Here is a 56,321-nt window from a genome sequence, read left to right on the forward strand (position 1 = left end):
AGCCCCGGGGGAGCCGGGTCCCCCTCGGGGGTGGGCGGGATCCGCCGGAAGGTGGGGGGCGGCGGCCGGGGGTAGGCCTTCGGGACTATGCGGTTCGGTACTTGACGGGCATGGTTCGCGGGCTCGGCCGGGTCGACGATGGAGGGGACGGGGACACGGCGGAGGGGTTGGCGGAGATGGGTGGCGCACGGAAGGCGACGGCGGTGGTGCTCGGCGGCGCGGCCGTCGCGGCGCTGGTGGTGATGGTCGGTCCGGCCGCGATCCAGCAGGCGCAGGACCGGATGGACCAGACGGCGCGGTACCCGACGGGCGCCGCCGCCAAGGCCGAGGAGCACGAGGTGCCGTCCTGGCTGCCCGACACGGCGCTGCGGATCGCGTTCCTGACGGGCACTCACGACGGCGACCGGCTGATCCGGGCCACCCTGCCCGACCGGGTGCTCCCGGCCGGGTGCACCGAGGGCCGGCCGGTCGGCAACGTGCACCTGCGGGCGCACTGGTTCCCCAAGGACATGCCGCAGCGGGCGAACGCGCACTGCGGGATGTACGACGTCGCGCTGATCGGCGACCAGCTGTACGGCTGGCAGGACGCGGCGGTGGCGGCCAGCGCCCGGCCGAGCGGCGTGCCGGTGCACTGAACGTCGGCCGGGACCCGGCCTGTCGGGCGGTGCGGCGGATGCGATAGGACGGTGCGCATACCCGCCACCCCTAGGAGCACCATGCCAGGCCCGACCGTCGACGCCGACGGCGACCAGACCGTCCCCGCAGCCCCGGCCGAACCGACCCCGCGCCCGCCACCGCGCCGGCACCCGCCACCGGCCGGCACCCGCCACCGTGCCGGCACCCGCCACCGCGCCGACCGCCGCCGGCGCGGCCGGTTCGAGCGGCAAGGCCCCGTTCGCGGCCGCCACCGTGGCCGTCCTGGGCAGCCTCGCCGCGCTCGGGCCGGCGACCACCGACCTGTACCTGCCCGCGCTGCCCGAGCTGACCGCGGACCTGCACTCCACCGCGCCCGCCGCCCAGTTGACGCTGACCGGCTCGCTGCTCGGGATGGCGTTCGGCCAGTTGCTGTTCGGTCCGCTCAGCGACCGGGTCGGCCGCCGCGGCCCGCTGCTGGTCGGGCTGGTGGTGTACACCGCGGCGAGCGTGATGTGCGCCCTCGCCGACTCGATGGCGATGCTGGTCGCGGGCCGCGCGCTGCAGGGCGTGGCCGGCTCCGCGGGGCTGGTGATCGCCCGGGCGATCGTCCGGGACCGGCTCGAAGGCGTCCCGATGATACGTTTCCTCGCCACCATGGGACTGATATCCGGCCTGGCCCCGATCCTCGCCCCGGTGGCCGGCGGCCAGCTGCTCCACTTCACCGACTGGCGCGGCACCTTCTTCACGCTGGTCGTGTTCGGTGCGCTGCTCACGGCCGGCTCGGCGCTCGGCATCACGGAGACCCTGCCGCCGGAGCGCCGCCACGGCGACGGCCTCGGCACCACCGTCCGCGCGATCGGCGGGCTGCTGCGCGACCGCCCGTTCCTGGGCTACCTGCTGACCAGCACCTTCGCGTTCGGCGCGCTGTTCGCGTACGTCGGCGGCTCGTCGGTGGTGCTGCAGGACGTGTACCGGATCTCGCCGCAGACCTACAGCCTGGTGTTCGCCGTCAACTCGATCGTGCTGCTGGCCGTCACGCAGCTGAACGGGCGGGTGCTGGTGCAGCGCTTCCCCGGACCGGTGCTGCTGGTGTCGGCGCTCGCGGTGGCCACCGCGGCCGGGGTGGCCGTGGTGCTGTGCACCACCGTCTGGGACGCCGGACTGGCCGGGGTGTGGCCGGCGCTGGCGGTGCTGATGGGCTCGATGGGCGTGATCCTGCCGAACGCCAACGGACAGGCCCTCACCATGGCCCCGCACGCGGCGGGTTCGGCGTCCGCGCTGCTCGGCACCGGCACCTTCCTGTGCGGTTCGGTGGTGGCCCCGCTGAGCAGCGTCGGCGGGCACCCGTCCGCGACCGCGCTCGGCCTGATCGTGCTGGGCTGCTCGCTGCTGGCGCTGCTGTCCTTCCTGCCGCTGTACCGCCGCCGCTGACGCGCCGTCAGGACGAACGCCCGGCCGGTGGCGGGAAGCCACCGGCCGGGCGCCGTCGTACTGCCGGGGTGTCAGGCGATGGAGAAGTCGTCGCCGAAGACGTTGCCCTGGCCGTACCAGCCGTGCAGGTAGACGGTGACGGTGCCGCTGGCGCCCGTGGTGAACGGGACGGTCAGCTTGGTCCAGGCCGAGCCGTTGGCCCAGGAGGAGGCGGTGGCGCCGCCGCTGACCCCGACGTACGAGTACGGGCCCTGGACCCAGGCGGTCAGGGTGTACGCGTGGTTCGGGGCGAGGGTGACGGTCTGCTCGCACTGGCCGGTGGCGCCGGCGGTCGGGACGACCTGGAGGGCCTTGGAGCCGCCGTGCACGGGGCTGCCGACGACCGCGCCGCCGCTCTGGCAGGTCCACGGGCCGAGGCTGCCGGTCTCGAAGTCGCCGTTGACCAGGCCGCCGGTCGGGGTGGTGCCGGTGACGGTGAGCGCGTAGGTCGCGGTGTGGGTCTTGCCCGCGCCGGTGCCGGTGACGGTCAGGGTGTAGGTGCCCGGGACGGTCGCGGCGGTGGTGGAGACGTTCAGCGTGGCGGAGCCGCCGGCGGTGACGCTGGCCGGGCTGACGGTGGCGGTGACGCCGGCCGGCGCGCCGGAGACGGACAGGCCGACGGTCGCGGCGGTGCCGGAGGTGACGGCCGTGCTGACGGTGCTGGAGGTGGCGGAGCCGGCCTGCACGCTGCCCGCGCCGGAGGAGAGCGAGAGCGAGAAGTCGGAGGCGGTGGTGCCGCCGGTGACGGTCAGGGTGTAGGTCGCGGAGTGCGAGCCGCTCGCCCCGGTGCCGGTCACGGTCAGCGGGTAACTGCCGTTCGGCACCGCCGAGGTGGTGGAGACGTTCAGGGTGGCGGAGCCGCCCGCGGTGACGGTGGAGGAGCTCAGCGACACGTTCAGGCCGGCCACCGGCGTGGTGGCGACCGACAGGTTGACGGTCTGCGCGGCGCCGGAGGTGACGGCGGTGTTGACGGTGGTCGACGCGGACGCGCCGGCCGTGACCGAGCCGCTGGCCGGGTTCAGCGACACCGAGAAGTCGTTCGCCGGCACGGTGCTGCTGGTGAACTGCGAGAAGATGTGGCTGAAGTCCCACTTGTTCTGCGCGATGCCCGAGCAGTCGTCGCGGGCGCCGGTGCCGGGGCAGTTGCCGTTGTCGCGCTGCAGCGCCCAGAAGGACAGCGTGTTGATGCCCTTGGAGACGGCCCAGTTGTAGACCGCGGTGGCGTTGGCGACGGTGAAGGTCTCGGCGGCGCCGAAGTCGTCGATGCCGGGCATCTCGATGATGCCGATCATGCCCCACAGCTGGGCGGAGGTCTTGGTCGGGTACAGCTTGGCCAGCTGGTTGTACAGGCCCTGCGCGGCGGTCTGGGTGTCCGCGGCCATGTCGTGCGACTGGTTGTCGTAGTAGTCGAAGGTCATCAGGTTGACGACGTCGATGCGCGCGTTGTTGGTGACGGCGTTCTTCAGCACCGCGAGGCCGCTGGAGGCCAGGCCGCCGGTGGTGGTCGGCAGGGTGTAACTGAACTGGATGTTCCGGCCGTTGGCGGCCGCCCAGTCCTCGACGATCTTGATCGCCTTGTTGCGGCGGTCGATGCCGGCGGTGTTGGTCAGCGAGTTGTCCTCGATGTCCAGGTCGATCCGGGAGACGTCGTAGGTGGTGATGACGTTCTCGAACTGCGCGGCGATCTGGTTGACGTCGGTGCACGAGTCGGCGATCTCGGTGCCCGTGTTGTCGGCGGTGTAGCCGCCGAAGGACGGGATCACGTCGCCGCCGTTGGCGCGGATGGTGGCGATGTCCGAGCCGAAGACCGCGTTGGACACCGGCATCGAGGTGTCGCCGTTCCACAGCGCGGTGCAGGAGCCCTTGGTGGCGGCCTGCAGGAAGGCCATGGTGAGGTGCTTGGCGCCGGACTGGGCGGACAGCGCGGCCGGGCTCTCGCCCGTCCAGGACTCGAAGTACGGGGCGAAGACGCGCTGCGGCAGCGGAGTGGCGGCCTGCGCGGGGGCGGAGATCAGCCCCAGCGAGGCGGCCGCCATCGCGCCCGTGGCGAGCAGCGCTTGGAGTGGTCGGTGAAGGCGCATCGAGGCTCCATCAGGCATGGGTGGACGCCCTCGTGTCGCTGTTCGGGCACGGGGCAGGGGATCGGCCTGGTACAGGGAGTGCCGGGGTGGTGCGGGGCGTTACGACAGCCCCGGCCGGTGGTCACACCCCCACGATGCGTTCCGGTCGGGAAAACAACGCTCCCATGGTTGGTCTGGACCACTGATCTGTCAAGACTCCTAACTGTCCGTCCCAGCAGGCGTCCTGACACGCCGTCGGCCCCGCACCCGATCCTGCGGGTGCGGGGCCGACGGGCGGCGCGGGCGCGCCGGGGTCAGTTCAGCGCGTTGCTCTTCAGCCAGTCCTTGGCGACCGCCGACGGGTCCTCCTTGTCCACCGCGACGCGCTTCATCAGCGCCGTCAGCCCGGCGGTGTCGAGCTTCGCCGAGACCGCGTTCAGCGCGGCCGTCCCGGTGGCGTCCAGGCCCGCCTTGTTCACCAGCGGGGTGACGTTCTGCGAGCTGAACAGGTTCTTCGGGTCGCTCAGCGAGACCAGCTTCAGCTGGACGATCTTCGGGTCGGTGGTGAACACGTTGCCGACCTGGACGGTGCCGTCCTTGAGCGCGTTGGCGGTGGTGTCGGCGGTGGGCTTCCACTCCTTGAAGGTCAGCCCGTACACGTCCTTGAACTGCTGCTCGCGGCGCGACTTGAACTCCGGCGGGCCGCCCACCACCAGGTCCTGCGCCTTGCCGGTGAGGTCGGCGATCGACTTCAGGCCGAGCCGGTCGGCGGTGTCCTGGGTGACCGTCAGCGAGTCCTTGTCCTCGGCCGCCGCCGAGTCCAGGATGCCGAGGCCGGCCGGCAGCTTCGCCGCCAGCTCGGTGTTCACCGCGTCCTTGCCGGTCGCGGTCGACTTGGCGTCCAGGTACCCGAGCAGCGCGCCGTTGTACTCCGGCAGCACCGTCAGCGCGCCGGACTGGAGCTGCCCGTACAGCACCTCCCGGCTGCCGATGTTGAACTTCTCCTCGACCTTCACGCCCTTGGCCTGCAGGGCCTGCGAGTAGATCGACGCCAGCAGCACGTTCTCCGGGAAGTTCGCCGAGCCGACCACCACGGTCTTCCCCGAGCCTCCCGCCCCGGCAGTGGTCTTCGCGGCCAGCGGGTCGCCCCCGCCGGAGGAGGAGCAGGCCGCCGCGCCGAGCATCAGCACGGCGGCGGCGACGGCGGTTCGGACCGGACGGGTCGTCATATGGAGTCCTTCGACAGTGCGGGGGAGCCCGCGGGTTCGTCAGTGTGGACGGTGCGCGCCGCACGCGGCGACGCGGACCGGATGAGCAGGGCGAACAGCAGTTGGACCGCCACCGCCAGCAGCACCACCAGGAGCGCGCCGCCGACGGTGGTGGGGAAGTCCCGGGTGGCCAGGCCGTCGATCACGTACCGGCCGAGGCCGCCGAGGCCGACGTACGCGGCGACCGTGGCGGTGGCGATCACCTGCACGGCGGCGGTGCGGGCGCCCGCGAGCAGGGTCGGCAGCGCGGACGGCACGCAGACCTGGAACAGCGTCTGCGGGTGCGTCAGGCCGATGCCGCGGGCGGCGTCCCGGACGTCCGGGTCGGTGCCGCGGACGCCCTCCGCGGCGGCCACCAGCAGCGGCGGCGCGGCCAGCGCCGTCAGCGGCAGCAGCACCGCCGTGTCGCCGACCCCGGCGAGCAGCACCGCCAAGGTGACCAGGCCCAGGGTGGGCAGCGCCCGGGCGACGCCGGTCAGCGCGGTGACCAGGAACAGGCCGCGCCCGGTGTAGCCGATCAGCAGGCCCAGCGGCACCGCGAGCAGTACCGCCAGCGCCAGCGCCTCGGCGGAGAACGCCAGGTGTTCGAGCACCCGGTTCAGGATCGAGTCCGGACCGGAGCGGTGCGCCGGGTCGGTGAAGAAGGTGTTCAGCCAGTCGAGCCAGTTCACCGCGCCACCTCCGCCGCCCACGGCGCGAGCAGCCGGCGGGCCGCCACCAGCAGCAGGTCGCAGACCAGCGCCAGCAGCGCCACCAGCACGATGCCGGCCAGGATCGGGGTCGGGAAGGTCCGCTGGAAGCCGTCCACGAACAGGTAGCCGAGCCCGCCGCGGCCGACCAGCGCGCCGACCGCCGCCAGCGAGATCGAGGACACCGCCGCCACCCGCAGGCCCGCGATCAGGTACGGCACGGCGGCCGGGAGTTCGACCGCCGCCAGCCGGTGCCACGGCCCGTAGCCCATCGCGGTGGCCGCCTGCCGCACCGGCTCCGGCACCGCGCGCAGCCCGTCCACCGTGGTCGGCAGCAGCACCGCCAGCGCGTAGCAGGTCAGCGGCACCATCACGGTCTCCCGGGTGGCCAGGCCGGTGTACGGGATCAGCACCACGAACACCGCCAACGAGGGCAGCGCGTACACCACGTTGAACACCGCGGCCAGCGGCTGGTAGAGCCGCGGGAAGCGCGTGCAGGCCAGGCCCAGCGGCACCGCCAGCAGCAGGCCGATCAGCACCGGGACCAGCGCGATCACCGCATGATCGCCCGTCAGGCCGGCCAGGTAGCCCAGGTGGTCGCCCAGCCAGTGCCAGCGGACCAGCGGCTCACCGTCCAGCATGGTTCACCTGCGCGCCCTCGTCAGCCAGCGCCGCCACCACGGCGGCCCGGCTCGCGGTGCCGATCGCCCGGCCGTCCGCGTCCACCGCCACCGCGTGCCCGGACGGGGCGAGCACCGCCGCGTCCAGCGCCGCGCGCAGGGTGTCCCGGGCCGGGGCGAACACCGGCACCGGGTGGGGCCGGCCGTCGCGCAGCCAGTGCTCCGGACGGCCGTCCTGATCGAGCGTCAGCTTCCAGTCCTCGTAGGCGGGTTCGAGCTTGGCGAGCGGGACGTCGGCGGCCGGGCGCAGGCCCAGGCCGCGCAGGCCCCGGTCGCGGCCCAGGAAGGCCGCCACGCCGGCGTCCGCCGGGGCGGTCAACAGGGTGTGCGGGTCCGCGAGTTGGGCGATTTCGCCGTGCTCGCGCAGCACCACCACCCGGTCGCCGAGCCGGACCGCCTCCTCGATGTCGTGCGTCACGAACAGCACCGTCTTGCCCAACTCGGCCTGTAGGCGCAGCAGTTCCTCCTGGAGCCCGGCGCGCACCAGCGGGTCGACCGCGCTGAACGGCTCGTCCATCAGCAGCACCGGCGGGTCGGCCGCCAACGCCCGTGCCACGCCCACCCGTTGCTGCTGGCCGCCGGAGAGCTGCGCCGGGTAGCGGCGGGCGGTCTCCGGCGGCAGGCCGACCAGCTCCAGCAGCTCCGCCGCCCGCGCGCGGGCCCGCTTGCGGTCCCAGCCGAGCAGCCGCGGCACCGTCGCCACGTTGTCGATCACCCGGCGGTGCGGGAACAGCCCGGCCTGCTGGATGACGTACCCGATGCCGCGCCGCAGCTGCGCCGCCGGCAGCTCGGCCACGTCGGTGCCGTCCAGCAGCACCCGGCCGCCGGTCGGCACCACCATCCGGTTGACCATCCGCAGGATGGTGGTCTTGCCGCACCCGGACGGGCCGACCAGCACGGTCGTCCGGCCCGCGGGCACGTCGAGGTCCAGGCCTCGGACGGCAACCGTGCCGTCGGGGTGGCGCTTGGCGGCGCCCTCGAATCTGATCACGGAAGTCCTAGCGCTGGACGAGCAAATTTTCGAACACTGATCTGAATACGTCTGTCCGGCTTCCCGCCCCGGTCTCACCGCAAACCTTGATCCACCGAACGGGTGGGCAGCCCCGCCGCCGCCCAGGCGACGAACCCGCCGTCCAGGTCCGTCGCCCGGAACAGCCCCAACTCCCGCAAGGACGCGGCCGCGAAGGACGAGGCGTAGCCCTCCGAGCAGACCACGATCCAGTGCACGTCGTACCCGGTCGCCTCGGCGATCCGGTGACTGCCCGTCGGATCGAGCCGCCACTCCAGCACGTTCCGTTCGATCACCAGCGCCCCCGGGATCTCACCCTCCCGGGCCCGCTGCGCGGCCGGCCGGATGTCCACCAGCCGGGCCCCGGCCGTCACCGCCGCCCAGGCCTGCTCCGGCCCCGGGCGGTCCAGGCCCGCCCGGGCCCGCGCCAGCAGCTCGTCCACCGTGGTCACCACTGCTCCGGTCCTTCCGTCGCGGTCCGCACCAGGCCGCCGGCCCGCAGCTCGTAGCGGGACATCTCGTTCAGCGGCGGCGAGTAGGCGTGCAGCGTCACCGCCGGCCCCGGCGAGGTGTTGCGCACATCGTGCAGGTACTGCGGCCCGAACGCCCGCTCGCTGCCCGAGGGCAGCCGGCGCACCGTCAGCCCGTGCTCGGGGCCGGCCAGCGCCAGCTCCTCCAGCTCGCCGAGCGCCACCGTGAACGCCCCGCGCGAGCCGCCGTGGTCGTGGAACCCGGTGGACTGGCCCGGCAGCCAGCTGATCAGCCACACCTCGTAGTCCTGCGCCAGCTCCAGGCGTTCGTACCAGCGGTCCTCGGCGGACAGCCGCACCCGGTGCAGCCACCGCTCGGGGCGCTCGGCGAGGTCGCGGACGATCCGGCGCAGCGCGTTCGGCGACAGCGGCGGGCGGGGCGGGGCGTCGAGGACGGATTCGGCCGGGACGGTGGGCATGGGACTCCTCCGGGAGTGCCGGGGCGGCCGTCGCCGAGGGCCGCCCCGGCCGGCGAACGGCGGACGGCGGCGGGCGATCGGCTCCGGCGGAGCGGACGGGACGACGAGGGGGCGCGCCGCCGGACGGGCGGGGCGGGGGTGGGGCAGGAGGTCCGTGCGAAGGCCCCGGGAGGACTCACCGGGGGGCGCGCGGGGTCAGGCGGGAAGCGTCAACAGGCACACATGTCGCTCGCCTGGCGTCGCAGGTCGACGTGCAGGCGGCAGACCAGGAAGGTGCCGGGATTCATGCCGCCGATGCTTCACGACCCGGTGGCGGCGCGTCAAGTTCCGCCACGCCACCGTTCGCATGGTGGACGTTCACGTCCCATGATCCGGGAAGGCCGGCGGCCCGCGCTCCGGGGAGAGCACGGGCCGCCGGGGTTCCGGGGGTGGGTCAGTTGTCCTGGCCGGCGTTGTCGTCGGCCCGGTCGGCGGCGCTGTCCGCCGCGTCCACCTTCTGCTGCATCTGCTGGACCTGCGCGTCGTCCGGGGCCTTCCCCGGCCCGGAGGCCGGCCCGCAGGCCGTCAGCAGGGCCACCGCGGCCAGCGCGAGCGCCGCCAGGGCGGCGGCCGGGCGGCGGGTCACTTGCCCGCCGCCGGGGCGCTCTTCGCGCACCAGTCCGCGACCGACTTCAGGTCCGCCTTGCGGGCCTCCAGGGTCGGCAGCAGGCCCCGACGGACCGTCAGCCGGTCGCTCAGGTACTTCTCGATCTCCGCGTGGCCGGCCTTGTGCGCGTTGTCCACCCGCTGCTCCAGCCGCGCGATCGAGCCGTTCGCGGCGGCGTCGCCGTGCAGGCGGTCCAGCGCCTTGTCGATCCGCTGCTGGGTCTTCGGCAGCCGCTTGCAGATCGACTTCGCCCCGTCGCCCTTCGGCGCTCCGCCGGCCGCCTCCGCGGGCCCCGCCGCCAGCAGCGCCCCCGCCAGCGCGAGCACTCCCGCCGCGGCGACCGTCCGGTTGATCCGCATGACTCTCCCCTTCCCGATCGGTCCCGGCCGGACTGCTGCCCGGCCGTCGACGGGACCGTACGGGCGGTTCTTGTGGAAACCCTGTGGGACGGCGGGCTCAGGCCGCGGCGGCCGGTTCGACCAGGACCAGGGTGCCCGTGCTGCCCGGGGCGACGGCGTGCTCCACACCCGCGCCGACCACGAACAACTGCCCGGCCCGCAGCTCGACCGGAACGCCGTCCACGAGCAGGCGCAGCACCCCGTCCAGCACCAGCAGCGCCTCCGCCGCGTCGTGGCGCTCCGGCGGCAGCGGGCGGCCGTCCATCCGCAGCACCTTCAGCGCGGTCGGGCCCGGCAGGCCGAGCGGGAGCGAACTCCACGCCTCCGGAAGGGCGTCGGCGGTCTCGGTCAGGTCGATCGGGGGCATGGCGGCACTCCTCGCGGGCCGGAACCCGGCCCGGTGGTGGTCGGTGGATGCGCCGACGCTATGCCGGATCGGGGCCCGGTTGGTCGACCGTTCGGCAAAATCCGCCGTCCACGGTGTCCGCGGCGTCCGGGAGCGGCAGCTGCGCCGCCGTCAGCCAGGGCCTCGGGACCGGGAGTTGCGGGCTGCCGGTGCGGTCGAGGAGCAGCGGGAGGCGGATCTCCAGGCGGCAGCCCGGTCCGTCCGGGCGGTCCGTGGCGGTGGCGGAACCCCGGTGCAGGGCCGCCTGTTGGGCGACCAGGGTGAGGCCCAGGCCGGAGCCGGGCTGCCCGGGCGGCGGTGGAAGCGGTGGAAGACGGCCGCGCGTTCGGCGGGCGGGATGCCCGGGCCGCGGTCGTCCACGGTGAGGCGGGCGGTGTCGCCGTCGACCCGCAGCCGGACGTCCACCTCGGCGGGCCGGCCCGCCGCGCCGCCGTGCACGGCCGCATTGGCGAGCAGGTTGTCGAGCAGGATGCGCAGGCCCGCGTCCCAGCCGAACACCACCGCCCCGGAAGGGAGTTCGGGGCGGAACACGGCCTCCGGCCGGCGGCGGGCGGCCTCCGCGACGGCGGCGGCCACCAGCTCCGCCAGCTCCACCGGGCCGAACGCCGACACCTCGACCAGGTCGCCCCGGGCCAGCATCGACAGGGCGCCCAGCAGGTCGACCGTGCGGGCGTGGTCCTGCTGCAACTCGTCCAGGATCTCCGCGCGTTCGGCCGCCGGCAGGTCCGGGTGCGCCGACAGCACGTCCAGGTTGGTGCGCAGGCTCATCAGCGGGGTGCGCAGCTCGTGCGAGGCCGCCGAGGAGAACGAGCGCGCGGTGTCCAGCGCCCGGGCGGTGCGGGCCGCCTGCTCGTCGTACCGGGACAGCAACAGGGCGATCGCGCCGGAGAGTTCGTCCACCTCGGCGGTGCCCGTCCGGGTGTGCGCGAACACCGCGTGCCCCGTCCGCGGGTCCAGCGCCGCTGCCCGGCGGCCCAGCCGGCGCAGCGGCAGGGTGGCGCGCTCGGCCAGCCCGAAGGCGATCAGCCCCGAGAGCGGCGCCGCCAGCAGCGCCACCAGCAGCACCCGCCGCCGCACCGCCCGCAGTTCGTCCGCCGGCGCGTTCGCCGGGGAGAGCACCCACAGCGTGCCGGTGGCGCCGCCGCTGTTCAGCTTCACCGTCAGGACCCGCCAGGCGATGCCGTTCTGGCGCACCGTCATCAGACCCTGGTCCGGCAGGAGTTGCGGATCCTCCGGCTGCGAGCCCGCCGCCAGCAGGACGGTGCCGTCGGCCGCCGCGACCCGGACGCCCGCGTCCAGCGCGGCGTCCAGGACCTTGCGCTGCTGGTTCTGTTCGGCCCGGGGCCGGCCCTTGGTGTCGGCCGTCAGCAGGGCCCGGGAGGCGGGCAGCAGGGCGGCCGCACGGTCGTTCAGCCGGTCGTCCTGGCGGCGGTGCAGGTCCGCGCCGACCAGCGGCAGCAGGAGGGCGGCGGCCGCCGCGACCAGCAGCGGCACCAGCACGGCGGCGCCGAGCGCGATCCGGGTCGAGAGCTTCACCGGCCGTCCCCCGCCGGGCCGTTGGGGGAGCGGAGGACGAAGCCCACCCCGCGCACAGTGTGGATCAGGCGGGGCCGGCCGGAAGCCTCCAGCTTGCGGCGCAGATAGGAGACGAAGGTGTCGACGGCGTCGCTGCGCACCTCGAAGTCGTAGCCCCAGACCCGGTCCAGCAGCAGCTCCCGGGAGAGCACGATGCCCGGATTGCGGGCGAACTGGGTGAGCAGCTCGAACTCCCGGCGGGTCAGCCGGAGTTCCTCCTCCGCCCAGAACGCCTCCCGGGTCTCCGGATTGATCCGCAACGGCCCCACCCGCAGCAGGTCGGACGGCTGCGGCGGCCGGCGGCGCAGCAGCGCGTGCAGGCGCAGCACCAGCTCCTCCAGCGCGAACGGCTTCACCAGGTAGTCGTCCGCGCCGGCCTGCAATCCGGCCACCCGGTCCGCGAGTTCGTCCAGCGCGGACAGCATCAGCACCGGGGTGTCGTCGCCCCGGCCGCGCAGCGCCCGGCACACCTCCGTCCCCGGGAGGCCCGGCAGCCCGACGTCGAGCACGAGCACGTCCGGCGGGCCGTCGGCGACGGCCGCGAGCGCCTCCGGCCCGTCCGCCGCCACCGCGACGTGCGAAGCCGCTCAGCCGCAGGCCCCGCGACAGGCTCCGCCGGATCGCCGCGTCGTCGTCCACCACCAGCACCCGCCCGGCCACCCCGGTCACCTCCGGTCCTTCCCGTCCCCTGCCCTGTGTGCGGGGAACGACTGTGGCACAGCGAGATGAGAGCCGCTGGCCCTCGGCGGCCGGCGCGGGGCAGGATGCGACCATGGCGAGGACGGTGGGAGCTCCGGGAGCGGGCGGCGAGGCGGCGGTACGGGAGCTGCGGGGGCTCGCCCACCGCTGGGTCGACGGCCAGTACGGCGACCCGGCCGAGCTGGTCGAGGCCGCCGTCCGCGCGCTGGTCGCGGGCGTCGACACGCCGTCACTGCCGCTGCTCGCCGGGCTGCTGCGGGCCGAACTGGACCAGGTCCCGGAGCTCTTCCACCGGGTGATGGACGAGCTCGGCTTCGGCTTCCGGCCGCCCGAGGACTACTGGCAGGGCCGCCTCGCGCTGGCCCGCTGGTACGCGGCCGAGGTGGTCGGCGGCTGGCTGGACCCCTGGGACGGCGCCGAGCTCGTCATCGAGAACGTCGCCGAAGCCTATGGCGAATGCGCGGAGTTGGCGCCCATGGTCGAGGCGGTGAGAGCCCTCCAGGACCCCGGCGGGCCGGGCCGCCCGGCCGACGCCCGCGACCATCTGACCCGGGCAGCCCGGGAGTTGCTGGCCCGGATCCCGTCCTGACGGGCCGCTACGGCTGGTCGTGCCAGGCGAAGGCCGAGATCCGCCAGCCCTCCGGGGTGCGGACGAACTGGAAGGTCTTGGTGCCGCTGCCCTCGTAGGGCTCGCCGTTCAGGAACCCGGACTTGCGGTACTCGCCGATGCGGCAGGCGATGCCCTCGGCGATGTCGGTGTGCTCGCCGGTCTCCCACTCGTGGAACTCGGTCAACCGGCCGTCGGAGAGCAGCAGTTCGCGCGGCGCGACGAACTCCTCGACGGTGTAGGCCAGGTAGGTCGGGGAGGTCACCACGATGACGCCGCCGGGGAGCATCAGGCGGCGGAGCCGGGCGACGTCGGCCGGGCGGCCGTCGCGGTTGTCGAAGGCGGCGAAGAACTCGGCGGTCAGGCGGTCGAGTTCGGCTTTCACGGTGGAGTGCGACATGGGCCGAACAGTAACATTGCACTGGCGGGCGAGGGGCGACAGCAGGCGGGCGGGCCCGTCGACGACGGGCCCGCCCGGACGGTCAGTCAGCTACGCAGTCAGTGCCGGTGACCCCGGCGGCGCCACCACAGCAGCGCTCCGCCGGCCAGCAGGGTCGCACCGGCCGCGGCCCCGGCCGGGACGGCGAGGTCGGCACCGGTGTCCGGCAGGTGGCCGTGGCCGCCGCCCTCACCGCCGTGGCCGCCCTGGTGGCCGCCGCCGTGGCCGGGGGAGTGCTCCGGCTTGCTGTGCGACGGGCACGGGCCGTTGGTCGGGCACGGGCTCGGCGTCGGCGTGGGGGTCGGTGTCGGGCTGGGCGTGGGGGTCGGGCTCGGGCACGGGCTGTTCGACGGCGTGGGCGTGGGGGTCGGCGTCGGCGTGGGGCTGTGCGACGGGCACGGCTTGTGCGTCGGACACGGCTTGTGCGGGGGGCACGGGGGCGGGGTCGGACACGGGCTGTGCGTCGGGGTGGGGGTGGGCGTCGGAGTCGGGGTCGGCGTGGGCGTGGGAGTGGGTGTCGGGCTCGGGCTCGGGGTGGGGCTCGGGGTGGGCGTCGGAGACGGCGTCGGAGACGGGCTCGGCGTGGGAGACGGCGTCGGCGTCGGGCTGGGTGTCGGTCCGACGATGGTCGTCTCGGTGCTGCAGTTGCAGGTCGCCGCGCAGGTCCCGGCGGGGCCGGGGGTGGCGGTGTTGCGCAGCACGTGGTTGCCGCCGTTGGTGACGGTGACGCTGTAGGTGACGGTGGTGCTGGCGCCGGCCGCGAGGGGGCCGGACCAGGAGAGCGTGGTGCCGGTCAGCGTCGCGCCGTTGCTGGCGTCGTTGTTGTAGGTGGCGTCGTCCAGGACGTCGGACAGGTCGTCGGTGAACGAGGCGGGGTTGGCGGTGGTGAAGTCGGTGCCGCCGGTGTTGGTGACGGTGACCGTGTAGCTGACCCGGTCACCGGGGGCCGCCGTGTCGGTGGAGGCGGCCTTGGAGACGGTGAAGGCCGCGATAGGCGTCGTGGTGGTGCAGGCCGCGTCCGAAGTGCAGTGCCCGTACGGGGCGTTGGGGGCGGCGACGTTGGTCAGCGTGGCGTCCGGCGGGACGTCCGGGTGGACGGTGACGGAGTACGTCACGGTGGTGCTGGCGCCGACCGGCAGGTTCAGGTCCCAGGAGAGCGAGCTGCCGTCGAGGGTGCCGCCGCTGCTGGCGTCGTTGTTGTAGGCGGCGTTGTCCAGGAAACCTGACAGGTCGTCGGTGAGGTGCACCGGCGGCGCCGAGCCGGGGCCGACGCCGAACGGGACGGCGCCGGTGTTGGTGACGGTCAGTGCGTAGGTGACCGTCCCGCCGGGGCCGACCGCGGGCGGCGCGGCGGTCTTGCTCAGCGCGTACTCGGCGACGGGGGTGACCCGTTCGCACACGTCGGCGCAGGTGCCGGTGCCGGTGCCGTTGGGGACGGCGGCGTTGCGCAGCACGTGGTCGCCGCTGCCGGGGCTGTTCACCACCACCGTGTAGCCGACGGTGTGGGTGCCGCCGACGGGCAGCGGGCCGGACCAGGCGATGCTGTCGTCGACGACCCGGGCCCCGCCGGTGAGGGAGGCCGGGTCGATCGTCGCGTCGTCCAGCACGTCGGACAGGTTGTCGTAGAACGAGGCGGGGCCGTCGTCGGTGTAGGCGACGGTCCCGGTGTTGGCGACGGTCACCGTGTAGGTGACCCGGTCGCCGGGGGCGGCGAAGTCCGGGCTCTGCACCGAGGCGGTCTTGGAGATGCTGAACGACGGCGTCGGGGTGCCGGCCGGGCACGCGGTGGAGGTAGAGCTGTTGTCGGTGAGGTTCGGGTCGGCCTCGTTGCCCAGCACCTCGGCGGTGTTGGTGATGCCGTCGGTCGCGCAGTCGGTGCCCGCGACGGCCGGCGCGGTGCCGGTCACCGTGATCGTGGCGCTCTGCCCGGGGTTCAGCGCCGCGCCGCCGCACTGCAGCACGTTGTGCCCGTTGTCGTCCGGGGCGATCGCGCAACCCTCGGTGCTGGTGGCCGGGTTGGAGAGGCTGTCCGGCAGGGTGTCCCGGACGACGAAGCCGGAGGAGACGCCGGGGCCGTTGTTGGTCACCGTGAGGGTGTAGGTCACGGTGTCGTTCGGGTTCCAGGTGGCGGGCCCGGCCTTGCTGATCGCCAGGTCGGTGATCTCGCCCGGGTAGGACGCGCCGTCGTTCTGGGTGTTCGCCGGGCCCTTGGTGCTGGAGACGATCACCGCGGACGGGGTGTCCGAGGCGGGGTTGAGCAGCTGCAACTGGTAGACGGTGCCGGTGACGTTGTTGGAGATGCCGATGTTGCCGTTGCCGTACACCCACTGCGCGCCGTACGGGTTGGCGGGCAGCTTCGGCGCGGCCACCGAGAGGACCGCGCCGGTGTTCGGGTCGATCCGGTAGAGCCGGTCGCCCTCGCCGTACACGCCCCACAGGTAGCCCTGCAGCCAGACGAAGTCGGAGAGGTTCGGCACCTGGGCGGACAGCGTGATCGCGGTGGTGGTGTGGTTGACCACGTCGACCGCGTACAGGTGGTTGTCCGCGGTGGCGAGCCGGACGTACAGCAGGTCCCGGGTCGGGCCCTCGCCGAACGCGCCCTGGTTGTAGTTGTACTGACTGGACGGCAGGCCTACCTGGCCGAAGTTGGTGGCCGCGCCGCCCTGGCCGACCCGCACCAGGCCGCCGTTGTCGTTGATCGCGTACAGGTAGTGGTCGGACAGGTGGAAGCCCATGGCGTTGTAGCCGAACGCGGCCGTGCCCTGCCGGACGAAGGTGATCTGGCCCGCGCCCTGCACCGCGTCGTACAGGGTGGTGGGCTCTCCGCGGGCCGGGCCCTGGGCCACGAACACCAGGCCGGGCCCGACCGGGAACGGGTCGCCCGCCGCCGCCCTGGCCGGTTGCGGCCCCACGGGTAGCGTGGCGGCGCCGAGCGCCCCCGCCACGATCAGTCCGACCCACCATCGACGCGCCATCGCGGCTGCCTTCCGTGAAATGTCCGGGAACGGACGGATCGTAAGCTGACGAATCGTCAGCGATCGGGCCTTCCGGCTGAACGGGGGCATGTCGCGGACCGGCGGCCCGACCTCGGGAAACCTGCTTGCGGGCACCGCGCACGGACGTGAGAATCCCGTCGCATGAGCTCTCTGATTCGCCACGTGACCATCGACAGCCTCGACCCCTACGCGCTCGGGTCCTTCTGGGCGGAGGCGCTCGGCCAGCCCCTGCACGACGACGACCACCCGGGAGACCCGGAGGCGCTGATCGAGGGCGCCGGCCTGCTGTTCGTGACCGTCCCGGAGGCGAAGACCGGCAAGAACCGCCTGCACTTCGACCTCCAGCCGCAGGACCGCACCCGCGACGAGGAGGTCACCCGGCTGCTCGGCATCGGCGCGGTGCTGGTCGACGACCGGCGCCGGGAGGACGGCACCGGCTGGGTCGTGCTCGCCGACATCGAGGGGAACGAGTTCTGCGTCGAGCGCAGCAAGGCCGAGCGCGAGGCCTGAGCGTCCCCGCGCCGGGTCTCCCCGGGCCGGCCCGAATCCTTTTCGGCCGCCGCCCCCTCTTACGGGCACACACCGGCGGACGGCCGCCGGAACGGAACAGCTCGGAGGAGACCCCCATGGTGCTCGCCCTTGCCCTCGGCGCCGGCGCGGTGCTGATCTGCACCTGCGCGTTCGTGCTCAAGTCGAAGCGGGGCAAGCGTGGTTGAGACGGCCTGGCCCGCCGAGGAGGTGATCGCCGCAGCCCGCTGCGGCGACCCGGACTCGATCGACGCGCTGGTGGCCGGCGCCCACCCCAAGGTGCGCCGGTTCGCCCACTCGCTGTGCGCCAGCCCCGAGGACGCGGAGGACGCGGCACAGGAGGCGCTGATCATCCTCTACCGGCGGATCGGCATGCTCCGGGCCACCGGAGCGCTCGCCTCCTGGATGTTCCGGATCGTCCGCAACGAGTGCCTGCGGCGGATCCGCACCGCGCCCGCCGTGCCGCAGACCCCGGCCGAACCGGCCGACTCCGCCGAACAGGAGGCGCTGCGCCGGCTCGACGCCGAACGGGTCGCCGCGGCGATCGCGGCGCTGCCCGCCGACCAGCGGCGGGTGCTGATCATGCGCGACCTGCAGGGGTACGGCGGCCGGGCGGTCGCGGAGGCGCTCGGCCTGAGCACCGCCGCGATGAAGTCCCGGCTGCACCGGGCCCGGGCCGCCGTCCGGGCCGAACTCGAAGGCCCCCGGTGAGCGGACAAGGGGACTTCGCCAGCGCCACCCTGACGCGCCATCTGCTGCGCGGCGCCCTCGGCTTCGGCGGGATCGCCGCCGCCTTCGCCCTGTGGCCGGTGACCGGCCCGGTCTCCCTGCTGCTGGCCCCGCTCGGGCTGGTCGCGCTGCGCGGCTGCCCGATGTGCTGGGCGATCGGGCTGGCGCAGACCCTCTCCCGGGGCCGGCTGCGGCGCGAGTGCCACGACGGGCAGTGCAGGCTCGAACGGGCCTGAACCCGGGAGTCGACGGGGGAGGGACGGTGGTGGGGCGACGGGTGTGATCCGAGCGGCCCGGCTCCTGGACAGGTGGAGCCGGGCCCATCATCGGACGGGCCCATCATCGGAGCGGATCGGCCGGGCGGGGGAACGGCCGCCGGTTCTGCACCGTCCGCCCCGGCCGGTCGACCAGACTCGTCCCGTCGAACGCCCCCGAGCGGCGGAGGAGCCAGCCGTCATGAGCCCAGCCGCCGCGCACCTCCCCGCCCCCGCGCACCTCCCCGTCCCCGGCCAACTCCCGTCCGCGGGGCCGCTGTCCGAGCTGCTCGCCCGCACGCCCGCCCCGCCGCCGCACCCGCACGTCGACGCGCTGCGCGCCGAACTCACCCACTGGCTGGCCGGCACCGGCGTCCTGGACGCGGCCGGCACCGCGCGGTTCCTCGACCGGGGCCACCTCGAACTCGCCGCCCGCTGCTGGGGCGACGTCCCCGCCGGGCCCGGGCTGCGGACCGCCGCCAAGTGGCTGGTGCTGACCCGGATCCTCGACGAGCACGTCGACGACCGGTGGACCGGCGACCCGACCGGCGCCGCCCGGCACACCATCGGCGCGCTGCACTCGCTGTTCACCGGCGGCGCCTCCGCCTCCGCCTCCGCCTCCGCCGCCGCGCCGGGCGAAGGGCCGCGCTGGTGCGGGCGTTCGAGGAGCTCCGCCGGGAAGCCGCGGCGCTCACCGGACCCGACTGGCAGGCCCGCCACGACGCCGACTTCCGCAGCCACCTGGACAGTTCGCTCGCGCAGCTGAGCGCCGACGGCACCGTCCCGACCGTCCCGCAGTACCTGACCCACCGGGAGCCCGACGGCGCGGCGCGCTGCGCGGCCGACTGGGTCGAACTCGCCCACGGCCTCGACCTGCCCGACCACCTGCACCGCCACCCGCAGCTCACCGACCTGCTGACGCGCTTTCAGCACCTGGTCCGCTGGACCGGCGACCTCGGCGCCGGCCGGACCGCGACCGCCGCCCCCGGCCGCACCCTGCCGCGCGCCCTGGAGGTCCACCGCGGCCTGCCGCCGCACAGCGCCGCCGCCCGGGTCGCCGAACTGTGCGCCGCCGAACTCACCGTGCTGGAGTTCCTCGCCGACGGCATCGCCCGCGGCTCCCACTGGCCCACGTCCGTCCGCCGGCACGCCCGCGGCCTGGTCCGCCACGCGCACGCGCTGATCCACTGGACGGCGGCCCGCTGACCGGCCGTCAGCCCGCCTCGTCGAGCAGCAGCGCGAGCACGCCGACCAGCGTCGCGCCGCTGACCACCTCGCGGCGGGCCACCAGGCCGCGCAGCTCCGCCAGCGGGACCCACGCGATCCGGTCGGACTCGTTCTGCTCGACCGGCGGACCGGTGAACTCCACCGGCTCGGCGCGGAACACGAAGTGCTCGGCGTCGGTGATGCCCGCGGCCGGCTGCGCGTAGATCAGCGGGCGGACGTCCGACACCCGCCAGCCGGTCTCCTCCAGCGCCTCCCGGGCCGCCGCGGCCGCCGGGTCCTCGCCCGCCTCGACCAGGCCCATCGGCAGCTCCCACGCCCAGGTGTCGGTGATGAACCGGTGCCGCCACAGCATCAGCACCTCGCGGCGGTCGTTCACCACCGCCGCCACCGCGAGCCGGCGCAGCTTCACCACGTGGTGCTCGAACCGCTGCCCGTCCGGCAGTTCGACGTCCGCGACCCACACGTTCAGCCACGGGTCCTCGTACACCGGACGCTCGCCGTGCACCGTCCACCGCATCCCGGCACCCCCTTCCGCCCCGGACGCTACCGCAGCGGGGCGCCGGGCGGCGGCCGGAACCGAACGGTCCCCGCCGGACGTCCTGATCAGGGCGAGCACGACGGGGTTGGCCCTCGTGGCGCAGGGCAGGAGAGCGGCATGGGCATTGTCAGTTGGATCATCCTCGGGCTCCTCGCCGGAGCCATCGCGAAACTGCTGCTTCCCGGCAAGGACCCGGGCGGCATCGTCATCACCACGCTGATCGGCATCGCCGGTTCGTTCATCGGCGGGTGGCTGTCCTCGAAGATCCTGCACAAGTCCATCAACGTGCACTTCTTCGACCTGCCGACCTGGATCTCCGCGATCGCCGGCGCACTCGCGCTGCTGATCGTCTATCGCCTGCTGTTCGGCAGGTCGCGCGACTGACCCACCGTCGAACCGATGCCCCGGCCCGGAAGGCCGGGGCATCTCCCGTTCCGGCTCACAGCGCGGGCAGCGGCTCCCGCGCGGCCGACCAGCCGGCCGGGACGCCCGCGAGGCCGGTGCGGGCGGCGACCACGCCCGCGGCGATCGCGCACGTGGTGTCCATGTCGCCCCAGCCGGTGAGGGTCTGCCAGAGCGCCTCGGCGAGGTCGTCCGGGTGCCCGGCGGCGGACCAGAGCGCGAACGGGACGGTGTCCTGCGCCGAGACCCCGAACCCCGAACCGAGCACCACCGAGGCGTGCCGGACGCTCGTGCCCGGCGGGAGCGCGGCCGCGATCCGCAGCCCGGACCGGACCTCGGACTCCGGCAGCAGCCCGGCCACCTCCCGCAGGAACTCCGCCCGCGGCGTCGCCGCCCCGCCCCGCGAGCGGACGGCCAGCGCCGCCGCCAGCGCCACCGCGCACGCCCCGGCCGCCGCCTCCGGGTGCGCGTGCGTCGCCGTCGCCGAACGGGCCGCCTGCTCGGCGACCACCGCCAGGTCGTCCGCGAACCACGCGCCCAGCGGCGCGACCCGCATCGCCGCGCCGTTGCCGTGCGAGCCCTGCCCGTCGAACAGCGCCCGGGTGACGGCGAGATGGTCCTCGCCCGCGTGCACCGCACGCATCACCCGGTGCATCGACGGCCCGTACTTGCGGTGCGGCGCCACCGCGTACTCGGCGGCGAACTCCCGCGCCAGCGCGGCCGGTTCGACCTCGCCCCGGTCGCGCAGGTGACGCACCAGGACGAGGCTCATCGCGGTGTCGTCCGTCCAGTGCCACGGCCCCGGCCGGACCAGCCGGGCCGCGACGTCCGCCGAGGCCTCGTCCACCGGTGGGTGGAACCAGCGATCTCCGAAGGCATCGCCGAGGGCGAGGCCGTTCAGGCTGTCGAGGGCGGGCGGCGGAACGGGGAACACGGTGACTCCTCGGGGACGGGTGGATGCCGACGATTCTGGCGAGCCGGCGGGCGGTCCGTCGAACCGATTTCGGGTCGGCCGGCGGGCGTCCGCCGACGCGACTCCGGGACTGGTGCCAAAGGCTGATTCGGCGTCATCCCCCGGACGGGGTTCGCTCGATCGTGGGCGATTCGCGGTGCCGATTCGCCCTCGCGGGTTCAAGGTGAAGACGGACGCGCTCGGAAGTCCGCGTCCCGACCGCCGTGCCGGGCCCGGGGCCCGTGCCCGAACCAGGACCGGATCCGGCGGGTCGAGCGGACAGGCCACCTCGCAGGGAGCCGAACGGATCTCATAGGCTCGGCTCTCGGTCCCTGCCAACGTGCTTGCCCGCACCGAGGAACGGAGACCGACGTCCCCGGACCCCGGGCCGAGCCGGGGTCGCGGACCGAGCGAGGAGGACACCGTGTTGCCCAGCCCCAGGTCGCACCGGACGCCACGACCGAGCCCGAGGTCGCAGCAGATTCCCGCGACGCCCGTACCGGCGATACCTCCCAGTGATCCGCGCCCCACCGGGGGTGCGCAGTGAGTCCCCATACCGTGGCCCCCGAGCCGCAACCCGCCCCTCCCGCAGCCCCGACCGGAACCGGCGAACCAACCGCCGCCGCACCGCCGTTGGCCACCGCAACCCCGCCGTTGGCCACCGCCGCACCGGCCTTCGCCACCGCCGCGCTGCCGGGCCTGCCCCGCACCCTGACCAGTCGGGCCCGCACCCTCACCGCCGCCGTCCGCAAGCGCTGCGCGGACCTCGCCCGGACCGAGACCCCGTCCGGCGACGCCACCCGGCTGAACACCCTCGCCGAAGACATCGCCGCCGGCTACACCGCCACCGGCGCCACCGCGACCCGCGAGCGCTGCGAGCACGGCGACCACCTGGTGCTCAACTGGCCCGGCCGGCACGAGGACCTGCCGCACCTGCTGGTGGTCGGCCACCACGACACCGTCTGGCCGGTCGGCACCCTCGCCGACTGGCCCGTCGAGGAGCAGGACGGGCGCCTCACCGGCCCCGGCATCCTCGACATGAAGGGCGGACTCGCCCTGCTGGAAGGCGCGTTCGCGCTCCTCGCCGACCTCGGCCAACGCCCGCACCGACCGGTGCGGATGGTCGTGGTCTCCGACGAGGAGGTCGGCAGCCCCGACGGCCGCCGCCTCGTCGAACAGCACCTGCGCGGCGCGGCCGCCGTCCTCGGACTCGAACCCGCCCACCCCGACGGCCGTTTGAAGACCGCCCGCCGCGGCTCCACCCGGGTCCGGCTCACCGTCACCGGACGCGAGGCGCACGCCGGGAACGACGCCGCGCAGGGGGTCTCCGCGATCGACGAACTCGTCGACCAGCTGATTGCCGTCCGCGACCTCGGCGGACAGCCCGGCACCGAGCTCAACGCCGGACGCATCGACGGCGGCACCCGCGCGAACGTCGTCGCGGGACGCGCCGAAGCCGAGATCGGGCTGCGCTTCTCCACCACCGAAGCCCAGCGCCGCACCCTCGACACGCTCGCCCACCTGACCGCGAACCGGCCCGGCGCGAACGTCCGCACCGAGGTGCTGTCCTCCCGGCCGGCCTGGCCCGAACGCACCGCGAACCCGCTGCTGCGGCACGTCCGCTCGCTCGCCGCGGCGCTCGGCCAGGTCGTCGACGGCGCGCCCGCGGGCGGGGCGGGGGACACCAACCTCGCCGGCGCCAGGGGCCTGCCGACCCTGGACGGCCTCGGCGCGGTGGGCGGCGGGCCGCACGCCCGCCACGAGCACCTGCTGATCGACCAGTTGGGACCGCGGATCGCCCTGCTGGCGGCGCTGCTGGCGGTGCCGCTGCCCCGACTGCGCTGATCCGGGGAGCGCGACCGGGGGCGCGGGAGCCGCGCGACGCGGAAGGCAGCCGACCGCGGGATCGCGACGCAGGGCAGCGGCTCGCACGTGACCGCGGCCCTGCGGACCGGTGCACGGCCGGTCGCGCAGTTCCCCGCGCCCCCGGTCGTGCGCTCATCGCACGTTCTTGTCTTCGGCCCCCTCCTGTGTACAGAATGGAACCGACCGAACGGTCAGTCGGGAGGTGGGTGGTGGAGGCGAGCGCGGAAGCGCAGTCGCGGTTCGAGGCGGTGGTCGCCAACGAACAGCGCGTGGAGCCCCGGGACTGGATGCCGGACGCGTACCGGGCGACGCTGGTGCGGCAGATCGCGCAGCATGCCCACTCGGAGATCATCGGGATGCAGCCGGAGGGCAACTGGCTGACCCGGGCGCCGTCCTTGCGGCGCAAGGCGATCCTGCTGGCGAAGGCCCAGGACGAGGCCGGGCACGGGCTGTACCTGTACGCGGCGGCGGAGACCCTCGGGGTGGACCGGGCCGAGCTGACCGAGAAGCTGATCGACGGGCGGCAGAAGTACTCGTCGATCTTCAACTATCCGACGCTGACGTTCGCCGACGTCGGCGTGATCGGCTGGCTGGTGGACGGCGCGGCGATCTGCAACCAGGTGCCGCTGTGCCGGTGCAGCTACGGGCCGTACGCGCGGGCGATGGTGCGGATCTGCAAGGAGGAGTCCTTCCACCAGCGGCAGGGCTACGAGCTGCTGATGACGCTGATGGCCGGCACCGAGGGCCAGCGCCGGATGGTGCAGGACGCGGTGGACCGCTGGTGGTGGCCGTCGCTGATGATGTTCGGCCCGCCGGACGGCGCCTCGCCGAACAGCGAGCGGTCGATGGCCTGGCGGATCAAGCGGCACAGCAACGACGAACTGCGCCAGCGCTTCGTGGACATGACGGTCCCGCAGGCCGAGATCCTCGGCGTGACGCTGCCGGACCCGGCGCTCGCGTGGAACGAGGAGCGCGGCAGCTGGGACTTCGGCGAGCCGGACTGGTCCGAGCTGATGCAGGTGATCAAGGGCCAGGGGCCGTGCAACGCGCAGCGGATCGACCGGCGGCGCGCGGCCCACGAGGACGGCGCCTGGGTGCGCGAGGCGGCGTCGGCGTACGCGGCCAAGCACGGGCGGAAGGGGAGTGCGCAATGAGCGGGGAACGGGCGTCCTGGCCGCTGTACGAGGTGTTCGTGCGGCCCCGGCGCGGGCTGAACCACGTGCACGTCGGGTCGCTGCACGCGGCCGACGACCGGATGGCGCTGCTCGCCGCCCGGGACCTGTACACCCGGCGCAACGAGGGGGTGAGCCTGTGGGTGGTCCGCTCGGACGCGATCACCGCGTCCAGCCCGGACGAGCAGGACCCGTTCTTCGCGCCGAGCGGGGACAAGGTGTACCGGCACCCGACGTTCTATCCGATCCCCGAGGACGTTCCGCACATCTGACGCTCCGTCACTCATTCAGCAGGGAAGGCGACATGACCGACGACCACGTGTACCTCTCACTGGCCGACGCGGCGGGTGAGCCGGACGGCGAGGCCCGCTGGGCCTACGGCACGGGGTTCGCCGATCCGCTGCTGGGCGTGGACGCCGCGCCGCCGGAGGGCGTCGACCCGGCGGACCTCGCGGCGTACTGCCTGATGCTGGGCGACGACGCGCTGGTGCTGTCCCAGCGGCTGATCCAGTGGATCACCCGGGCGCCGGAGCTGGAGGAGGAGGTGGCGCTCGCCAACCTCGGCCTCGACCTGCTCGGGCAGGCCCGCCGGCTGCTCACCCGGGCCGGCCAGCTCGACGGCACCGGCCGCAGCGAGGACGAACTCGCCTACTGGCGCGAGGACTTCGAGTACCGGAACGTGCGCCTGGTGGAGCTGGAGAACGGCGACTTCGCGCAGTGCGTGGCCCGGCTGCTGATGTTCGCCACCGCCCGCGGGGAGCTGTACCGGCGGCTGACCGGCCACGCCGACCCGGTGCTGGCCGCCGTCGCGGCGCTCGGCGTCAAGGAGCTGGCGTACCACCGGGAGTACGCGCACTCCTGGACGGTGCGGCTCGGCGACGGCACGGAGCACTCGCGGCAGCGGATGCAGGCCGCCGTGGACGCCCTGTGGCCGTGGCTGGACGAGCTGTTCACCCCGCACGAGGCCGAACTGCGGCTCGGCGTCGACCCGTCGGAGCTGCGGGACACCGTCCTCGCGGGCCTGGCCGAGGTGTTGGACGAGGCCACGCTGAGCGTTCCGGAGGCCGCGCCGCGGGCGTACGTGAACGGCCGCGCCGGGCGGCACGGCGTGCACACCGAGGCGCTCGGCCCGCTGCTCGCGGAGCTGCAGGTGGTGGCCCGGGCGCACCCGGGGGCGACGTGGTGAGCACCGTCGAGCGGGCCAGGGAGGTCGCGGCCGCCGTGCCCGACCCCGAACTGCCCATGCTCACCCTGGCCGACCTCGGCATCCTCGCGGACGTCGAGGAGCAGGACGGGACGGTCACCGCCTGGATCACGCCCACCTACTCCGGCTGCCCGGCGGTCGCCGAGATGGCCGGCGACGTGGCCCGGCGGCTGCGCGCGGCCGGGTTCGACCAGGTCGAGGTGCGGCTGCGGATCGACCCGCCGTGGTCCAGCGACCGGATCAGCGCGGAGGGCCGCCGCAAGCTCGCCGAGGCGGGCATCGCCCCGCCCGCCCCCGGCGCCCGGCCGCCGGCGGACTGCTCGCGTTGGGCCCGACCCGGCTGGCCGTGCACTGCCCGCAGTGCGGCTCCGCCGACACCGAGGAGCTCTCCCGGTTCGGCTCCACCGCCTGCAAGTCGCTGTGGCGGTGCCGCAGTTGCCGTGAACCCTTCGACCGGATCAAGGAGATCTGATGGCCGCCCGCCGCCCGCGGTTCCACCCACTGCCGATCGGCAACCTGGAACGGCTCTGCGAGGACGCCGTCGCGGTGACCTTCGAGGTACCGCCCGCGCTGGCCGAGGAGTTCGCCTTCCGGCCCGGGCAGACCCTGACGCTGCGCCGGATCGTCGACGGCGTGGACGAGCGCCGCTCGTACTCGCTGTGCTCGCCGGTCGGCGGGCCGCTGCGGATCGCCGTCCGCGAGGTGCCCGGCGGGCTGTTCTCGCACTGGCTGGTCGGCGAGGCCGCGGTCGGCGAGACGGTCGACGTGCTGCCGCCCGGCGGCGCGTTCACCGCCGACCCGGCCGAACCCGGCGAGCACGTGCTGATCGCGGCCGGCTCCGGCATCACCCCGATGCTGTCCATCGCCGGCTCCGTGCTGGCCGGCCACCCCGACTCGCGGGTCACCCTGCTGTACGGCAACCGGCGCAGCGACACGGTGATGTTCGCCGACGAGCTGGCCGACCTGAAGGACCGTCACCTGGGCCGCTTCCAGCTGGTCCACGTGCTGTCCCGGGAGAGCCGGGACGCCGAACTGCTCAGCGGCCGGCTCGACCCCGACCGGGTCAAGGCGCTGCTGGAGGCGCTGGTCGACGTCCCCGAGGTCGACCACTGGTGGCTGTGCGGGCCGCTGGGCCTGGTGGCCGGCGCGAAGGAGCTGCTGGCCGAACTCGGCGTCCCCGCCGGGCGGGTGCACCAGGAGCTGTTCCACGCCGAGGACGAGATCGCCGAGGAACGGCACCCGGAGCCCGCCCCCGACGCCGCCGCCAGCGAGGTCACGCTCGTGCTGGACGGCCGCTCCAGCACGCTGGCCCTGCCGCGCGACCGGTCCATCCTGGACGGCGCCCAACGGGCCCGCCCCGACCTGCCGTTCGCCTGCAAGGGCGGCGTCTGCGGCACCTGCCGGGCGCTGCTGTGCGAGGGCAAGGTCGAGATGCGCCGCAACTTCGCGCTGGAGGAGTCGGAGCTCGCCGCCGGCTACGTCCTCACCTGCCAGGCCCGCCCGGTCTCGGACCAGGTCACCGTGGACTACGACCGGTGACCGCCGTCAGACGGCCGCCGGTTCGGGCCGCCGCTCGCGGAGCAGGCGGACGACCTCGTTGACCGCCGCGCGGCCGGCCCGGTTGGCGCCGACGGTGGACGCCGACGGGCCGTAGCCGAGCAAGTGGATGCGCGGGTCGTCGGCGACCCGGGTGCCCGCCATCCGGATGCCGCCGCCGGGGCCGCGCAGGCCGAGCGGCGCCAGGTGCGTCAGCTCGGCCCGGAAGCCCGTCGCCCAGATGATCGCGTCCACCGCCGACTCCTGGTCGCCCCAGGCGACTCCGTGCTCGGTCAGCCGGTCGAACATCGGGCGGCGGTTCAGCACGCCCAGCTCCTCGGCGCGGCGGTAGGCGACGCTCGGGCCGAGGCCGGTCACCGAGACGACGCTGCGCACCGGCAGCCCGGCCCGCACCCGCTCCTCCACCTTGGCGACCACCTCGCGCCCGAACTCCGGGGTGAACGGCCCCTGATGGACCACCGGCGGGGTGCGCGTCACCCACACCGTCGCGGCGACCGCGCCGAGCTCGGACAGCACCTGGATCGCCGACGCCCCGCCGCCGACCACCAGCACGCGCTGCCCGGCGAACTCCTCCGGGCCGCGGTAGTCCGCGTAGTGCAGCTGACGGCCCGTGAAGTGCCCCGGGTAGCGCGGCAGGAAGGGCCGCGTCCAGGTGCCGGTGGCGTTCAGCAGGGCCCGGGTGATCCAGGTGCCGGAGTCGGTCTCCACCCGCAGCCGCCCGTCCGGCCGGTCGCGCACCGCCAGCACCTTCACCGGCCGCACCACCGGCAGCGCGTGCCGGGCCTCGTAGGCCGCGAAGTAGCCGGGCACCGCGACCCGCGCCGGGGTGGCCGGGTCGGTGGCCGGGAGGTCGAAGTCCGGCAGGTCGTGGAAGCCGTGCACGGTGGCCATGGTGAGGGAGGGGGAGCGGTGCGCCCAGGCGCCGCCCGGGGCGTCGTCCGCGTCCAGCACCACGAAGCCGGTGTACGGGGCGAAGCCGCGCCGGTGCAGGTGGTAGGCGGCGGACAGGCCGGCCTGGCCCGCGCCGATCACCAGCGCGTCGACCTCGCGCGCCGGGTCGGGCGCGGTCTGCGCCGCGGGCGTCGGGCCGGGGCCGTCGATGGTTGCACCGTGAACAGTCACGCCCGTGAAACATCGCCCCGCGGCCGGGTGTTCCCGGGCAGCAGGCGCAGGGCCGCGGCCACCAGCGCCTCGGGGCCGCCGGGGCGCAGCCCCAGGAACAGCCGGGGCTCGGTCAGCTCCAGCTCGATCAGGACGGGCGAGCCGTCCGGCAGGCGCACCAGGTCGACCCGGGCGTAGAGCAGCTCCGCGCACTGCGGGATCGCCGCCAGCACCCGCTCGGCGAGCGCGAGCTGGTCGGCGTCGGGCTCGCGGGCGACGTCCTCGAAGCCGCCGCCGAGCATCGGGCCGCGGCGCACCGCGTGGCTGAACTCCCCGTCCAGGTACAGCAGCGAGGTCTCGCCCTCGTCCTCCACCATCGGCAGGTACGGCTGCACCATCGCGGTGCGGCCGGCCGCGGTGAGCGCGGCGACGTGGGCGAGCGCCTCGGCGCGGTCGGCGGTGCGCACGGTGTCCCGGGCGCCGGAGGAGACGGTGGGCTTGACCACCAGCTCCGGCCAGTCGGCGCCGGAGAGTTCCTCGCCCGGGGCGACCCAGACGGTGGGCACGATCGGCACCCCGGCCTCGGCCAGCTCGCGCAGGTAGGTCTTGTCGGTGTTGCGCTCCAGCACCGGCACCGGGTTGGCCAGCCGGGTCAGCGCGGCCGTCCGGCGGGCCCAGGCGAGGAAGGCGTCGCGGTGCAGGATGTAGTCCCAGACGCTGCGGATCAGCACCAGCTGGTAGCCGCTCCAGTCGACCGAGGGGTCGTCCCAGAGCACCGCCTCGGCGCTCACCCCGGCCCGGGCGAAGGCGGCCAGCACGGGGAGCATCTCCACGTCCTCCACGCCCCGGCAGGTGGCATACGCGACCCGGGGGCCGGGCGTCGGGAGAACGGGGTGCAGAGGGGTGCTCACGGGTGCTCCTGGCAGTACGCGGGACGGTCCGCGAGAGAGGCTTCTACGCACCCGTGAGCAGTGTCAACCGGAATTACCGACTGTCGGACAATCTGATCGTGTCGTGGTCGAAGCGGTGCTCAGTCGCGCTCAGTCGAGCGGAGCGATGACCGCCGCGGTGCCGTACGCGCACACCTCGGTGCCCACGTCGGCGGCCTCCGTCACGTCGAAGCGCATCATCAGCACCGCGTTGCCGCCGCGCGCCCTGGTCTGCTCGACCAACCGCTCCATCGCCTGGTTCCGGGTCTCGACGAGCGTCTTCGTCAAACCCTTCAACTCGCCGCCCATCAGCGACTTCAGGCCCGCGCCGATCTGCGAGCCGATGTGGCGCGAACGCACCGTCAGACCGAAGACCTCGCCGATCACCCGCTCGACCTTGTGGCCCGGCACGTCGTTGGTGGTGACGACCAGCACACCGCCGGCCGGGTCCTGCCCGCCACCGAAATCGTTCAGTTCACTCATGGCTCCACCTTCTGCCACCGTTCGGCCCGAACACCGGCACGGCACGCCGGGAAATCGCTTTCCGCCCTGCCCCGGCCGGCCCCTCCGGCAGCCGGATTCCGAGAGCTGCTGGACGCCGGACCCCGGGTTTGTCAACCTTGTCGCATGGGCGAGCGAAACGATCATCCACAGGGCCCCGACGCGGCGGAGGACTCCGGCGCGCAGGAGATCGAGGCCACGGTGGTGCTGGGCATCCGGATCACCGACTGGCCGGCACTGCGGGCCGCCGCACGCGCGGCCGTCGAAGACCTGGACTTCGCCGGGATCGACCCCGAGGGCCAGCGCGGCCAACTGCTGCGCGAAGTCTCCGAAGACCCCAACGCCGCCCTCGGCGCGCTGCTCCACCCCGACCGGCTGGTCGCCGCCATCCCCGGCATCGAAGCCCTCGGCGGCACCCTGGAGATCAGCGTCACCGACGACTTCGCCCCCGACTTCGCCGCACTCTTCCCGCTCGACGACGACAGCGACACCGGCGACTGGACCCTCACCCCGCGCACCGCCTGCCTGCTGCACACCCAGCTGATCAGCCTCTCCGACGCCGCCTACGAAGACCTCGACGAACACGGCGACGACCCCGTCACCGTCGCCGACGAGGGCGACTGGTCGGTCTTCGGCCGCCTCCAGCAGCGCACCTGGAACCTGCACCGCGGCTGGCGGCGCGCCTTCGCCCGGGCCTTCGACGACCTCGCCGACGACCTCGCCCTCGGCGAATGGCCGCTGCCCCGCAGCCTCGCCGAGGACGTCGCGCTGCGCCTCGCGCTGGCCGACGCCCGCGCCCTGCTCGGCTCCCAACCCGAGTCGGTGGCCGACATGATGGGCGACCTGCCCGCCGACCTGTACGACTACGACTGGGACGGCTGCGCGGACGAACTCTTCGGCGTCTACGGCCCCGAGGAGACCGAGGACGACCTCGACGCCGGGCGGCGGATCGACCGGCTGCTCGCCGCCACCCACCCCGAGGGCTGGTTCCTCGGCTACGAGGACGCCGAGGAACGCGACCCCGAGCGGGGCTACCGGCGCTGAACTGGCATGCTGGGTGGGTGAGCTCACCCACCGACGCGCCGAACGAGACCTCCACGCCGGCCCCCGCTCCCGCCGCCCGCCGGCGGTCGGCGGCGGCGCCGAGGAGCGGGACACCCACGACCAGTACGTGCTGCCGCTGGTGGTCCGCCTGGAGCGGACCGACCCGCCCGGCCGGACGGACGCCCTGGAGACCTCGGCCCGGGCCGTGCTCACCCTGCTCTCCGACCCGCGGGTCACCGCCCCGACGGCGCGTGGGCGGAGCGCGTCAAGGCCTGGGAGGACGCCCGGATCCGCAAGGTCGTCCGGCGCGCCCGCGGCGGCGAGTGGCGCAAGGCCGGCGAACTGCCCGGCATCACCGTCACCGGGGAGAGCGCCGAAGTCCGGGTGTTCCCGCCGATCCCGCTGGACGGCTGGCCCAAGGAGCTCGCCAAGCTCCAGGTCTCCGGCACCGAACTCGACGACCCGGCCCCGCCCGGCCCCGCACCCGAGGGCGTCCCCGTGCTCTGGCTCAACCCCGAACTGGAGATGAGCGCCGGCAAGACCATGGCGCAGACCGGCCACGCCGCGCAGCTCGCCTGGTGGGAGCTGGACGACGCGCAGCGCAAGGAGTGGGCGGAGAGCGGTTTCCGACTGGCCGTCAGGAAGGCCTCCGCCGCCGACTGGCCCGCCCTCACCGACGGCCGTTTCCCGGTCGTCCGCGACGCCGGCTTCACCGAGATCGCCCCCGGCAGCTGCACCGTCGCGGTCGAGGGCGGAACCCACTACTGCCCCACCCCGCGCCTCCCGCGCCCCTGACCGCGCCGGGCCGACCCGGCCGGCCGCAGGGAGCGTCAACTGCCCGGCGCGGGAGGCGCGGTGAGGCGGTGCGCGGCGGGGGAGGGGGTCAGGGCCAGAGCCGGCCGCGCGTCCAGCCGTCGCCGTGGCGCTCGTAGCGCAGGCGGGTGTGCTTGCGCTGCTTGTCGGCCTGCCAGAACTCGACCCGCTCGGCCCGCACGGTGTACAGCGTCCACTCGGGCACGACGAGACCGGGCTCGCGGGTGACCCGGTCGAGCGCCTGCTCGGTGGCCAGGTCGAGTTCGCGGCGGTCGTCCAGCGGGCTGCTCTGCCGTCCGGCCACCGCCTCGGCGCGCGACCCCGGCGAGCGGGCCAGGAAGTCCGCCGCGCTGTTCTCCGCCGACTCCGGCTCCACGGGGCCGGTGACCCGGATCTGCCGGGCCTGCTGCGGCCAGTAGAACGACAGTGCCGCGACGGGGTTCTCGGCCAGCTCGCGGCCCTTCGGGCTGGAGCTGTTCGCCGCGAACTGCCAGCCGCCGCTGTCGACGTTCTTCAGCAGCAGCGCCCGCGAGGACGGCACGCCGTCGGCGCCCGCGGTCGAGAGGACCATCGCGTGCGGCTCCCGGACCCCGGCCTCGACGGCCTCCGTCAGCCAGTCGACGAACAGCGTCTCGGGCCGCTCCGGAGCGCTGTCCGGCTCGAACACCGGCAGCTCGCCGGCGAATACCGGGAGGCTGCGCAGGTACTGCCTGATATCCGTCATGAACGATCCTCTCCCACCCAGTCCGGCGCATGTCCGACCATTTCGATCACGCGGGACAAAAGGCTCTGTGAGCTGTCGTGGCGCCCCGGTCGAAGCTAAGGTGACTACGTCGGCGCGCGCGGCTCAGACTAGCAAACCGGCCGATCCCCACTGCCGTCTGACGACGGGTCAGGGAATCGGCGCCCCTCGTCCCGGCCGGGCCCGCCGCCCCATTTGGCACCGCTCGTCCGGCAATGAGGATCGGGGATGAAGATGGCCCATGCGCGCGTGACGGTTTCCGAGGGGGAATCCGCCGAGCAGACCCGGTGGACCGGTGGGAGGGCCGAGGCGCCGGACCTTTCCGTCATCAAAATCGGCGGAAGCCTGGTGTCGCAGAAAGACCGGGCGGGGCACCTCGATCTCGACCTGGTGGACCGGTACGCCCGGCTGATGGCCGAACTGTGGACGACGGCGCCGGGAAAAGTGGTGCTCGTCGTCGGCGGCGGGGCGATCGGGCACGGGGCCGTGCGGGAATTGGACCCGGGGGACCGGTTCGCCGCACTCGGCCTCACCCGGGCCACGTTCACCGTCAAATGGGCGTGGGTGGAGGCCCTGTCCCGGCACGGGGTCCCGGGCTTTCCGGTGCAGGTGGGAGGCCTGTGCGTGCTGCGGGACGACCGGCCGGCGGCGCAGCTCGGAGCGGTGGAGGAATTGCTGCGGACCGGCTGCCTCCCGGTGCTTTCCGGCGACTGCGTGATGACGCCGGAGGGGCGGCTGGAGGTGTTCGGCAGCGACCGCGTGCCCGAGATATTCCTCGGCGCGGAACGGACGTTCCGGAGAATCCGGGTGGCCGTCCTCACCGACGTTCCCGGAGTGCTCCGGGACGGCCCCGGCGGAAACCGGACCATTCCCTTCATCGACGCCGACGACCCGGAGGGCGCCCGCACGCACATCTGGGCGGCCGCCGCCCACGACACCAGCGGGGCGATGGCGGGCAAGGTGGCTTCGCTCCAGGAACTCGCCCGTTCCGGCGCGGAATGCGTCATCCTGCGCGGCGCCCCCGACATGGCGGGCCTGGACTTTCTGGTGCAGCCGATGTCGGCCTGGTCGGAGGGAATTCCGCGGACGCTGATCGCACGCCGATAGCCGCCGCCCGGCGGCCCGGCCGCGGAAACTCAACGCCGGGCGGCCCGGTCGCGGTTTCCGGGCGGCCGGGACGCCCGGCGTTCGTGCTTCTCCAGCAACTCGGCGTGGTATTCGAGAACGCGGCGGAATTCCGGCAGCCGGGAGAGGTCGCGGAGCTCGCCCGGATCCTCCTCGCGGTCGAACAGCAGCGGGTCGAGCGCCGGGAAGTGGACGTAGCTGTGCCGCGCCGTCCGGACGACCGTGAGGCGGCACTCCTCGGGGCGCAGCCCCAGCTCCCGCTCCGGCCGGCCCGTCGACCCGTCCCGGAAGTCGAACTCCTGGACGGCGGCCGGGCGCGAGCCCGCAGCGCCGGCGCCCGGCGGGAGCAGCGGCGACCCGTGGCCGTGCGGCAGCTGCGGGACGCCGGCCCAGTCGAGCACGGTGGCGGTGACGTCGACGGACTCGGTGGGGCCGGTCACCACGGACCCGCCCGGGCGGCCGGGGTGACGGACGATCAGCGGGATCCGGTAGGCGGTCTCCCGGAAGCCGCCGGTGCCGAGGCTCCAGTGGTCGCCCAGGGTGTCGCCGTGGTCGGCGGTGAAGACCACCAAGGTGTCCCGCTCACGGCCGAGTTCGCGCAGCGCGGACATCAACCGGCCGACGTGGTGGTCGAGTTCGGCGACCAGCCCGAGGTACGTGGCGCGGTGCCGGGCGACCGCCTCGTCGGTCAGGTCCGCGGCCGCGGTGTCGAGGCAGTCGCGGCCGAGCCAGTACCGCAGGAACGGGTGGCGCTCCGCCTCGGCCGCCGCGCTCACCAGCCGGTGCGGGGACGCCATCAGCGACGGGTCGTAAGCGGCGTGGTACGGCGCGGGCGCCACCCACGGCGGATGCGGGCGCAGGAAGGTCGCGACGATGCACCAGGGTTCGTCCTGGCGCTCCGTCATGCACGCGATGGTGCGGTCGGCGACGAACGCGGTGTCGCTGAGCCGGGCCGGGTAGCGGGCCAGGTTCCGGGTGCCGGGGGCCGGCCGGAGGATGTCCACGGGGTTCGCGGGGACGGGCCGGCCGTTCGCCGCGAGGTGGCCGAGCCACTCGGCGAGCCCCGCGTCGCTCAGGTTGAACCTGGTGTGCCAGGAGAAGCCGTCCGGGACGGTCTCCCGGCCGTCCTGCGGCGCGACGGTGTCCGTGTAGCCGACCACGTGGCAGCCGGTGCCGGCCTCGGTGAGGTGCGCGGCGATCGTGGGCGTGCCGGCGGCGACCGGCGTGCGGTTGTCGAGCATGCCGTGCGCCGACTGGTACCGGCCGGTCAGCAGCGAGGCCCGGGCCGGCCCGCACGGGGCGCACACCGAGTAGTGCCGGTCGAAGCGGGTGCCCTGCCGCGCCAGCGCGTCCAACTCCGGTGTCCGGGCGAGCGGATGGCCGTAGCAGCCGAGCACGTCGGCGCGGAGCTGGTCGGCGACGACGAGCAGGACGTTCCGGCGGCCCGCCCCGCCCGGGCCGGACGGCGCGGGCCCCGGTCAGCGGTAGGCACGGGCCTGCATGCCGAAGAGCTCGGCGTAGAGGCCCTGTTCGGCCATGAGTTCCTGGTGGCTGCCCGAGGCGACGACGCTCCCGCCGTCGAGGACCAGGATCAGGTCGGCGATCCGCACCGTCGAGAACCGGTGGGAGGTGAAGAGGGTGACCGCCCCGACCGTGCGCGCCGCGGCGTCCGAGGAGGCCACCAGGCTCTCGAAGAGCCGGTGCTCCGCCGACGGGTCGAGTGCGGAGGCGGGCTCGTCCAGGGCGAGGAGCAGCGGACGGCCGCGCATGCCGGCCCGGGCGAGCCCGAGCTTCTGCCACTGGCCGCCGGAGAGTTCGGCCCCGTCCCCGTAGGCCCGGCCGAGCAGGCCGTCGAGTCCGCCGGGGACCTTCGCGACCAGGTCCTCCGCCTGCGCGCCCGCCAGGGCGGCCCGGACCTCGGCGTCCGAGCCGAGCGCGGGGACGTGCCCGATGCCCACGTTCTCGCGGAGCAGCAGTTCGAGGCGCGCGAAGTCCTGGAACAGCATCGCGACCCGGTCCTGCCAGGAGCGGCCGCGCAGCGAACGGAGGTCGACCCCGTCGACCAGGATGCGGCCCGAGGACGGCTCGTACAGCCCGCAGAGCAGCTTGACCAGGGTGCTCTTGCCGGCGCCGTTCTCGCCCACGAGGGCCACGGAGCTGCCCGCCGGAATGTCCACGGTGACGTCGCGGAGGACCAGCCGGTCGGTGCCCGGGTACCCGAAGCTCACGTTCTCCAGCCTGATGCCGGAGCGCAGCCGGGCCGGGGCGTCCTGCGGGTCCCCGACCGGCTCCGGGTCGGGGCGGACCCGGTCGCGGAGGCTGCCGATGCGCTCGACCGCGAGGCCGGCGCCCTGAAGGGTGCTCAACAGGCCGAGCCCAGCGGCGACCTGGACGCTCACCTGCACCGCCAGCGCGATCACCAGCACCACCGAGCCGACGTTCACCTGACCGTCGACGGCCCGCCGGACGACCAGGACGAGCGCACCGCCGTACGCGGCGGCGAACACCGCCTGCCCCGCGGCCCGGGCGGCGGCCGCGGTCAGCTGGGCCCGGCCCAGCCGCCGGGCCGAGGCGTCCCACTCGGCGCGCTGACGGCCGATCAGCCGCTCCTCGATGCCGAAGAGCTTGATCTCCTTGGCCGAGCTGCCGGTGGTGGCGAGTTCGAGCAGGTGGCGGCTGAGCTGGGTGGCGGACGCGGAGGCGGTCTTCGCCCGGTCGACGAGGCGCTGCGAGGCGTTGCTGATCAGCACCGGCGGGAACCCGGCCAGCGGCAGCAGGACCAGCCACGGGTCGACCGTGGCGAGCACGACCGTGGTGATCAGCACCTGGACGAGCAGGCCGGTGAGTTGCAGCACCGCCTCGACGGCGAGCCGCATCCTCCCCAGCTCCTCGCGCACCAGGGTCATGGTCTCCGCGAACCCCGCGCTGTCGAAGTGCTCGATGCCGCGGGTGCCGTTGCAGATCCGGACGAGTTCGGCGTGCAGGGCCTCCTCCTCGATCTCGCCGAGCTCGAAGTAGGTGAGGTGGGCGAAGTGGCCCATCAGCAGCTCGAAGATCAGCAGGACGGCGGTCGCCAGGCCGTACAGGCGTGCCGCGCCGGTCTCGCCGCCCAGGGCCGCGTTGGTGAAGTCCCTGAGCGCGAGGGCCGTCAGCGGCGTCGCCAGGTAGCCGACCATGACCAGGGCGAAGGCCTTGAGCAGCCGGGCGCGGTCGGTCCGCCAGGAGAGCCGCACCAGGAAGGAGACGGCGTGGAGGAAGGCTTTCACTGCACCGGTTCCATTTCTCCGCCGTCGGCGAATCGCTCCGCTTGGAGGTGGAAGAGCTCCGCGTACCGGCCGCCCTGCTCGACCAGCTCGTCGTGGGTGCCGCGTTCGACGACCCGGCCGCCCTCGACGACCACGATCCGGTCGGCCTTGCGGACGGTGGAGAACCGGTGCGAGATGATGACGCTGGTCAGCCCCCGGGTGGTCTCCAGGAAGCGGTCGAAGAACTCGACCTCGGCGCGGACGTCCAGTTGGGCGGTGGGCTCGTCCAGGACGAGCACCGACGCGCCGGCGGCGACCGCGCAGAAGGCGCGGGCGAGCGCGATGCGCTGCCACTGGCCGCCGGAGAGGTCGGTCCCGCCGGGGTAGCGCCGGGACAGCACCGTGCCCGCGCCGTCGGGAGGCCCGCGAGGACCGGGCCGGCGCCGGCCCGCTCCGCCGCCGCGGCCACCACCGCGTCGCCGGGGGGCGCGGACGCGCCGAGGGCGATGTTCTCACCCGCCGTCAGTTCGTAGCGGTTGTAGTCCTGGAAGATGACGGCCAGCTGCCGCTGCCAGACCCGCGGGTCGATGCCGGTCAGCTCCGCGCCGTCCACGGTGATATGGCCCGCGGTGGGGTCGTACAGCCGGGCCAGGAGTTTCAGCAGGGTGGTCTTGCCCGCGCCGTTGAGGCCGACGATCGCCGTCGACCGCCCGGCGGCCAGGTCGAGGTCGAGGCCGCGCAGGATCTCCGGCCCGTCCTCGTGGTAGCGGAAGCGCACGCCCCGGAAGGAGATCGCCGTCCGGGGGGCCGGGACGGGAGCCTGCCCGCCGCCGGAACCGGCACGGGTGCCCGCGGCGTGGCGGGCCGTCTCCTCGAACCGCCGCAGCGCCGTGTACGACTGCATGCCGACCTGGGTCTGCACGTCGCTCTCCGGGAAGTACACGCCGAAGCGCATCAGGATGGCGACCGCCTGCAGGGCCACCACGAAGGCGAGCACGCTCAGCCCGTGGCCCCCGGCGTCCCCCAGCAGGGTCAGGACGGTGCCCCCGCCGGCCAGGCCGACCGCCGCCAGCGCGACGAACGGCCAGAACATCAGCCGGCGCCGGCCCTCCCACAGCGGGGTGAGGTACGCCATGGTCTCCTTCCGCTGCCGGTCGAGCAGCCACGGCAGGAGCCCGAGGATCCGCACCTCCTTGGCCAGGCCCGCACCCAGGCCGAGGCCCCTGACGTACCCCATCGCGCGGCGCTCGCCGCTCAGACCCGTGAACAGGACGTTGAAACGGCCCAGCGAGCCGCGCTGGCCGAAGCGGACGACGAGCGCCGTCGCGGCGATCAGCACGCCCGCGAGCGGCGACAGCATGACGGCCACCAGGACGGCGGCGCTGACCAGTTGGGTGTACCGGGCGACCAGGGCCACCACCCCGGCGACCGCGTCGCCGGGCGTCGGCATGCTGCGCTCGAACGCGGTGCGGGCGTCGCTCAGCAGCTCCAGCGCGGCGCGGTCCTCCAGCGCACCCACCGGGGCCTCGCACAGCGCGGCCGACATGAGCCGCCGGACGCAGTACCCGTCCACCCGCCGCGAGACGATCTCGCCCACGGCCGTCTGGAACGGCACCAGCGCCTGGTGCAGCAGGAAGGCGCCGACGGCGACCGCCAGCGCCGGCCCGACGGCGGACCAGGGCGAGCCGGACCCGGCCGGATCCGCGGCGACGTGGTCGAGCAGCACGCTCATCGCGAGGACGAAGCCGCTGGGCAGCGCCCCGAGCGCCAGGTTGAGGACGACCCCGAGGAGCAGCAGGCCGCGGCCCGCGGCGGGGGCGAGGCGCAGGATCGCCGTCCACCGCCGGGCCCGGCCGCGGAACCCGCGCCAGGCCCGGCGGGGGAGGGACACGGACTCGGTCATCAGGGGGTTCCCTCCACCAGCAGTTCCGCCCGGGCGAATTCGAGCCCCAGCGGATCGGCGCCGACCACCCGGATCCCGCGGAAGGTCGGCGGCGCGCCGGCGTCGCCGGCGTGGTCGACGGCCACCGCCCGCATGCCCGCGGCCGGGCCGCCCGCAGGCCCACCGGTGCGTCCTCGAAGACCAGGCAGTCCGCGGGCCGCACGCCGAGTGCCTGCGCGGCCCGGCGGAAGCACTCCGGGTCCGGCTTGCCCCGGACGACGTCGTCGGCCGTGACCAGGACCTCGGGCTCCGGCAGTTCCGCGGCGGCCAGCCGGGCCCGGGCCACCCGCCTGGTGCCGGAGGTGACGATCGCCCAGGAGCCGGGCGGCAGTTGCTCCAGCAGCCGGGCGGCGCCGGCGGTGGCGGTGATGCCCGCGACGTCCGCGCAGGACAGCCGCTGCAGCCAGAGCGTCTCGGCGGCGACGTCCGCCGACGGGGCGAGCAGGGCGATCAGTTCGCTGTCCACCAGGCCGTGCGAGCGCCGGACGGCGGTGTCCCCGTCCAGGCCGTGCCGGGCGGCCCACCGGCGGGTGTGCCGGTCGATGGCGGCCTGCGAGTCGACCAGCGTGCCGTCGAGGTCGAACAGCACCGCCCGCCCGTGCCACCGGAGGCCGTTCACGAGCGGGCCCCGGCGGCGCCCGCCGTGCCGGACCCGCCCGGCGGCGGGCCGAGGACCAGGGTGAGGGCGTCCGGCCGGTGGGCGAACTCCTCGACGATCGGCAGACCGCACCGCCGCACCGCGTCGGCCGTGCGCCCGTACAGCTCGGTGTTCCAGATGACCACGGCGATCACCCCGTCCGCGGTGAGGCTGTCGCCGGTGCGGCGGACGAGGTCGGCGGCCCGGGCCGCCGGCAGGTAGTAGACGACCTCCCGCAGGAGCACCAGGTCGAACCGGCCGGGCGGCCGGAACGTCGTCACGTCCGCGACCTCGAACTCGCTGGCGGGGCGGCCCAGTCGGCGGGCCCGTTCGATCGCGTCGGGGCTGATGTCGACGCCGAGGTAGAAGCTGTAGCCGTCCGCGTCGAGCCGGAGGTTCGCGCTGGTTCCGCACCCGAGGTCGAGGATGCGGCCCCCGCGCGCGTACTTCCGGACGAGGGCCGTGGGCAGCGGGTCGTCGCCGCCGTCGAGGTAGTCCCAGCGCCCGGAGGTGTACTCGCGTTCCCAGAGCCACCGGCGGACCGCCGAGGGCGCCCAGCGCTTGGCGGCGCGGATGGCCGTCACCGTGATGCGGCGGCGGAGCGTCAGGTTCAGCGGCACCGGTCGCCTCCGGTGGTGGAGGCGGTGACCAGGCCCGCCGCGGGCGGCCCGCCGGCGGCCTTCTGCCAGAAGTCGCGCACCCAGCACAGCACGTCCTGCATGACGTGGTGGTTCTGGTTGGGCCGCAGCGCGCCGAGCTGGAAGAACATGACTCCTTCGCTGGGCGGGCCGAGCAGGGTGAGCCGGTCGTCGACCCGGCCGTCGGCGCGGACCGGGTGGAACCGCTCCGTCAGGTCGAGGCCGCCGGGCTCGAACCCGGGGCCGTCCGCACCGGGGTTGCGCCACTTGCGGACCAGGCCGCGGCGCAGCAGGTTGGGGTAGAGCGGCCGGACGTCGGACTCGGCGTCGAACGGGTGCACCCGCGCGTCGACGAGGGTGTCCACCAGCAGGTCGGCGCCGGTGTGCGGACCGGTCACCCGCCACGATCCGGTGGCCTCGTCGCCGGCCGCGAACGCGCCGGGACCGGCGGAGACGTCGACGAGGCCGAGCTCGACCAGGGCCCGGATCTTCTCCATCACCTCGAGTGCCGCGCCGTTGCAGAGCCGGTTGTGGATCCGCATGTAGCTGTCCAGGAAGGTCCGGTGCGAGGCGGCGGTCAGGCCGCCGAAGTCCACGGCGCGCGCCAGCACTTGGCGCAGGTCGCGCCAGACGCCGTCGGCCGCCGCCTTGGCCGGGTTGAGGAGGTTTCCCTGGGCGGCCCACCGGTGGTCCACGTCCATGAAGTCGAGCAGGGCCGCGCGGTAGGCGGCCGGATCCCGGTAGCCGGTGGCGGGCAGCGGGCGGATCAGCCGCTCCCAGCCGAACCGGTTGTCCGCGAAGCGGCTGCCGTGCCGGGTCGGCGAGACGAGCCCGGCGACGCGCGCGGCGATCTGCTGCCCGGCCGCGACCCGTTCGGTCAACTCGGCGGCGGCGACCGGGCCGTGGACCACCTCCAGGTAGCGGGCGAGGGCCGGCCGCGCCCAGGGTTCGTCGGAGGGCAGCGGCCGGGCGCCGGTCAGCACGCCGTCGACGGCCCGCTCGGCGCGGTCGACCGCGGCTTCGACCGGGGCCAGCAGTCCGGCGATCGCCCCGTCCGCGTCGGCGCCCCGGCCGCCGTGCGCGAGGAAGTCCTCGTACCCCGGCCGGGCCTCGGCCTCCAGGAACGCGCCGAACTCCGGTCCCAGCAGCGTCCGGTAGTAGAGCTGGGCCATTTCGAGGACCACGATCGGCATGATGTGCCGCTCGAAGTCCAGCTGGAGCCGCACGGCGCCGCCGATCGGCACCGGCCGGCCGACGGCGGCCCGGACCCGGTCGACGGCCGTGTCGGTGAGGAACACGCCGCGGTGCTCGAACTCGGCCGGGTTCTGCTCCTTGGCGTTGTACGGGCGGGCGAAGGTGAACAGCCCCGCCGAGCCGAACAGCACGATCCGGGACGGCTCCTGCCCCGACGGGGTGTACCGCAGGCGCCCGTCGGCGCCGCCGGTGAACGTGCCGCCGCGGCCCTCGGTCAGGTGCAGCACCACGTCGATGGCGGTCAGCCCCATGCCGGCGCAGGCGATGGCGCCGCCGGCCGGGGCGACCTCCTCGGTGACGTACTGCTCCAGCGGGTAGGCGCACGGCACGAACACCGCCCGCTGCTGCCGGGCCGCGAACTCGGCCCACCGGCGGGACCGGGGGGAGCGCTCCGGGCGGTTCCACGAGTGCCCGGTGATCATCAGGACCTCGTCGGCGACCACGGACCCGGTGCCGTCGGCCAGCAGGACGCGCAGCCGCCCGTCCTCGTCGACCAGGTCGACGACCTCCTCGGCGTGCAGGTGGACCCGCACGCCGGGGTGGCCGCGGAGGATGGCCAGGTAGCGTTCGAACAGGTCGCGCAGGGCGAGCCCGTGCACGTACCGCTTGGGCCAGTCCTCCGGGTCCAGGTCGAATTCGGGGAGCCCGGTCTCGGCGAACGCCGACGCGCACCACTCGTACAGGGTGGGCCGCAAGGACCGGTCGAGCAGCGGATCGGCGCCGTCCACGGTCTCGTCGGCCGCGAAGGCGACCTGGGCCACGATCCGGTTCAGGAAGCTGGTCCGCGGCTGCAACGGGCTGTGGACCTGGCCGGCGCCGAACTGGCCGGACAGGTCGAAGACGTGGATGTCGAGCCCGGTGAGCGGCGGCAGCGCCGACACCGTGGCGGCCAGCCGCTCCATGACGTAGGTGCAGCTGGGACCGCCACCGATGATCGCCAGACGAACTGCGCGCACTGAGAATCCCCTGTGTTCCGACTGCCGATTCGATGATCAGTTGGCGTGCGAGGCCACCAGCGCCGCCGCGTCCGCGGGCGCCGGATCCGGCGTTGCCCGGTGCGGTGCGCCCTCCTCGACGGGGGCGTCGCTGCGCAGGTACAGCTCCTCGTTGCGCTTGAGCTCGGGAACGCCCTGCAGGTCGAAGACCAGGTCGAGCGGCGCGATGCGCTCCTCGACCGGGGCGGAGGTGCCTGCGCTGAGGATCTCCTCGAAGGTCCGGCTGACCGCCGCGATGCTGGCGCGCAGTCCCTGGTTCGCGTAGATGACCATCTTGACCCCGGCCGCGGCGAGCTCGTCGACGGTCACCGAGTAGTAGGTCGTCGGCACCACCACCAGCGGCTTGCGGAAGTCCCACCGGTCGATGAACTCGAAGATCGACGCCGGCGAGCGGTCCTTGTCGTGGATCAGGATCGCGTCGGCGCCGGCATCGGCGTACGCGCGCGCCCGCCGGACCGCCTCCTCCATGCCGCGGTTGGCGATGAGCGCCTCGACCCTGGCGATGACGACGAAGTCGGGATCCTCCTGCGCCGCCTTCGCGGCCTCGACCTTCCCGCAGAACTCGCCCAGCTGCGCGAGCTGCTGACGGCCCGACACGAAGCTGTTCATCTTCGGGAACACCTTGTCCTCGATGCACACGCCGGCGATGCCGGCGGCCTCGTACCGCCGGACGGTGTTCATCACGTTGATGGCGTTGCCGTAGCCCGTGTCGCAGTCGGCCACGACCGGGACCTCCACCGCGCGGGCCATCGACTGGGCGGTGGCCAGGAGTTCCGACATGGTGAGGATGTCGGCGTCCGGCACGCCGTGCGAGGCGGACACCTCCAGCCCGCTCGCCCAGATGCCGTCGAAGCCGGCCCGCTCGGCCAGTCTGGCGCCGAGCGCGTTGTGGGCGCCGACCAGCCGGATCGGCTCGGGCCCGGACAGCAGGGCGCGCAGTCGCGCGGCGGGCCGCCGGGACGGCGCCCGCACCGATTCTCCAGGGATTGAGTTCCCAGTCATTGCTGAATGCACGGTCGCTCTCTCTCGCAAAGAATTGCCTGGCAACACGCAGAAAACCTCGCGCGAATGAGGAGGCCGCCATGGAGTGCCGGGCCCGGTGGTGTTTTCACCGACCGCCCGCCGATGCACTGAATTCCGCCGGCTGTGGCCGGCCCGGCCGCCGGGACAACAGTCGCCGGCAGGAAGCGCGAGGATGTGGGGCAATTACCCGAACTTACAGTGAACAACTGGTCTGGACCTTACCCACCTGCCGGTGGGCTGTCAACGATCGAACACGGTGCGCAGTCGCCCGGCGGCGGTCGCGCAAAAGCGCCAAATGGTGCGCGACCGGCCCAACGCAGACTGTGCAGTTGACGGACCATCAGATTCTGCGGACGCCTGCTCGCGACCGCCCGAGGCCGGCGCCGAAGCGGCCGGCACGCTGCCGGAACGCGGATCAGGCCGCACCACCGGAAAAGGCTCCCGGCGCCGGTGGACCACGCCGTCCCGAATCCCGCCGGCCGATGCGCCCACCGGGGCCGGATTTTTGCGGAAGATGCCCGGTTCGCCTGGTTCGATCGACGGTCCGGCCTTTTGCCGCCCATTTCGGTATTGGTCGCGGAATCGGCCGGGGAGGTATCTCAAGATTCGGAACAGGGGTTGGCACGGAACTCGCCCGCATGCTTCCATCTCTCCTCAAGTCGAGCGCCGGACCCCGTGTCCGGTCCCGTCGGGAGTCGGGACGCGGACGTCCGTTCCGGCCACTGGAAAAGACTGGGGGAGTCGACGAATTGGGCGCCAGCCGATCGCACGATGCCGCGCAATCCGGGCCCGTCGAAGCACTGCGCCGGACGCTCGCGTGGGCAGCCGGCGCTCCGTGGCCGCACGGCAGCGAATCCGGGCCGGTCGAGCCCGAGGCCCTCGTCGCCGCGCTCCACGCCCACCGGCTGGACGCCCGCTTCCTGCGCCGGCTCGGCGAACCCGGCGCCCCGGCCGTGCCGGACGCCGCCGTCCGCCGGGTACGCGAACGGCTCGACGCCACCCGGGAACGGGTGCGGCGCCAGCGGGAACTCTTCGCGGAACTCGCCGCCGCGTGCCCCGAGGAGCGGCTCGTCATGCTCAAGGGCAGCACGCTGTACGCCCACACCGGCGATCCCGACAGCGTCCGCTTCAGCGGCGACCTGGACATCGTCGCGGCCGCCCCGGAACGCGCCGTCCGCACGGCCGCCGCCGCCCTGGACCTGGAGCGGACCGCGGACGCGGCCGTCCTCGACGAGTACGCCGGGCTCCTGCACCCCGAGCTCGGCCTGATCGAGGTGCACTCCTACTTCCCGGTCCCGGTCCTGCCCCCGTCCGTGCGGACCGGCGCCGCCTCGCCCGGCCGGAACCCCGGGGCCTGGCGCCACGAGGCGTGCATCGGGGAGCACCGCCTGACCCACGCGGACCTGCTGGAGAACCTCGCCGACGGGATCCCGGGCGTGCTGGCCCCGGAACTCGCCGTCATCGTCTACGCGGCGCACCTGTACGGCGATTACCTGCGGACCATGCTGCCGCTGCCCGCGGGCACGGTCCGGCTCGACGAGGTGGCCACCGTCGTCGACCTGTGCGCGCTGCCCGCCTTCCGCCCGGAGCGGTTCGTCCGGCTGGTCGACCGGCACCGCGCCCACGACGTGATCGGCTTCGTGCGGGCCCTCGCCGCGGACGTGCTCGGCCTCGACCCGTTCGACGGCGTGCTCCCGCCGACGCCGGACCCCCTCTTCCCCGTCGACCTCTGGTGGGACGGCGTCGAGGGCTTCCTCGTGGACCTCGGCTGGCACCCCTGGGAGCTGGTGGTCAGGGACCGCCACCCCGACGCCACGCTCGGCGCGCTCGACCCGGCTGCCGTGCCGGTCGCTCCCGGCGCGCCGGCCGTGGTGACGGCTGCCACCGCCGCCCCCGACACCGGCGGCAGGTTCGCCCACCGCACCGAGCACGGCACGGAGTTCGCCGTCACCGCGACCTTCACGGACACCGGAACGGCGCTGCGCGTGCGGGTGGACGTCCCGACCGTCCCCGACGACCGGTTCACCGGCGTCGCGCTCTACTTCGGCGACAACCGCTACGAGGTGTTCCACGCGCCGGCCGAGGACGGACTCAGGCTCGACGACTACTCGACCTCGCGGACCGCAGCCGGGACGGCGACCGTCGGCGTGGAACGCACCGCCCAGCAGGACGAACTGACGCTGGAACTGCCCTGGGCCGCACTCGCGGCCTCCCGCACCCCGGACGGCCGGCGGCTGCCGCTGCTGTTCGCCGTCCGCCAGCAGTACCTCGGCTGGGGGCGGACCGCGGCCGGCCTGGTCCTGCCGCTCCGGCTGGAGCATTCCTAGGACCCACGACGACCACCGAACGGCCGCCGGACCGGCGGCCGCGGGGCAAGGGGAGGACAACGTGCTCGTCACCGTGGTCGGCACCGACGGAGTCGGCAAATCGACCGTTTCGCGCCTGGTCGCCGAGAGGCTCTCGGCCCAGGGACACCCGGTCGACCGGATCGACCGCTGGGACATCGTCGACAACCCGCAGTACCCGTCGGCGCGCCTGCTGCGCCCCGACGTGCCCGACGCCAGGGCGTGCGTGGCCGAGATGGAGAACCCGGCCAGGTTCCTGTTCCTGATGTGGTCGATCGGCCACGCGCTGATGGGCCGCCGCACCGCGGCCGCCCCCGGCGCGGTGACGCTGCTCGACGGCTACTGGATGAAGCACGCCGCCTGCGAGATCGTCTACGGCCTCGACGCCGCCTGGACGGAGGCCGTCGTGGCGGCGCTCCCGCGCGCCGACGCCGTGCTGCACCTGCGGCTCGACCCGGAACAGGCCTGGCAGCGCAAGTGCGACGGCGACCTCGTCCCCTACGAGTGCGGCATGGACGACAGCTGCTCCCGCGACAGCTTCCTGCGCCACCAGCGGAAGGTCCGCGAGGTCCTGGACGGCTGGTCGGCGCGGTTCGGCTGGACCGAGGTCGACGCCGGCGCGCCGCTGGACCGGGTCGTGGCCGCCGTCGGCGAACTCGCCGTCGCCGCGGCCGGGTCCGCGCTCCGCGAGGGGCCGGGCGGTGACGGGCGCGCCGGAGCGGATCGAGCTCAGCGTGGCCGTCATGTACCACCCGAGCCGGGTCGCGAACCTCCCGCGGCTGGTGGAGTCCTGCGCGCCGGCGGTCCCGCAGCTCGTCGCCGACCCCGACCCGGCCGGCCCTCCCAGCCCGCTGCGGACGGCGAAGGCCGCCTGGGCCGCCGTGCCCGACACCGCCACCCACCACCTCGTCCTGCAGGACGACGTCCTGCTCGCCGAAGGCTTCACCGCCCACCTCGAACGGGCGGTCCGGGCGCGCCCGCAGGACGGGATCGCGCTGTACGTGAACCGGAACAGCCCGCAGAACTCCTACCTGGTGCGGCGGGCGGCCGCCGCCGGGTCGCCCTGGGCCCCGCTCTCCCCCCACGAGTACACGCCCACCCTCGGACTCGTCCTCCCCGCCGCCGACGCCCGCGCGCTGGCGCAGTACCTGCGCACCCACCCGGACGACCTCCGCGACGACGACGAGCTGGTCACCGGCTTCTGCCGGGACCGCGGCATCACCGTGCTCGCCACCGTCCCGCACCTCGTGGAGCACGCGAACCAGCCGAGCATCGCCGGCAACGCCGAGCACGGGATCCGCTGCGGGGTCGCCTTCGCCGGCGGCGGGGCCGACCCGTCCCCCGAGCAGTGGGCGGTGCCGCTCCCGAAGGACCTGCTCCGGCGCGCGGCGGCCGGCTGGGACCGCGAGTTCGCCGTCGAGTTCTACGACTCCCGGTGCCTGCTGCGGTTCGTGCGCGCGGGCCGCGGCGAGCCCGTCGAGAGCAGCTTCGGCTGGGAGTGGACCGACTGGTCCGCCGCCGTCGGGGTCCCCCCGGACGCCGTCCTCGCGGCACTCGCCGAGGAACTGTCCGCACCCGGGAGCGCGGCCCGGACCGCGGCGCTGTCCGCCGTCCCCGCCCGGACCGCGGCGGACCTCTGGGCGGCTGCTTACCTGCTGGGGGCCGACGCGGCGACCGTCGAGGGCCCGCCGGAGGCCCGCCTCCCCCGCGCGGACCGGGACCGGCTGGTGCGCCGGGCGGTCGAATCCTGGATCGCCTGCGGTCTGAACGCCGAGGACGCGGCCGCCGCGGACGAGCGCGCACGACGGGCCCTCACCGAGCTCGCCCTCGCCGCCGTTGCACGCGGCGCCGCGGCCGGCGGACGCGGACCGGGCCCCGACGACGAAGGCGAGGCGCAGGATGCCTGAGCACGAACTCCCCCCGGCCGCCCTGGACACCGTCCTCGTGATGGCGCGCCGGGAGGCGGCGAGCCACCTGCTGCGTCCGCCGCCGGGCGGCCGGATGAACCGGCCCCGGCCCGTGCTGTTCGTCCAGGTGGCGCGCTGCCCGTGGTGCGGCGCCGACGCGGACACCGCGCGGCACGGACAGGTCGTCCCGCTGCGGATGGCGCCGCTGGTCGACGCCGCCCGCCCGGTGGAGCCGGAGGAGGGACAGGTGCGGCTCACCGCACTCGGCTGCGAGTCCCTCACGGCCCGCAGCCTGCTGTCCGTCGTCCACGCCGCGACCGGCCCCGGCGGGCCCGCCCGGACGGCGTACCGGACGCGGGCCGTCGCGTGGGCGGAACTCGCCGGGCCGGCCGGCGTGCCGGACCTGGGCCCCGCACGGCGGCCGACCTCCTCCGGCGGCTGGCGGACACCGAACGCTGGGCCGACGGCGCGCCGATGCCGCCGGACGCGGTCCGAACCGTCCCCGCCTCCACCCGCCCCGCCACGAACCCGGCGACCTCCGCCGACGCCGTGGAAGCGCTGCGGCGCGCGGCGCGCACCCACTTCGTCACACCGCACCTGGACGGCGGCCTCGCGTCCGGACTGAACGCCCGGTACCGCGAACAGCTGGACCGCGCCGTCCTGGCCGCGCTGTGACCGGCCCGCCGGCCGCGCCCCCGTCCCGCCCGGCCGCGCCACGCCGGCCCGGCCCCGCGCGACGACTCCTCCCCACCCGACGGCGCGACTTCGCCGAACACCGTCCGAAGGCCGCCCGACTCCCCACTCAGCGAGGGCACCGCTCATGCATGCAGATCCGATGTCGACACCCCCGGACGCGGCCCGCCGCCGGGCCGCCGCCCCGCGCGCGCTCGGAGCGCGGCGGTGAGCGGCGAGCAGGGCGGCGGACTGGACCCGGCAGCCGTCGTCGATGCGTTCCGGACCGCGGGACTCGGCCCCTACTTCGGCGTCCCCTGTTCCTTCCTCGGGCCGATGATCAGCGTGCTCCAGGCCGACCACCCCGAGGAGTACCTGGCCGCGGCGAACGAAGGGGAAGCCGTCGCCGTCGCCTCCGGCGCCCACCTCGCCGGCCGGCGGCCGGTCGTCATCATGCAGAACTCGGGCCTGGGCAACGCCGTCAACCCGCTCACCTCGCTCTGCCACACCCTGCGGATCCCGGTCCTGCTGCTGGTGACCTGGCGCGGCGAGCCCGGCCACCCGGACGAACCCCAGCACCGGCTGATGGGCGCCCTCACCCGGGACCTGCTCACCGCCATGGGCGTCCGGCACGAGATCTTCCCGAGCGACCCCGCCGAGCTGGCGCCCGCGCTGGAACGGGCCCGCCGGCACATGGACGAGGAGGGCCTGCCGTTCGCCTTCGTCGTGCCGAAGGGAGCGCTGCGCCCGAGCCGGCCCGCCGCGGCGGCCCCGGCCCCGGCGGCCGGCCTGATGCTCCGCGCCGAGGCCATCGCGCACATCGTCGCCGAGGCCGGCCCCGACGCCCTGCTCGTCGCCACCACCGGCAAGACCGCCCGCGAGCTGGAGAACGACTGGGACCGGTCCGGCAACCTCTACGTCGTCGGCTCGATGGGCTGCGCGTCGAGCATCGGCCTCGGAGTGGCGCTCGGCGCACCCCGTCGCAAGGTCGTCGTCCTCGACGGCGACGGCGCGGCCCTGATGCGGCTGGAGGCCATGGCGACCATCGGGCACCGCGCGCCCGGCAACCTCGTGCACGTCGTGCTCGACAACGAGGCGTACGAGTCCACCGGCGGGCAGCCGACCGCCTCCGCCGGGATCGACTTCGGCGCGATCGCCGCGGCCTGCGGCTACCGCAGCCGCAGCGACGTCCGCGGCGCGGAACCGCTGCGCCGGGCGGTGGCGCGGATCGACTCGCAGCCCGGGCCGCACTTCGTCCGGGTCCGCATCCGCCCCGGATCGGATCCCGCGCTGGGCCGGCCGAGCCTCACGCCGCCCGAGGCCAGGGCCCGCTTCATGGCGGAGGTGGGGGCCGCGTGAGCGCGCGGGAACGGGACCGGCTCGTGCTGATGAACCCGGGGCCGGTGAACGCCGACGAGCGGGTCCGCGCGGCGCTGGCCGGACCGGACATGTGCCACCGCGAGCCCGAGTTCGCGGCCCTGCTCACCCGGGTCCGCTCCCGGCTGGTGCAGGTGTGCGGCGGCGACCGGGACTGGTCCGCGGTCGTGCTGACCGGCTCCGGCACCGCCGCCGTGGAGGCCGCCGTCGTCTCGGCGCCACCGCGGAACGGCACGGTCCTCGCCCTCGACAACGGCCACTACGGGCAGCGCATGCACGACATCGCGGCCGCGCACGGGATCGCCACCCGACGCCTGGAGCTCGGGTGGGGGAACCCGCTGGACCTCGCCGCGCTCGACGCCGCACTGGCCGCCGACAGCTCGATCACCCACGTCACCGTCGTCCACCACGAGACCAGCACGGGCATGCGCAACGACGTCCACGCCGTCGCCGGACTGGTGCACCGGCACGGGCGCGCCGTGATCGTGGACGCCGTCAGCAGCGTCGGAGCGGACCCGCTGGACCTGGCCGACAGCGGGCTCGACTGGGTGGCCGGATCCGCCAACAAGAACATCGAGGGCATGCCCGGCCTGAGCTTCGTGTGCGGCCGCCGCACCGCCTTCGAAGCCCTCGGCCAGGCCCCGACCCGGAGCTACTACCTGGACCTGCACCGCAACTTCCTCGCCCAGCAGGTCAACACGGCGCCCGCGTTCACCCCCGGCATCCCCGCGTTCTACGCGCTGGACACCGCGCTGGAACTGCTGCTCGCCGAGGGAGTGGAGGCGCGCGGCCGGCGCTACCTCGCGCTGGCCGAACGCCTGCGGGCCGGCCTCGAACGGCTCGGGCTCGACCTGCTGCTGCCGGCCGGGCACCGCGCCAACAGCCTGACCGCGGTCCGGCTGCCCGACGGCGTCCCCTACCGGGAGATGCACGACGCGCTGCGCGCCGCGGGATTCGTCATCTACGCGGGCCAGGAGCACCTCGCGAAGAACTACTTCCGGCTCTCGACCATGGGCTGCATGACCACCGCGGACGTGGACGACTTCACCGCCGCCCTCGGAGCCTTCCTCGGACAGGTCCGTCCGCCCGTGCCGGGCGCCTCCGCCGCCGACCGTAAGGAGAACCCGTGACCACCCCGACGGACCCCGAATCCCTGCGCGTCCGCCAGATCAAGCTCGACGACCACCTGCCGCTGGAGAGCGACCTCCGGCTGTACCTGGCGGAGAAGGACGAGACCGCCCGGGTCAGGAAGGAACGGCCCGGCCCGCAGCTGGTCGGCGTCCGCGAGCCCCTCGGACGGATCCCCCGCACCCTGCTCGTGCTGCCCCCGATGTGCGTCTACGAGGGCGCGGTCAAGCGCGTCGTGCCGCCCCTCGGGCTGTGCTACATCGCCGGGGCCCTGGAGCAGGAGGGGATCGACATCTCCATCCTCGACTGCATCGTCGAGGGCATCGACGAGGAGACGCCGGTCGCCCCCGGGGTGTGGAACCTCGGCATGTCCGAGGAGCGCTTCCGCGCGTACGTGGCCGAGAACGACTTCGAGGTCATCGGCTTCACCATGATCTACTCCTCGGACCTGCAGAACCTCTACCGGTTCGCCCGCATCGTCAAGGAGGTCCGGCCCTCGACGACGGTCATCGCCGGCGGCCTGCACGCGAGCATCTACGCGAAGAAGTTCCTGCAGGACGCCGTCGTCGACGGCGTCCCGTCCATCGACTTCGTGCTGCGCGGCGAGGGGGAGATCCGGCTCGGCGACTTCCTCCGCAACCTGGCGAACGGCGAGATCGACCGCCACGCCGACGGCCTGGCCGGCTGGCTCGACGGCGAGGTCTTCGCAAACCCGCAGTTCGCCCGCGTCGAGGACCTCGACTCGCTGCCGTTCCCGGCCTACCACAAGGTGCCGATGGAGCGGTACTTCGAGCACAACGTGCCGTTCTCGCCCTACCCGCGCGGGAAGCGCGTGATGCAGCTGTACACCTCGCGCGGCTGCCCGATCGGCTGCACCTTCTGCGCCAGTACCAACTTCTCCAAGAAGTACTACGCCCGCTCGGTGGAGAACGTCATCGCCGAGATCCGGCACTACAAGGAGGTCTACGGCGCGGACGAGGTCCAGTTCGCCGACGACAACCTCACGTTCGACCGGAAGCGGGCCGCCGACCTGTTCGACCGGATGACCGAGTTCGGCCTCCCCTGGTGCACCCCCAACGGGATCATGGTCAACACGCTCAGCCACGACCTGGTCGACCGGATGGTGCGGTCCGGCCTCTACCAGATCACCCTGTCGCTCGACAGCGGCAGCGCGGAGACGCTCAAGGAGCAGCACCGCAAGCCGGTCGACCTGACCAGGATCCCGGACCTGATGGCGTACCTGGACGAACGCGACGTCCTCATGCACGGCACGCTCGTCGTCGGCATGCCGGGCGAGACCGAGGCGCAGATCGAGGACGGCTTCGCCTACGTCGAACAGCTCCCGTTCCACTCCATCAACGTGTTCATCGCCCAGGCGATCCCCGGCTCCGAGCTGTTCGAGCGCGCCGTGAGCAACGGCACCATCACCTACGAGGGCGCCCTGCACATCGACACGGCCCGCTCCACGCTGCGCCTCACCTCGATCGACGGCGAGCGGCTGGAAGAACTCGTCGAGGGCTTCCTCACGCGCTACAACCACAGCATCTACCAGCGGGACCCCGAGGCGTGGGAACGCAAGTACCGGGAGCACAAGGAGCGGATGGCGCGGATCTGCGTCGGCGCGGCGTCCGCGATCACCTCGACCATCATCGAGGCCGGCGCCCGGCCGCCGGGGGACCAGTGACGGCGCGCCCCGCCAGCTCCCCGTCCACTCCGGCCGTCGAAGGCGAACGATCATGATCGAGTGCGTAGTTGTCCTGGCCGCCGGCCTGAACCGCCGCATGGGCGGACCGTCCGGACCCAAGTCCCTGCTCCCGCTGCGCCCCGGCGACGCGGACGGGCCCTCGTTCCTCAGCCGCAACCTGGAGCTGTACCGGGCGCACGGCGTCCGGCGCGTCGTCCTGGTGGTCAACTCGGAGCAGCGCCGGACCTTCGAGCGGTTCGCCGCCGAGGACGTCGAGCTCGTCACCGTGCCGACGGCCGCGGAGCCCACGGGTTCGAGCGTCAGCATGGCGGCCGGGCTGGCGGCGGTCCTGCGGCGCTTCCCGGCGGGCGTGCGGGTCCTGGTCACCGACGCCGACGTCGTCTACGAGCGCGCGGTCCTCGACCGGGCCGCCGGTCTCGGCCGGTCGGCGCTGCTCACCATCGACCGGGTGAGCGGCGACGGCGAGGAGGTGCGCGTCTACGGCCGGGCGGAGGACGAGCCCGTGCTGATCGGCAAGGGGCTCAGCAGCTCCCTCACGGCCGGCCTCGAACTGCTCGGGGAGAGCCTCGGGTTGATCGTGCTGGACGGCCCCGAGGTGCGGCTGGCCGCCGAGGTCGTCCAGTGGATCGTCGGCGACCCGCCGCAGGTCCGCCCGTACGGCTACGGCGGACGCCGGTCCGAGCACGAAGAGGTCTGGCAGTACCTGTTCACCCTGGGCAGGCTGCCGGTCGCGCGGATCGACGGGAACCTGCTGTTCTCCGAGTGCGACTTCCCGGAGGACCTCGCCCACATCCAGCAGGAGCTGTACCCGGCCATCCGGGAGCGCGACGAGCCGGCCGCGGTCCTGCGCTGAGCGACCGCCCGGGGACGGCCCGACGGCGGGGGCCCGGTCGCCGACCTGCCCCGCCGTCCGGTCGTTGACGCCCCGTCAGGAGCCGCGCAGCTCGGTGCGGGCCAGGGCCGTGACCGACAGCAGCAGCAGCGCCGTGCCGAGCAGGGCCGACGGGGTGAGCGGCTCGTCGAGGACGGCGGCGGCGATGGCCGTCGCGCTGAGCGGCTCGATCAGGGCCACCACGGAGGCCGTCGCGGCGCGGATCACCGCCGCACCCGCGAAGTACAGCGCGTAGGCGAGGGCGGTCGGGACCGTTGCCAGGTAGGCGAGCAGCAGCAGCGTGGACGGGAGGGCGTGCGCGGTCGGGAAGAGGCCCTCGGCGCAGGCGAACGGAGCCAGGCAGAGCGCGCAGACCGCGAACGAGCACAGGGTGGTGGTCGCCGGGTCGTCCGCGACGCCCGTGCGGGCCCAGTGGCGGGTGGCGACGGTGATCGCCGCGTAGCCGGCCGCCGAGGCCAGCGCCCAGGCCAGGCCGAGCGGTCGGACGCCGGTGTCCGGGCCGCCGCCGAGGACCAGCACCGCGAGGCCCGCCAGCGCCCCCGCGATCGCCGACAGCCCGGCGCGGCCCAGCCGTTCGCCCATCAGCAGCCGACCGCCGACCGCCACCATCACCGGCGCCGAGCCGAGCGTGACGACGGTGGCCACGGCCAGCCCCGTGTGCCGCACCGCGAGGAAGTACGCGGCCTGAAAGAGCGTCAGCCCCAGCCCGTTCAGCAGCATCCGGGTCGGGGAGGGCTTGGCGCGCCCGGCGCCGCCGCCGCGGAAGAGCCGCAGCGCCAGCAGGATCGCGGCGCCGCCGAGCGAGCGCCAGAACGTCAGGGCGAGCGGCCCCAGCCCGCTCTGCCGGAACAGCAGCGCGGCCGCCGCCCCGGCTGTGCCCCAGGCGGTGGCGGCGAGTGCGACGTACAGCAGGCCCCGCCGTGCGGGCAGGGCGGTGTGCAGTGAGAACACGGGTGGACTCCCGGAAAGCCGTCATGGTCAATGGCCACGGAGACGGGCAGCGACCATCGCCCCGGGGCGCCTGCCGTCGAACGGCAGCCCCGTGGACGGGTTCGGGAACCGGCCGGCCGCCCGCTCAGACGACGGGAGGCGGCAGCACACCACGATGCATGCCCGCCACTCTAGGCCCTCCCGGACCCCGGCCGGCAGCGACACGTGCCGGCCGGCAACGGTAGTGGGGCGAGGGCGAGTTCGTGGTCGGGAGGAGGCAGGAGCGGGGCGGCGGCTGCCGGCGGGGTCGGCGGTCGAGCGGCATCCGGGGGCCTGGCCGGGCCTGGGAGGCGGATGTGCGGGCCGGCGGGCAGGGGGCGGGGTCAGATCAGGGGCGGGCGGCCGAGGCGGGTGAGGCGCCAGGCGGTGTGCCAGCGCATGGGGCGGCGGGGCGGGCAGGAGGTGCGCAGGCCTCGGCGAAGCCGGCCAGCCAGGAGGTGAGGCCGGGGAGGGAGCGGGTGCGGGCGAGGGTGATCAGCAGCCAGGTGGTGAGGTAGAGCGGGACGAGCGGAGCGGGGAGGCGGCGCTTGGCGAGCCAGACCCGGTTGCGGGCGGTGTAGCGGTGGTAGACGGCGTGCCGGGCGGGGGAGGTCTTCGGGTGCTGGAGGACCAGGGCCGGGTCGTAGTGGATGGTCCAGCCGTCGTCGACGGCCCGCCAGGCGAGGTCGGTCTCCTCGTGGCCGAAGCGGAACTCGCCCGCCCACAGTCCGGTCCGGCGCAGCATCGGCGCAGAGAGGGCGTGCCCGCCGCCGAGGAAGGCGGTGACCTGCCCGGCCCGCATCGGGTCCGACGCCCGCAGCCGGGGGACGTGGCGGCGCTGCGTCTCGCCGTGCTCGTCCGCGATCCGGAACGCGAGGACGCCCAACTGCGGGTCCGCGGCGTACCGTTCGGCGACCCGGCGGAACACGTCGTCGGCGATCAGCAGCCCGTCGTCGTCCAGTTCGACCACCACGTCGACGTCGCCGGCGTCCAGCAGGGCCCGCAGGCCGACGTTGCGCGCGCCGGGGCAGCCGGGGTTCTCGGTGAGCGGGAGCTTCGTCAGGCCGGGCCGGTCGACGTCGGTGAGCGGGCAGGCGCTGCCGACCAGCACCACCCGCTGCGCGGGGCGGTCCTGACGGTCCACCGAGTCCAGCAGGGCGGCGAGTTCGTGCGGGCGGTCGCCCATGGTGACGATCACGACGCCGATCCGTGGTGCGTTCATCAGCTGGACTCCCGTGCGGGGGAAGCGGGTTCGGCCCCCGATGCTAGCCGTCGAACGCGCTTGCTGCGGTGAGGCGTTCGAGGAAGGTGCGGAGGTCGGGGGCGAGGGTGAAGTTGGTGCCGTCCTCGGCGTCGAGCCAGGTGACGGAGGGGTCGCCGGTCGGGCCGCAGGCGCGGTAGTCGAGGGCGATCCACCAGTGGCCGTCGCCGGTCAGCAGGACGACGGGGGAGGGGAGGTCCCACTCGTCGACCAGGTAGGGGGTGTCGAGGAGCGAGAGGGAGCCCTCGCTCCGGCCGATGCCGAACAGTTCGTCGACGGGGACGTGGTCGGCGCTCCAGGAGGTGGGCCGGTCGGTCGGGAAGGCCGTGAACGCGTCGGCGAGGGCGCCGCCGTTGCGGTGCCGCAGCAGGGCGAGGAGTTCGGCGGGCAGGGTGACGCCGAGCAGGCGCTCCGCCCCGGTGACGCAGGCATCGGTGAGCGGGGCGTGCGCGGCGGGCCGGGTCCGGTCCCAGAGGTGGGTGAAGTCCATGGTGGGGCCAGGATGTCAGGCCGGGTAGGCGTGCGTCTGGGTGGCCTTGACGGCGGCCCAGACGCGGGTGCCGGGGGTGAGGTCGAGTTCGGCGGCGGCGGTGGGGGTGAGGTCGGCGGCGAGCGGGAGCGGGCCGGCGAGGTCGACGCGGAAGCGGTCGCCGTGCAGGTCGAGCCCGGCGACGGTGCAGGGGAACAGGTTGCGGGCGCTGGTCTCGGGCCGGTGCCGGTGCAGGGTGACCGCGTCGGGCGGGAAGGCGACGAACGCCGGGCCCGTCAACTCCTCGTCGGTGGCCAGGACCTGGCCCTCGGGGAGGGTGACCCGGCGGCCGTCGGCGGTGCCCTGGTACAGGTTGAGGCCGACCAGCCGGGCGATGTAGTCGGTGCGCGGCCGGCGGGCGACCTCGGCGGGGCGGCCGGTCTGCACGACCCGGCCGGCCTCGATGACCACGAGCCGGTCGGCGAGCACCATCGCGTCCAGCGGGTCGTGCGTGACGAGTACCGCGACGGCCTCGAACTCGGCGAGGTGGCGGCGGAGTTCGGCGCGGACGTCGAGCCGGGTGCGGGCGTCGAGGGCGGCCAGCGGCTCGTCCAGCAGCAGCAGGCGGGGGCGGACGGCGAGGGCGCGGGC

The 56,321-nt window shown here is 74.4% G+C and carries 52 protein-coding genes and 7 pseudogenes (1 of these 59 cut by a window edge); 25 read left to right on the plus strand and 34 right to left on the minus strand.

Annotated features, from left to right (window positions below; genetic code table 11):
* The first annotated feature begins 176 nt into the window (after nt 1-176).
* Both KCH_RS29625 and KCH_RS29630 read left to right on the plus strand, forming a co-directional pair.
* A complete protein-coding gene (locus tag KCH_RS29625) occupies nt 177-635 on the plus strand; it encodes a hypothetical protein (RefSeq protein ID WP_063750198.1) in 459 nt (152 codons plus the stop codon).
* A gap of 196 nt (nt 636-831) precedes the next feature.
* Nucleotides 832-2,067, plus strand: a complete 1,236-nt coding sequence (locus tag KCH_RS29630; RefSeq protein ID WP_035868019.1) for a multidrug effflux MFS transporter — start codon at nt 832-834, stop codon at nt 2,065-2,067.
* A 71-nt stretch (nt 2,068-2,138) separates the two neighbouring features.
* Here KCH_RS29630 and KCH_RS29635 read toward each other — a convergent pair whose 3' ends face one another.
* From KCH_RS29635 to KCH_RS29690, 12 genes and pseudogenes are all read right to left on the minus strand, one after another.
* On the minus strand, nt 2,139-4,187 hold the full coding sequence (locus KCH_RS29635; protein WP_035868021.1) for a glycosyl hydrolase family 18 protein: 2,049 nt from the start codon (nt 4,185-4,187) through the stop codon (nt 2,139-2,141).
* 293 nt (nt 4,188-4,480) lie between these two features.
* Complete coding sequence (locus tag KCH_RS29640) at nt 4,481-5,395, minus strand: ABC transporter substrate-binding protein (protein ID WP_035868024.1); 915 nt, start codon at nt 5,393-5,395, stop codon at nt 4,481-4,483.
* On the minus strand, nt 5,392-6,105 hold the full coding sequence (locus KCH_RS29645; RefSeq protein ID WP_051653587.1) for an ABC transporter permease: 714 nt from the start codon (nt 6,103-6,105) through the stop codon (nt 5,392-5,394). Before KCH_RS29645 ends, KCH_RS29640 begins: the two co-directional genes overlap by 4 nt.
* Nucleotides 6,102-6,764, minus strand: a complete 663-nt coding sequence (locus KCH_RS29650; protein ID WP_035868026.1) for an ABC transporter permease — start codon at nt 6,762-6,764, stop codon at nt 6,102-6,104. Before KCH_RS29650 ends, KCH_RS29645 begins: the two co-directional genes overlap by 4 nt.
* The gene (locus tag KCH_RS29655) at nt 6,751-7,794 is read right to left on the minus strand and encodes an ABC transporter ATP-binding protein (RefSeq protein WP_035868028.1); all 1,044 of its coding nucleotides are present in this window, start codon (nt 7,792-7,794) and stop codon (nt 6,751-6,753) included. Before KCH_RS29655 ends, KCH_RS29650 begins: the two co-directional genes overlap by 14 nt.
* A gap of 74 nt (nt 7,795-7,868) precedes the next feature.
* The gene (locus tag KCH_RS29660; RefSeq protein ID WP_035868030.1) at nt 7,869-8,267 is read right to left on the minus strand and encodes a rhodanese-like domain-containing protein; all 399 of its coding nucleotides are present in this window, start codon (nt 8,265-8,267) and stop codon (nt 7,869-7,871) included.
* On the minus strand, nt 8,261-8,761 hold the full coding sequence (locus KCH_RS29665; protein WP_035868033.1) for a cysteine dioxygenase: 501 nt from the start codon (nt 8,759-8,761) through the stop codon (nt 8,261-8,263). The genes KCH_RS29660 and KCH_RS29665 overlap by 7 nt, the downstream gene beginning before the upstream one ends.
* Nucleotides 8,762-9,194: 433 nt before the next feature.
* On the minus strand, nt 9,195-9,386 hold the full coding sequence (locus KCH_RS29670) for a hypothetical protein (RefSeq protein ID WP_035868035.1): 192 nt from the start codon (nt 9,384-9,386) through the stop codon (nt 9,195-9,197).
* The gene (locus tag KCH_RS29675) at nt 9,383-9,766 is read right to left on the minus strand and encodes a hypothetical protein (protein ID WP_035868039.1); all 384 of its coding nucleotides are present in this window, start codon (nt 9,764-9,766) and stop codon (nt 9,383-9,385) included. The genes KCH_RS29670 and KCH_RS29675 overlap by 4 nt, the downstream gene beginning before the upstream one ends.
* Before the next feature lie 97 nt (nt 9,767-9,863).
* On the minus strand, nt 9,864-10,172 hold the full coding sequence (locus tag KCH_RS29680; protein ID WP_035868042.1) for a cupin domain-containing protein: 309 nt from the start codon (nt 10,170-10,172) through the stop codon (nt 9,864-9,866).
* A gap of 150 nt (nt 10,173-10,322) precedes the next feature.
* Complete coding sequence (locus tag KCH_RS29685; RefSeq protein WP_051653588.1) at nt 10,323-11,747, minus strand: sensor histidine kinase; 1,425 nt, start codon at nt 11,745-11,747, stop codon at nt 10,323-10,325.
* Nucleotides 11,744-12,446 (minus strand): annotated as a pseudogene (locus KCH_RS29690) (response regulator transcription factor). Before KCH_RS29690 ends, KCH_RS29685 begins: the two are co-directional and overlap by 4 nt.
* 112 nt (nt 12,447-12,558) lie before the next feature.
* Between KCH_RS29690 and KCH_RS38005 the strand changes: the two are divergent.
* Nucleotides 12,559-13,074: a hypothetical protein gene (locus KCH_RS38005; RefSeq protein ID WP_063750199.1), complete on the plus strand. Its 516-nt coding sequence runs from the start codon at nt 12,559-12,561 to the stop codon at nt 13,072-13,074.
* 7 nt (nt 13,075-13,081) lie between these two features.
* On the opposite strand, the gene KCH_RS29700 is transcribed toward KCH_RS38005, so the two are convergent.
* Nucleotides 13,082-13,492, minus strand: a complete 411-nt coding sequence (locus KCH_RS29700) for a DUF4440 domain-containing protein (RefSeq protein ID WP_035868045.1) — start codon at nt 13,490-13,492, stop codon at nt 13,082-13,084.
* A gap of 98 nt (nt 13,493-13,590) precedes the next feature.
* Nucleotides 13,591-16,506: a DUF11 domain-containing protein gene (locus KCH_RS45195; RefSeq protein WP_051653590.1), complete on the minus strand. Its 2,916-nt coding sequence runs from the start codon at nt 16,504-16,506 to the stop codon at nt 13,591-13,593.
* 162 nt (nt 16,507-16,668) lie between these two features.
* On the opposite strand from KCH_RS45195, the gene KCH_RS29710 reads away from it, so the two are divergent.
* The 5 genes from KCH_RS29710 (at nt 16,669) to KCH_RS41790 (ending at nt 19,244) form a co-directional block, all read left to right on the plus strand.
* Nucleotides 16,669-17,037 (plus strand): VOC family protein, encoded by a 369-nt coding sequence (locus tag KCH_RS29710; RefSeq protein ID WP_035868047.1) that lies wholly within the window; start codon nt 16,669-16,671, stop codon nt 17,035-17,037.
* 198 nt (nt 17,038-17,235) lie between these two features.
* Nucleotides 17,236-17,766, plus strand: coding sequence for an RNA polymerase sigma factor (locus KCH_RS29715; protein WP_051653591.1), 531 nt, complete (start codon nt 17,236-17,238; stop codon nt 17,764-17,766).
* A complete protein-coding gene (locus KCH_RS29720) occupies nt 17,763-18,020 on the plus strand; it encodes a hypothetical protein (protein ID WP_035868048.1) in 258 nt (85 codons plus the stop codon). The genes KCH_RS29715 and KCH_RS29720 overlap by 4 nt, the downstream gene beginning before the upstream one ends.
* A gap of 220 nt (nt 18,021-18,240) precedes the next feature.
* A complete protein-coding gene (locus tag KCH_RS38745; protein WP_035868050.1) occupies nt 18,241-18,804 on the plus strand; it encodes a hypothetical protein in 564 nt (187 codons plus the stop codon).
* Entirely contained in the window at nt 18,690-19,244 is a 555-nt protein-coding gene (locus tag KCH_RS41790; RefSeq protein ID WP_051653592.1) for a terpene synthase family protein, read from the plus strand. The genes KCH_RS38745 and KCH_RS41790 overlap by 115 nt, the downstream gene beginning before the upstream one ends.
* 7 nt (nt 19,245-19,251) lie before the next feature.
* On the opposite strand, the gene KCH_RS29730 is transcribed toward KCH_RS41790, so the two are convergent.
* Nucleotides 19,252-19,782 carry an NUDIX domain-containing protein gene (locus KCH_RS29730; RefSeq protein ID WP_035868053.1) on the minus strand — a complete coding sequence of 177 codons (531 nt, stop codon included), beginning with the start codon at nt 19,780-19,782 and terminating at the stop codon, nt 19,252-19,254.
* 138 nt (nt 19,783-19,920) lie between these two features.
* On the opposite strand from KCH_RS29730, the gene KCH_RS29735 reads away from it, so the two are divergent.
* Nucleotides 19,921-20,187, plus strand: a complete 267-nt coding sequence (locus KCH_RS29735; protein ID WP_035868055.1) for a GlsB/YeaQ/YmgE family stress response membrane protein — start codon at nt 19,921-19,923, stop codon at nt 20,185-20,187.
* A gap of 55 nt (nt 20,188-20,242) precedes the next feature.
* Here KCH_RS29735 and KCH_RS29740 read toward each other — a convergent pair whose 3' ends face one another.
* A complete protein-coding gene (locus KCH_RS29740; protein ID WP_035868058.1) occupies nt 20,243-21,139 on the minus strand; it encodes an ADP-ribosylglycohydrolase family protein in 897 nt (298 codons plus the stop codon).
* 651 nt (nt 21,140-21,790) lie between these two features.
* Between KCH_RS29740 and KCH_RS29745 the strand changes: the two genes are divergently transcribed.
* The 6 genes and pseudogenes from KCH_RS29745 to paaE all read left to right on the plus strand — a co-directional run bounded on the left by KCH_RS29745 (nt 21,791) and on the right by paaE (nt 26,938).
* Nucleotides 21,791-23,002, plus strand: coding sequence for a M20 family metallopeptidase (locus KCH_RS29745; RefSeq protein ID WP_208866001.1), 1,212 nt, complete (start codon nt 21,791-21,793; stop codon nt 23,000-23,002).
* Between the two features lie 194 nt (nt 23,003-23,196).
* Complete coding sequence (gene paaA, locus KCH_RS29750; protein WP_063750200.1) at nt 23,197-24,177, plus strand: 1,2-phenylacetyl-CoA epoxidase subunit PaaA; 981 nt, start codon at nt 23,197-23,199, stop codon at nt 24,175-24,177.
* Nucleotides 24,174-24,467 carry a 1,2-phenylacetyl-CoA epoxidase subunit PaaB gene (paaB, locus tag KCH_RS29755; protein ID WP_033257582.1) on the plus strand — a complete coding sequence of 98 codons (294 nt, stop codon included), beginning with the start codon at nt 24,174-24,176 and terminating at the stop codon, nt 24,465-24,467. Before paaA ends, paaB begins: the two co-directional genes overlap by 4 nt.
* 32 nt (nt 24,468-24,499) lie before the next feature.
* A complete protein-coding gene (gene paaC / locus KCH_RS29760) occupies nt 24,500-25,381 on the plus strand; it encodes a 1,2-phenylacetyl-CoA epoxidase subunit PaaC (RefSeq protein WP_035868060.1) in 882 nt (293 codons plus the stop codon).
* Nucleotides 25,382-25,437: 56 nt separating this feature from the next.
* Nucleotides 25,438-25,871, plus strand: a pseudogene (paaD, locus tag KCH_RS29765) (1,2-phenylacetyl-CoA epoxidase subunit PaaD).
* A complete protein-coding gene (paaE, locus tag KCH_RS29770) occupies nt 25,871-26,938 on the plus strand; it encodes a 1,2-phenylacetyl-CoA epoxidase subunit PaaE (protein WP_035868061.1) in 1,068 nt (355 codons plus the stop codon). The pseudogene paaD and the gene paaE overlap by 1 nt, the downstream one beginning before the upstream one ends.
* A gap of 6 nt (nt 26,939-26,944) precedes the next feature.
* Here paaE and KCH_RS29775 read toward each other — a convergent pair whose 3' ends face one another.
* The 3 genes from KCH_RS29775 to KCH_RS29785 all read right to left on the minus strand — a co-directional run bounded on the left by KCH_RS29775 (nt 26,945) and on the right by KCH_RS29785 (nt 29,469).
* The gene (locus KCH_RS29775; protein ID WP_051654067.1) at nt 26,945-28,057 is read right to left on the minus strand and encodes an NAD(P)-binding domain-containing protein; all 1,113 of its coding nucleotides are present in this window, start codon (nt 28,055-28,057) and stop codon (nt 26,945-26,947) included.
* A gap of 17 nt (nt 28,058-28,074) precedes the next feature.
* A complete protein-coding gene (locus tag KCH_RS29780) occupies nt 28,075-28,968 on the minus strand; it encodes an ATP-grasp domain-containing protein (protein WP_051653593.1) in 894 nt (297 codons plus the stop codon).
* Between the two features lie 129 nt (nt 28,969-29,097).
* Nucleotides 29,098-29,469, minus strand: coding sequence for a YbjQ family protein (locus tag KCH_RS29785; protein ID WP_035868063.1), 372 nt, complete (start codon nt 29,467-29,469; stop codon nt 29,098-29,100).
* Nucleotides 29,470-29,613: 144 nt separating this feature from the next.
* Between KCH_RS29785 and KCH_RS38020 the strand changes: the two genes are divergently transcribed.
* Both KCH_RS38020 and KCH_RS29795 read left to right on the plus strand, forming a co-directional pair.
* On the plus strand, nt 29,614-30,531 hold the full coding sequence (locus KCH_RS38020; protein ID WP_051653594.1) for a hypothetical protein: 918 nt from the start codon (nt 29,614-29,616) through the stop codon (nt 30,529-30,531).
* 127 nt (nt 30,532-30,658) lie between these two features.
* Nucleotides 30,659-31,326, plus strand: a pseudogene (locus tag KCH_RS29795) (peptidyl-tRNA hydrolase).
* Between the two features lie 88 nt (nt 31,327-31,414).
* Here KCH_RS29795 and KCH_RS29800 read toward each other — a convergent pair.
* Nucleotides 31,415-32,068, minus strand: a complete 654-nt coding sequence (locus KCH_RS29800) for a pyridoxine/pyridoxamine 5'-phosphate oxidase (protein WP_051653595.1) — start codon at nt 32,066-32,068, stop codon at nt 31,415-31,417.
* Between the two features lie 246 nt (nt 32,069-32,314).
* Between KCH_RS29800 and KCH_RS29810 the strand changes: the two genes are divergently transcribed.
* On the plus strand, nt 32,315-33,193 hold the full coding sequence (locus tag KCH_RS29810) for an amino acid kinase family protein (protein ID WP_051653596.1): 879 nt from the start codon (nt 32,315-32,317) through the stop codon (nt 33,191-33,193).
* Between the two features lie 29 nt (nt 33,194-33,222).
* Here the strand turns inward: KCH_RS29810 and KCH_RS29815 are convergent, their stop codons facing one another.
* From KCH_RS29815 to KCH_RS29845, 10 genes and pseudogenes are all read right to left on the minus strand, one after another.
* Entirely contained in the window at nt 33,223-34,641 is a 1,419-nt protein-coding gene (locus KCH_RS29815) for an alkaline phosphatase family protein (protein ID WP_084223994.1), read from the minus strand.
* 48 nt (nt 34,642-34,689) lie between these two features.
* A complete protein-coding gene (locus tag KCH_RS29820) occupies nt 34,690-36,477 on the minus strand; it encodes an ABC transporter ATP-binding protein (RefSeq protein ID WP_035868072.1) in 1,788 nt (595 codons plus the stop codon).
* Nucleotides 36,474-36,755 (minus strand): ABC transporter ATP-binding protein, encoded by a 282-nt coding sequence (locus KCH_RS41795; RefSeq protein ID WP_208866101.1) that lies wholly within the window; start codon nt 36,753-36,755, stop codon nt 36,474-36,476. Before KCH_RS41795 ends, KCH_RS29820 begins: the two co-directional genes overlap by 4 nt.
* A gap of 18 nt (nt 36,756-36,773) precedes the next feature.
* Nucleotides 36,774-36,857: pseudogene (locus KCH_RS47420) on the minus strand (hypothetical protein); the annotation flags it as partial.
* Between the two features lie 140 nt (nt 36,858-36,997).
* A pseudogene (locus KCH_RS46275) lies at nt 36,998-38,359 on the minus strand (ATP-binding cassette domain-containing protein); the annotation flags it as partial.
* Nucleotides 38,359-38,484: a hypothetical protein gene (locus tag KCH_RS46280; RefSeq protein WP_279635921.1), complete on the minus strand. Its 126-nt coding sequence runs from the start codon at nt 38,482-38,484 to the stop codon at nt 38,359-38,361. The pseudogene KCH_RS46275 and the gene KCH_RS46280, both read right to left, overlap by 1 nt.
* A gap of 77 nt (nt 38,485-38,561) precedes the next feature.
* Nucleotides 38,562-39,128, minus strand: a pseudogene (locus tag KCH_RS47425) (HAD-IA family hydrolase); the annotation flags it as partial.
* A complete protein-coding gene (locus tag KCH_RS45210; protein WP_051653598.1) occupies nt 39,014-39,655 on the minus strand; it encodes a class I SAM-dependent methyltransferase in 642 nt (213 codons plus the stop codon). The pseudogene KCH_RS47425 and the gene KCH_RS45210, both read right to left, overlap by 115 nt.
* Nucleotides 39,646-41,883, minus strand: a complete 2,238-nt coding sequence (locus tag KCH_RS29840; protein WP_157032251.1) for an FAD/NAD(P)-binding protein — start codon at nt 41,881-41,883, stop codon at nt 39,646-39,648. Before KCH_RS29840 ends, KCH_RS45210 begins: the two co-directional genes overlap by 10 nt.
* A gap of 36 nt (nt 41,884-41,919) precedes the next feature.
* Nucleotides 41,920-42,894, minus strand: coding sequence for an isocitrate lyase/phosphoenolpyruvate mutase family protein (locus KCH_RS29845; RefSeq protein WP_063750201.1), 975 nt, complete (start codon nt 42,892-42,894; stop codon nt 41,920-41,922).
* 800 nt (nt 42,895-43,694) lie between these two features.
* Between KCH_RS29845 and KCH_RS29850 the strand changes: the two genes are divergently transcribed.
* From KCH_RS29850 to KCH_RS29880, 7 genes are all read left to right on the plus strand, one after another.
* Nucleotides 43,695-45,272, plus strand: coding sequence for a nucleotidyltransferase family protein (locus KCH_RS29850; RefSeq protein WP_035868075.1), 1,578 nt, complete (start codon nt 43,695-43,697; stop codon nt 45,270-45,272).
* 719 nt (nt 45,273-45,991) lie between these two features.
* Complete coding sequence (locus KCH_RS29860) at nt 45,992-47,197, plus strand: hypothetical protein (protein WP_051653600.1); 1,206 nt, start codon at nt 45,992-45,994, stop codon at nt 47,195-47,197.
* Between the two features lie 474 nt (nt 47,198-47,671).
* Entirely contained in the window at nt 47,672-47,872 is a 201-nt protein-coding gene (locus KCH_RS38025) for a hypothetical protein (protein WP_157032252.1), read from the plus strand.
* A gap of 225 nt (nt 47,873-48,097) precedes the next feature.
* A complete protein-coding gene (gene aepY / locus KCH_RS29865) occupies nt 48,098-49,228 on the plus strand; it encodes a phosphonopyruvate decarboxylase (protein ID WP_244305483.1) in 1,131 nt (376 codons plus the stop codon).
* The gene (locus tag KCH_RS29870; protein ID WP_244305484.1) at nt 49,225-50,376 is read left to right on the plus strand and encodes a pyridoxal-phosphate-dependent aminotransferase family protein; all 1,152 of its coding nucleotides are present in this window, start codon (nt 49,225-49,227) and stop codon (nt 50,374-50,376) included. Before aepY ends, KCH_RS29870 begins: the two co-directional genes overlap by 4 nt.
* Complete coding sequence (locus KCH_RS29875; protein WP_035868081.1) at nt 50,373-52,058, plus strand: Sden_1168 family B12-binding radical SAM P-methyltransferase; 1,686 nt, start codon at nt 50,373-50,375, stop codon at nt 52,056-52,058. Before KCH_RS29870 ends, KCH_RS29875 begins: the two co-directional genes overlap by 4 nt.
* Nucleotides 52,059-52,110: 52 nt before the next feature.
* Complete coding sequence (locus KCH_RS29880; protein WP_035868083.1) at nt 52,111-52,932, plus strand: Sden_1164 family protein; 822 nt, start codon at nt 52,111-52,113, stop codon at nt 52,930-52,932.
* A 75-nt stretch (nt 52,933-53,007) separates the two neighbouring features.
* Here the strand turns inward: KCH_RS29880 and KCH_RS29885 are convergent, their stop codons facing one another.
* From KCH_RS29885 to KCH_RS45215, 4 genes and pseudogenes are all read right to left on the minus strand, one after another.
* Nucleotides 53,008-53,922: a DMT family transporter gene (locus KCH_RS29885; protein ID WP_035868085.1), complete on the minus strand. Its 915-nt coding sequence runs from the start codon at nt 53,920-53,922 to the stop codon at nt 53,008-53,010.
* Between the two features lie 362 nt (nt 53,923-54,284).
* Nucleotides 54,285-55,162 (minus strand): annotated as a pseudogene (locus tag KCH_RS29890) (glycosyltransferase family 2 protein).
* A gap of 43 nt (nt 55,163-55,205) precedes the next feature.
* Nucleotides 55,206-55,691, minus strand: a complete 486-nt coding sequence (locus KCH_RS29895; RefSeq protein WP_035868087.1) for an SMI1/KNR4 family protein — start codon at nt 55,689-55,691, stop codon at nt 55,206-55,208.
* Between the two features lie 15 nt (nt 55,692-55,706).
* Nucleotides 55,707-56,321, minus strand: partial view of an ABC transporter ATP-binding protein gene (locus KCH_RS45215; protein ID WP_035874436.1) — the 3' portion only. It continues 456 nt past the right edge of the window; only the last 615 of its 1,071 coding nucleotides appear in the window; its start codon lies beyond the right edge, outside the window; the stop codon is at nt 55,707-55,709.

This window comes from Kitasatospora cheerisanensis KCTC 2395, from assembly GCF_000696185.1.
GTDB lineage: Bacteria > Actinomycetota > Actinomycetes > Streptomycetales > Streptomycetaceae > Kitasatospora > Kitasatospora cheerisanensis.

Bases quoted from the DNA above. Each gene is read 5' to 3' on its own strand.
- KCH_RS29625 (WP_063750198.1), top strand. From the start codon at position 177: ATGGGTGGCGCACGGAAGGCGACGGCGGTGGTGCTCGGCGGCGCGGCC.
- KCH_RS29635 (WP_035868021.1), bottom strand. From the start codon at position 4,187: ATGCGCCTTCACCGACCACTCCAAGCGCTGCTCGCCACGGGCGCGATG.
- KCH_RS29640 (WP_035868024.1), bottom strand. From the start codon at position 5,395: ATGACGACCCGTCCGGTCCGAACCGCCGTCGCCGCCGCCGTGCTGATG.
- KCH_RS29650 (WP_035868026.1), bottom strand. From the start codon at position 6,764: ATGCTGGACGGTGAGCCGCTGGTCCGCTGGCACTGGCTGGGCGACCAC.
- KCH_RS29665 (WP_035868033.1), bottom strand. From the start codon at position 8,761: ATGCCCACCGTCCCGGCCGAATCCGTCCTCGACGCCCCGCCCCGCCCG.
- KCH_RS29675 (WP_035868039.1), bottom strand. From the start codon at position 9,766: ATGCGGATCAACCGGACGGTCGCCGCGGCGGGAGTGCTCGCGCTGGCG.
- KCH_RS29680 (WP_035868042.1), bottom strand. From the start codon at position 10,172: ATGCCCCCGATCGACCTGACCGAGACCGCCGACGCCCTTCCGGAGGCG.
- KCH_RS38005 (WP_063750199.1), top strand. From the start codon at position 12,559: ATGGCGAGGACGGTGGGAGCTCCGGGAGCGGGCGGCGAGGCGGCGGTA.
- KCH_RS29700 (WP_035868045.1), bottom strand. From the start codon at position 13,492: ATGTCGCACTCCACCGTGAAAGCCGAACTCGACCGCCTGACCGCCGAG.
- KCH_RS45195 (WP_051653590.1), bottom strand. From the start codon at position 16,506: ATGGCGCGTCGATGGTGGGTCGGACTGATCGTGGCGGGGGCGCTCGGC.
- KCH_RS29710 (WP_035868047.1), top strand. From the start codon at position 16,669: ATGAGCTCTCTGATTCGCCACGTGACCATCGACAGCCTCGACCCCTAC.
- KCH_RS38745 (WP_035868050.1), top strand. From the start codon at position 18,241: ATGAGCCCAGCCGCCGCGCACCTCCCCGCCCCCGCGCACCTCCCCGTC.
- KCH_RS29730 (WP_035868053.1), bottom strand. From the start codon at position 19,782: ATGCGGTGGACGGTGCACGGCGAGCGTCCGGTGTACGAGGACCCGTGG.
- KCH_RS29735 (WP_035868055.1), top strand. From the start codon at position 19,921: ATGGGCATTGTCAGTTGGATCATCCTCGGGCTCCTCGCCGGAGCCATC.
- paaA (WP_063750200.1), top strand. From the start codon at position 23,197: ATGGAACCGACCGAACGGTCAGTCGGGAGGTGGGTGGTGGAGGCGAGC.
- paaB (WP_033257582.1), top strand. From the start codon at position 24,174: ATGAGCGGGGAACGGGCGTCCTGGCCGCTGTACGAGGTGTTCGTGCGG.
- paaC (WP_035868060.1), top strand. From the start codon at position 24,500: ATGACCGACGACCACGTGTACCTCTCACTGGCCGACGCGGCGGGTGAG.
- paaE (WP_035868061.1), top strand. From the start codon at position 25,871: ATGGCCGCCCGCCGCCCGCGGTTCCACCCACTGCCGATCGGCAACCTG.
- KCH_RS29785 (WP_035868063.1), bottom strand. From the start codon at position 29,469: ATGAGTGAACTGAACGATTTCGGTGGCGGGCAGGACCCGGCCGGCGGT.
- KCH_RS38020 (WP_051653594.1), top strand. From the start codon at position 29,614: ATGGGCGAGCGAAACGATCATCCACAGGGCCCCGACGCGGCGGAGGAC.
- KCH_RS29800 (WP_051653595.1), bottom strand. From the start codon at position 32,068: ATGACGGATATCAGGCAGTACCTGCGCAGCCTCCCGGTATTCGCCGGC.
- KCH_RS29810 (WP_051653596.1), top strand. From the start codon at position 32,315: ATGAAGATGGCCCATGCGCGCGTGACGGTTTCCGAGGGGGAATCCGCC.
- KCH_RS38025 (WP_157032252.1), top strand. From the start codon at position 47,672: ATGCCGCCGGACGCGGTCCGAACCGTCCCCGCCTCCACCCGCCCCGCC.
- KCH_RS29880 (WP_035868083.1), top strand. From the start codon at position 52,111: ATGATCGAGTGCGTAGTTGTCCTGGCCGCCGGCCTGAACCGCCGCATG.
- KCH_RS29895 (WP_035868087.1), bottom strand. From the start codon at position 55,691: ATGGACTTCACCCACCTCTGGGACCGGACCCGGCCCGCCGCGCACGCC.